46 protein-coding genes and 1 pseudogene (1 of these 47 running past the window's edge) are annotated in these 56654 nt (G+C 56.7%); 25 read left to right on the top strand and 22 right to left on the bottom strand.

Features of this window, described 5'->3' with window-relative positions; genetic code table 11:
- On the top strand, positions 1 to 1474 hold the 3' portion of the coding sequence (locus QEH57_RS18260) for a BatA domain-containing protein (protein ID WP_309008214.1). 272 nt of this gene lie to the left of the window's left edge; 1474 of the gene's 1746 nt are visible here — the last part of the coding sequence; its start codon lies off the left edge, out of view; it ends in the stop codon at positions 1472 to 1474.
- Position 1475: 1 nt separating this feature from the next.
- Entirely contained in the window at positions 1476 to 4010 is a 2535-nt protein-coding gene (locus tag QEH57_RS18255; protein WP_309008213.1) for a VWA domain-containing protein, read from the top strand.
- A 1-nt stretch (position 4011) separates the two neighbouring features.
- Here the strand turns inward: QEH57_RS18255 and dcm are convergent, their stop codons facing one another.
- The 3 genes from dcm to katG form a co-directional block, all read right to left on the bottom strand.
- On the bottom strand, positions 4012 to 5025 hold the full coding sequence (gene dcm / locus QEH57_RS18250; RefSeq protein WP_309008212.1) for a DNA (cytosine-5-)-methyltransferase: 1014 nt from the start codon (positions 5023 to 5025) through the stop codon (positions 4012 to 4014).
- Positions 5026 to 5258: 233 nt separating this feature from the next.
- A complete protein-coding gene (locus tag QEH57_RS18245) occupies positions 5259 to 5651 on the bottom strand; it encodes a cupin domain-containing protein (RefSeq protein ID WP_309008211.1) in 393 nt (130 codons plus the stop codon).
- Positions 5652 to 5863: 212 nt separating this feature from the next.
- Positions 5864 to 8098, bottom strand: a complete 2235-nt coding sequence (katG, locus tag QEH57_RS18240; protein ID WP_309008210.1) for a catalase/peroxidase HPI — start codon at positions 8096 to 8098, stop codon at positions 5864 to 5866.
- Between the two features lie 883 nt (positions 8099 to 8981).
- Here katG and QEH57_RS18235 point away from each other — a divergent pair.
- The 4 genes from QEH57_RS18235 to QEH57_RS18220 all read left to right on the top strand — a co-directional run bounded on the left by QEH57_RS18235 (position 8982) and on the right by QEH57_RS18220 (position 12884).
- Positions 8982 to 9500 carry a hypothetical protein gene (locus QEH57_RS18235; protein WP_309008209.1) on the top strand — a complete coding sequence of 173 codons (519 nt, stop codon included), beginning with the start codon at positions 8982 to 8984 and terminating at the stop codon, positions 9498 to 9500.
- Positions 9501 to 9675: 175 nt separating this feature from the next.
- On the top strand, positions 9676 to 10965 hold the full coding sequence (locus QEH57_RS18230) for an aminotransferase class V-fold PLP-dependent enzyme (protein WP_309008208.1): 1290 nt from the start codon (positions 9676 to 9678) through the stop codon (positions 10963 to 10965).
- 30 nt (positions 10966 to 10995) lie between these two features.
- Positions 10996 to 11412: a hypothetical protein gene (locus QEH57_RS18225; RefSeq protein ID WP_309008207.1), complete on the top strand. Its 417-nt coding sequence runs from the start codon at positions 10996 to 10998 to the stop codon at positions 11410 to 11412.
- A gap of 71 nt (positions 11413 to 11483) precedes the next feature.
- Positions 11484 to 12884, top strand: coding sequence for an MFS transporter (locus tag QEH57_RS18220; protein ID WP_309008206.1), 1401 nt, complete (start codon positions 11484 to 11486; stop codon positions 12882 to 12884).
- Positions 12885 to 12929: 45 nt separating this feature from the next.
- On the opposite strand, the gene QEH57_RS18215 is transcribed toward QEH57_RS18220, so the two are convergent.
- The 3 genes from QEH57_RS18215 to QEH57_RS18205 form a co-directional block, all read right to left on the bottom strand.
- Positions 12930 to 14567 (bottom strand): glycoside hydrolase family 43 protein, encoded by a 1638-nt coding sequence (locus tag QEH57_RS18215; protein WP_309008205.1) that lies wholly within the window; start codon positions 14565 to 14567, stop codon positions 12930 to 12932.
- Positions 14568 to 14670: 103 nt separating this feature from the next.
- Positions 14671 to 15306, bottom strand: coding sequence for a DUF4136 domain-containing protein (locus tag QEH57_RS18210; RefSeq protein ID WP_309008204.1), 636 nt, complete (start codon positions 15304 to 15306; stop codon positions 14671 to 14673).
- A gap of 221 nt (positions 15307 to 15527) precedes the next feature.
- Complete coding sequence (locus tag QEH57_RS18205; RefSeq protein ID WP_309008203.1) at positions 15528 to 16904, bottom strand: hypothetical protein; 1377 nt, start codon at positions 16902 to 16904, stop codon at positions 15528 to 15530.
- Positions 16905 to 17093: 189 nt separating this feature from the next.
- Between QEH57_RS18205 and QEH57_RS18200 the strand changes: the two genes are divergently transcribed.
- Positions 17094 to 19421, top strand: coding sequence for a WD40 repeat domain-containing protein (locus QEH57_RS18200; protein WP_309008202.1), 2328 nt, complete (start codon positions 17094 to 17096; stop codon positions 19419 to 19421).
- 14 nt (positions 19422 to 19435) lie between these two features.
- Here the strand turns inward: QEH57_RS18200 and QEH57_RS18195 are convergent, their stop codons facing one another.
- On the bottom strand, positions 19436 to 20257 hold the full coding sequence (locus tag QEH57_RS18195) for a DUF4412 domain-containing protein (protein ID WP_309008201.1): 822 nt from the start codon (positions 20255 to 20257) through the stop codon (positions 19436 to 19438).
- 179 nt (positions 20258 to 20436) lie between these two features.
- Positions 20437 to 22878 (bottom strand): hypothetical protein, encoded by a 2442-nt coding sequence (locus QEH57_RS18190; RefSeq protein WP_309008200.1) that lies wholly within the window; start codon positions 22876 to 22878, stop codon positions 20437 to 20439.
- A gap of 341 nt (positions 22879 to 23219) precedes the next feature.
- Here QEH57_RS18190 and upp point away from each other — a divergent pair, with 341 nt between their 5' ends.
- The 3 genes from upp (at position 23220) to hpt (ending at position 25849) form a co-directional block, all read left to right on the top strand.
- On the top strand, positions 23220 to 23858 hold the full coding sequence (upp, locus tag QEH57_RS18185; RefSeq protein WP_309008199.1) for a uracil phosphoribosyltransferase: 639 nt from the start codon (positions 23220 to 23222) through the stop codon (positions 23856 to 23858).
- 129 nt (positions 23859 to 23987) lie between these two features.
- Positions 23988 to 25280 carry an NCS2 family permease gene (locus tag QEH57_RS18180; protein ID WP_309008198.1) on the top strand — a complete coding sequence of 431 codons (1293 nt, stop codon included), beginning with the start codon at positions 23988 to 23990 and terminating at the stop codon, positions 25278 to 25280.
- Between the two features lie 26 nt (positions 25281 to 25306).
- Entirely contained in the window at positions 25307 to 25849 is a 543-nt protein-coding gene (gene hpt, locus QEH57_RS18175; RefSeq protein WP_309008197.1) for a hypoxanthine phosphoribosyltransferase, read from the top strand.
- Positions 25850 to 25877: 28 nt separating this feature from the next.
- On the opposite strand, the gene QEH57_RS18170 is transcribed toward hpt, so the two are convergent.
- Entirely contained in the window at positions 25878 to 26393 is a 516-nt protein-coding gene (locus QEH57_RS18170) for an adenine phosphoribosyltransferase (protein ID WP_309008196.1), read from the bottom strand.
- Between the two features lie 514 nt (positions 26394 to 26907).
- Here QEH57_RS18170 and QEH57_RS18165 point away from each other — a divergent pair.
- On the top strand, positions 26908 to 31905 hold the full coding sequence (locus tag QEH57_RS18165) for a glycosyl hydrolase 115 family protein (RefSeq protein WP_309008195.1): 4998 nt from the start codon (positions 26908 to 26910) through the stop codon (positions 31903 to 31905).
- A 195-nt stretch (positions 31906 to 32100) separates the two neighbouring features.
- Positions 32101 to 32712, top strand: a complete 612-nt coding sequence (locus QEH57_RS18160; RefSeq protein ID WP_309008194.1) for a sigma-70 family RNA polymerase sigma factor — start codon at positions 32101 to 32103, stop codon at positions 32710 to 32712.
- A 104-nt stretch (positions 32713 to 32816) separates the two neighbouring features.
- Here the strand turns inward: QEH57_RS18160 and QEH57_RS18155 are convergent, their stop codons facing one another.
- Positions 32817 to 34469: a hypothetical protein gene (locus tag QEH57_RS18155; RefSeq protein ID WP_309008193.1), complete on the bottom strand. Its 1653-nt coding sequence runs from the start codon at positions 34467 to 34469 to the stop codon at positions 32817 to 32819.
- A 298-nt stretch (positions 34470 to 34767) separates the two neighbouring features.
- Here QEH57_RS18155 and QEH57_RS18150 point away from each other — a divergent pair, with 298 nt between their 5' ends.
- Together QEH57_RS18150 and QEH57_RS18145 are read left to right on the top strand one after the other, a co-directional pair.
- Positions 34768 to 35805 (top strand): nitric oxide synthase oxygenase, encoded by a 1038-nt coding sequence (locus QEH57_RS18150; RefSeq protein ID WP_309008192.1) that lies wholly within the window; start codon positions 34768 to 34770, stop codon positions 35803 to 35805.
- A 160-nt stretch (positions 35806 to 35965) separates the two neighbouring features.
- Positions 35966 to 37855 (top strand): heparinase II/III family protein, encoded by a 1890-nt coding sequence (locus QEH57_RS18145; RefSeq protein ID WP_309008191.1) that lies wholly within the window; start codon positions 35966 to 35968, stop codon positions 37853 to 37855.
- Between the two features lie 15 nt (positions 37856 to 37870).
- On the opposite strand, the gene QEH57_RS18140 is transcribed toward QEH57_RS18145, so the two are convergent.
- Positions 37871 to 38305, bottom strand: coding sequence for a hypothetical protein (locus QEH57_RS18140; RefSeq protein WP_309008190.1), 435 nt, complete (start codon positions 38303 to 38305; stop codon positions 37871 to 37873).
- A 30-nt stretch (positions 38306 to 38335) separates the two neighbouring features.
- Positions 38336 to 38773, bottom strand: a complete 438-nt coding sequence (locus QEH57_RS18135) for a hypothetical protein (RefSeq protein WP_309008189.1) — start codon at positions 38771 to 38773, stop codon at positions 38336 to 38338.
- 263 nt (positions 38774 to 39036) lie between these two features.
- On the opposite strand from QEH57_RS18135, the gene QEH57_RS18130 reads away from it, so the two are divergent.
- The 3 genes from QEH57_RS18130 (at position 39037) to QEH57_RS18120 (ending at position 40862) form a co-directional block, all read left to right on the top strand.
- Positions 39037 to 40071: a permease gene (locus QEH57_RS18130; protein WP_309008188.1), complete on the top strand. Its 1035-nt coding sequence runs from the start codon at positions 39037 to 39039 to the stop codon at positions 40069 to 40071.
- 203 nt (positions 40072 to 40274) lie between these two features.
- Positions 40275 to 40460 (top strand): hypothetical protein, encoded by a 186-nt coding sequence (locus tag QEH57_RS18125; protein ID WP_309008187.1) that lies wholly within the window; start codon positions 40275 to 40277, stop codon positions 40458 to 40460.
- 3 nt (positions 40461 to 40463) lie between these two features.
- A complete protein-coding gene (locus QEH57_RS18120; RefSeq protein WP_309008186.1) occupies positions 40464 to 40862 on the top strand; it encodes a metalloregulator ArsR/SmtB family transcription factor in 399 nt (132 codons plus the stop codon).
- Between the two features lie 13 nt (positions 40863 to 40875).
- On the opposite strand, the gene QEH57_RS18115 is transcribed toward QEH57_RS18120, so the two are convergent.
- Entirely contained in the window at positions 40876 to 41790 is a 915-nt protein-coding gene (locus QEH57_RS18115) for a sialate O-acetylesterase (protein ID WP_309008185.1), read from the bottom strand.
- Positions 41791 to 42011: 221 nt separating this feature from the next.
- Between QEH57_RS18115 and QEH57_RS18110 the strand changes: the two genes are divergently transcribed.
- Entirely contained in the window at positions 42012 to 42428 is a 417-nt protein-coding gene (locus tag QEH57_RS18110) for a hypothetical protein (RefSeq protein WP_309008184.1), read from the top strand.
- Between the two features lie 166 nt (positions 42429 to 42594).
- Here the strand turns inward: QEH57_RS18110 and QEH57_RS18105 are convergent, their stop codons facing one another.
- Together QEH57_RS18105 and QEH57_RS18100 are read right to left on the bottom strand one after the other, a co-directional pair.
- Entirely contained in the window at positions 42595 to 43053 is a 459-nt protein-coding gene (locus QEH57_RS18105) for a hypothetical protein (RefSeq protein ID WP_309008183.1), read from the bottom strand.
- Positions 43054 to 43642: 589 nt separating this feature from the next.
- The gene (locus tag QEH57_RS18100) at positions 43643 to 44980 is read right to left on the bottom strand and encodes a hypothetical protein (protein WP_309008182.1); all 1338 of its coding nucleotides are present in this window, start codon (positions 44978 to 44980) and stop codon (positions 43643 to 43645) included.
- A 290-nt stretch (positions 44981 to 45270) separates the two neighbouring features.
- Here QEH57_RS18100 and QEH57_RS18095 point away from each other — a divergent pair, with 290 nt between their 5' ends.
- Together QEH57_RS18095 and QEH57_RS18090 are read left to right on the top strand one after the other, a co-directional pair.
- The gene (locus QEH57_RS18095) at positions 45271 to 45522 is read left to right on the top strand and encodes a hypothetical protein (protein ID WP_309008181.1); all 252 of its coding nucleotides are present in this window, start codon (positions 45271 to 45273) and stop codon (positions 45520 to 45522) included.
- Positions 45523 to 45525: 3 nt separating this feature from the next.
- On the top strand, positions 45526 to 45678 hold the full coding sequence (locus QEH57_RS18090) for a Dabb family protein (protein WP_309008180.1): 153 nt from the start codon (positions 45526 to 45528) through the stop codon (positions 45676 to 45678).
- A 77-nt stretch (positions 45679 to 45755) separates the two neighbouring features.
- Here the strand turns inward: QEH57_RS18090 and QEH57_RS18085 are convergent, their stop codons facing one another.
- From QEH57_RS18085 to QEH57_RS18075, 3 genes are all read right to left on the bottom strand, one after another.
- Complete coding sequence (locus tag QEH57_RS18085) at positions 45756 to 46610, bottom strand: phytanoyl-CoA dioxygenase family protein (RefSeq protein WP_309008179.1); 855 nt, start codon at positions 46608 to 46610, stop codon at positions 45756 to 45758.
- A gap of 319 nt (positions 46611 to 46929) precedes the next feature.
- On the bottom strand, positions 46930 to 47421 hold the full coding sequence (locus QEH57_RS18080) for a helix-turn-helix transcriptional regulator (protein ID WP_309008178.1): 492 nt from the start codon (positions 47419 to 47421) through the stop codon (positions 46930 to 46932).
- Positions 47422 to 47763: 342 nt separating this feature from the next.
- Positions 47764 to 48582 carry a hypothetical protein gene (locus QEH57_RS18075; RefSeq protein ID WP_309008177.1) on the bottom strand — a complete coding sequence of 273 codons (819 nt, stop codon included), beginning with the start codon at positions 48580 to 48582 and terminating at the stop codon, positions 47764 to 47766.
- A 169-nt stretch (positions 48583 to 48751) separates the two neighbouring features.
- Here QEH57_RS18075 and QEH57_RS18070 point away from each other — a divergent pair, with 169 nt between their 5' ends.
- Complete coding sequence (locus QEH57_RS18070) at positions 48752 to 49114, top strand: hypothetical protein (RefSeq protein ID WP_309008176.1); 363 nt, start codon at positions 48752 to 48754, stop codon at positions 49112 to 49114.
- Positions 49089 to 50315, top strand: coding sequence for a hypothetical protein (locus QEH57_RS18065; RefSeq protein ID WP_309008175.1), 1227 nt, complete (start codon positions 49089 to 49091; stop codon positions 50313 to 50315). Before QEH57_RS18070 ends, QEH57_RS18065 begins: the two co-directional genes overlap by 26 nt.
- A gap of 282 nt (positions 50316 to 50597) precedes the next feature.
- On the opposite strand, the gene QEH57_RS18060 is transcribed toward QEH57_RS18065, so the two are convergent.
- Positions 50598 to 50819: a hypothetical protein gene (locus QEH57_RS18060; protein WP_309008174.1), complete on the bottom strand. Its 222-nt coding sequence runs from the start codon at positions 50817 to 50819 to the stop codon at positions 50598 to 50600.
- A 240-nt stretch (positions 50820 to 51059) separates the two neighbouring features.
- On the opposite strand from QEH57_RS18060, the gene QEH57_RS18055 reads away from it, so the two are divergent.
- The gene (locus tag QEH57_RS18055; protein WP_309008173.1) at positions 51060 to 52526 is read left to right on the top strand and encodes a hypothetical protein; all 1467 of its coding nucleotides are present in this window, start codon (positions 51060 to 51062) and stop codon (positions 52524 to 52526) included.
- A 462-nt stretch (positions 52527 to 52988) separates the two neighbouring features.
- Here the strand turns inward: QEH57_RS18055 and QEH57_RS18050 are convergent, their stop codons facing one another.
- Positions 52989 to 53966, bottom strand: a complete 978-nt coding sequence (locus QEH57_RS18050) for a hypothetical protein (protein ID WP_309008172.1) — start codon at positions 53964 to 53966, stop codon at positions 52989 to 52991.
- Positions 53967 to 54594: 628 nt separating this feature from the next.
- On the opposite strand from QEH57_RS18050, the pseudogene QEH57_RS18045 reads away from it, so the two are divergent.
- A pseudogene (locus tag QEH57_RS18045) lies at positions 54595 to 54924 on the top strand (integrase core domain-containing protein); the annotation flags it as partial.
- A 342-nt stretch (positions 54925 to 55266) separates the two neighbouring features.
- On the opposite strand, the gene QEH57_RS18040 reads toward QEH57_RS18045, so the two are convergent.
- Positions 55267 to 55467 (bottom strand): hypothetical protein, encoded by a 201-nt coding sequence (locus tag QEH57_RS18040; RefSeq protein WP_309008171.1) that lies wholly within the window; start codon positions 55465 to 55467, stop codon positions 55267 to 55269.
- A 105-nt stretch (positions 55468 to 55572) separates the two neighbouring features.
- Here QEH57_RS18040 and QEH57_RS18035 point away from each other — a divergent pair, with 105 nt between their 5' ends.
- On the top strand, positions 55573 to 55869 hold the full coding sequence (locus QEH57_RS18035; protein WP_309008170.1) for a DUF1778 domain-containing protein: 297 nt from the start codon (positions 55573 to 55575) through the stop codon (positions 55867 to 55869).
- Here QEH57_RS18035 and QEH57_RS18030 read toward each other — a convergent pair.
- On the bottom strand, positions 55866 to 56399 hold the full coding sequence (locus QEH57_RS18030; protein WP_309008169.1) for a hypothetical protein: 534 nt from the start codon (positions 56397 to 56399) through the stop codon (positions 55866 to 55868). The two genes, QEH57_RS18035 and QEH57_RS18030, sit on opposite strands and share 4 nt — an antisense overlap.
- Between the last annotated feature and the right edge of the window lie 255 nt (positions 56400 to 56654).

The raw sequence follows: 56654 nt of genomic DNA, 5'->3' as shown, positions 1-56654 counted from the left end.
TGCGTTCGTCTTGGATTCGTCGGCGTCGATGGCGGCCTTTCGCGAAGAGGCGGAGCGGGAGTTGGGGCGATTGGGCTCGACGCTAGAGAAGCGGCTGCCGGCAACGGAGTTTTACTTGCTGGAGAGCGCCGGCCTAGGAGGAGCGCTTTATCGGGGGCGGAGCCTGGCGGACTTGCGATCGGCGCTGGAGTCTTGGCAGCCGCGGGCGGCGAGCCATTCCCCTGCGGCTCGATTGGGGGATGCGAGGGAGCTAGTCGGCCGCGACGGTTTCGTAGTTTTTGTGAGCGATCGGCCCGCGACGGACCTGCCGGACGGAGTGGAGTCCTTGCTGGTGGGGAAGCCGCTTGAGAATGTCGGGGTGGCAGGCGTTCGGGTTTTTCAGCGCGACTCGGTGGACTACTGGCGAGCGATCGTGGGGAATTACGGTCGGGAAACGGCGACGCGGGATTGGTGGCTGGAGTTCGAGGGCGGACGGAGCCCGAGCCAGTCGATCGAGATTGCGGCGGGTAAGTCGCTGGTGTTGGAGGGGCGTTTTCCGGCGGGCGAGTCCGCGGTCGGCGTGGCCCTATCCGGAGATGCCTTCGAGCTGGACGACTATGCGCCGATCGTGGTGGAGCAGGCTAAGGGGCTTTCGGTTTGGATTGAGGAAGGGGATGGCAACGCGGCTCTTTTCAAGCGTTTGGCGGGGAGCATGGCCAGTAGCCGAGTGACTGCCGAGCGGGAGCGGGCGGACTTGGAGATGGCCAGCTTGCCGCCTGGGCAGCTTTCGAGTGCATCCAAAGCAGGGATCTATTTCGTGGAGAGCGGTGGCGCAGAGGAGGCGAAGATCGCTAGTGGAGTGAAGGTCCCCAGCAATCACCGTTACAACGCGGGCTTGTCCTGGGAAGGCCTTTACCTGAAGGGCGGGCTGCGGGAGGCGTTTGCGGCAGGGGATCAAGTTCTGCTCTGGATGGATAGCGAGGCTTTGATTTTTCTGAGGGGAGAGGCGTTGGTGTTCAATTTCGAGTTGGGCGCTTCGAATCTCGATCGATTGCCGGCCTTCGTGCTTTTGGTGGGGCGGCATTTCGATAGCTTGAGGAAGCGGAAGCCCGTTTTCGAAGCGGTTAATTGCGATGTGGGGCAGGTCCTCGATTTGCCTTTATCTCCCGAATCGGGAGCGGTGATGAGAGAGTGGCGTGTTGGCGAAACGGATACGGTTACAAGAACTGTGAGCTCGCAGGCGAGAGCTCCCTTGGAGGCTCGCTTCTTCGAAGTCGAGCAGGCGGGAAATGTTTTGTTGAGGGGGGCGGCTCGGTTCGCGGATGTGCGCGAATCGAACTTCAGCGATGCGTATACGGAATTCGACTACGATGCTTTTGATTCGAGGGTGGTGGAGGCGTATTACGACGACGACTTTTATTCGTCGTTTTGGTTGTTGTGCTTGGGAGGTGTGATGCTGGCGGCGTGGGCTGCTTGTCATCGGGAGAATCTTTGATATGGCGTTTCCGAATATAGAATGGGTTTTGCTGGTACCGCTCTATGCGGTGCTCGGCTGGCAGTTCGCATCGCTTGGGCTGGCGAAGCCCTGGCGGATTGCCTGTTGTTTGCTGCTGGTGGCGGCCTTGGTGGACCCTCAGCTGCGTTTGAAGGTGAAGGGAATTGACCTTTGGGTTTTGGTTGATCGGTCCGAGTCGGTGCGGGAGTGGACGGAAGCGAACCTCGGCGAGTGGGAAACGATTTTAGGGAAGAGCCAGGGCGAGCACGACCGGTTGCGAATCGTGGATTTCGCCACGGAGGCAAGGGCGCGTTCCGCGAGCGAATCGAGTTTTGTGCTGGAGGATCGAAACCAGTCCAAGCTCGGCTTGGCGTTGCGGCAGGTGTTGATGCTGAGGGATGAGGATCGCGCCAGCAAGGCACTGTTGTTGAGCGATGGATACTATACGGATTCTTTGGAAGGGGTGGCGGACGCCATGGTGGAAGCGGGAATTCCCTTCGATTTTCGATTGTCTTCTAAGCGGGTGCAAACGGACTTTCAGGTAAGCCGCTTGCAGCTGCCTGATGGGGTGAAGGTAAACGAGGCCTTCGCCATCGATGCGCGAATCGAGGGGAGTCGCGATGCGGCGGTTCGCTACACGGTTTTCCGTAACGACAAGGCGATACATAGCGGAACGACGGAGCTGAGGGAGGGGCGTCGCGATTTGCGGTTTTTCGATCGGGTGGAGCGAGCGAGTTCGGTTGCCTATTCGGTGAAGATCGATGGCGAGGGCGATCAGGTGTCGGGCAACGATCGCATGACGCGCTGGGTGCAGGTAGCGGGACCGAATCGGGTGCTGCTGCTTTCGAACTTCGCGCAGGATGCGGTGGAGCAGGTTTTGCGGCGTGGCGGTTTTTCGGTGGAGCGGGCTACGGATTTGTCGGCCCTGGACGTGCGCAGCCTTTCCGGAGTGAGCGCGGTGGTGATCAACAACGTATCCGCTAACCAGATACCGCAGGACTTTCTGAAGGCCTTGGACTTTTTCGTGCAGGAGCAGGGCGGAGGGCTTTTGATGTTGGGCGGTCCGGCGAGTTTCGGATCCGGAGGTTACTATGGTTCGCCGGTGGAGCCCTTGATCCCGGTTTCCATGGAGTTGAAGCAGGACCACAAGAAGCTGGCGGTAGCGTTGTGCGTGGTGGTTGACCGCTCGGGGAGCATGGGGGCAGGAGTCGAAGGGGCCCCGGGCATGCGTAAGATCGATTTGGCCAATGCCGGGGTGGCTCAGGCGGTCGGCATGTTGGGGAGGCAGGACGCGATCGCGTATTTAGCGGTGGATACGGAAGCTCACGTGGTGGTGCCGCTCACGGATGTGCACTCGAATCGCTCGCAGGTCCTGGATCTAGTGCGTCGCGTCGACAGCATGGGTGGCGGCATCTATGTCTACGAAGGACTGGCGGCAGGATGGAAGGAGCTGGAGCAAAGCCAGGCGGGGCAGCGGCACATGATCTTGTTTTCCGACGCCCGCGATTCGGAGATGCCTGGAGAGTATGAAGCCTTGATCGAGGAGATGGTGGCGAAAAAGACTTCCATCAGTGTGATTGCCCTTGGCGAATCGACGGACCCGGATGCGAAGCTTCTCAAGCATATCGCGGAACTGGGAGGCGGTCGCATCTTTTTCAATACGAACGCGGCGGATCTGCCGGCTCTGTTTACGCAGGAGACGGTGGCGATTGCCCGGTCGGCGTTTATCGAAGAGGAAACTGGAACGCTGTCGACTGCGGGCTGGTTGGAGCTGGGGGGCGAGATGGTCGATTGGCTGCCTTTGGTGCAGGGGTACAATCTTTCCTACTTGCAGGAGGGGGCGACCATGGCTTTGGCGTCGGAGGACGAGTACAAGGCCCCGCTGGTGGCCTACTGGCAAAAGGGAGTGGGGCGAGTGGCGGCGGTCACCTTCGCCATGGGAGGCGAGCACGCCTGGCGGGCCTTGGCCTGGGAGGAGTACGGGGACTTCGCCCAGACGCTTTGCCGTTGGCTCAGCGGTAGCCGTCAGCTGGAGGGCGTGAGCGTGGAGTCGAGGGTAGACGGGGACCGGCTGGTTCTGGACCTATTTTATGACGAAAGTCGGGCGGATGTAGTGAGTCGCCAGATTCCGTTGGTGAAGCTGGCGGAAGGGGATAGGACGCGTTCCGTGGTTTGGGAGCGAGTGGAGCCAGGCCATTTGCAATTGAGCAGCGCTTTGACGGTTAACGTCCCGGTCCGCGGCGCGGTGAGGCTGGGCGATAGCGCGTATCCGGTGGGACCGTTTTTCGTGGGCAGCGACGAGGAGTGGCGCACGGATTTGCAGCGTATTCAAAATCTGGGGGCGCTCTCGAAGGAAAGCGGAGGGAGAGAGGTGCTGGATTTGAGCGACGCTTGGGCGCATCCGCCCCAGCTGCAGCGGGTGTCGCTGCGGCCGTGGATCCTGCTGGCTTTGGTCTTGGCCTTCCTCGTCGACGTAGCCTTAACGCGGCTGGGAACGTTTCGCAGCCTGTGGGGGAGTCGGAAGCAGAGCCAATGAGCTAGGCGGTGGGAACTTTGACTTGCTCGAAAAGGCTTTCGAGCAGGGTGTGCACCACGTCTACGGTGAAGGCGTTGCCCACTTGGTGGAGCAGGTCGGTCTCTTTGACGCCTTGGACGCGCTTCTGGTAGGACTTGTCGAAGCCTTGCAAGCCGAGGCCTTCGAGGCCTGAGATCTTACGTAGGGCGCCGTCGCGGACGTAGAGCAGCCCGTGGCGTCCGGAGCGCAGGGTGGGGGCGACCTTTTCGAAGAGTCGCAGGTCGGACTGGCGGGTGTCGATGATGGTAAAGTTAGGCAAGGCCTTGAGGTCTTCGACGGTAGTGCCGGAGGGCTTGTTGTATTTGTTGTTCAAATACTTTTCGAGGTAGGCGTAACCTTCTTCGGTAACGGCGAATTTCGGATCCTTGGAGGTGAGGATGTGGCGGAGCTGCTTTTGTTTCTTCGTTTTCTCGGGGAACTGGAATTCGAAGTCGTCGCTGACGAGGTCTTCCCGGATGCCGGCGAAGTAGACGCGCTCGCGCATTTGCGGGATGCCGTAGTCTGCGGAGGAGACGAGTTTCCAGCTGACCTTGTAGCCGACGGAGCGGAGCTCGATGAGGATTTGCTTGAGGGTTTCGCCCTTGTTGTGGGAGATGAGGCCTTTGACGTTTTCCAGCAGGAAGAAGTTAGGTTTCTTGGCGGCTAGGATGTCGCTGAGGGCGAAGATGATTTGCCCGCGCGGGTCCTTGAAGCCTTCGCGGCGGCCCACGATGGAGAAGGTTTGGCAGGGGAAGCCGCCCAGCATGACGTCGAAGTCGGGCACTTGGTGCGGGTCCATCTTGGTGAGGTCGCCCAGGTCGATGAGCGGTTCCCAGAGGGTTTCCAGGTCGTGCAGCATGCGGTAGGTGCGCTTGGCCTTGGGCTCGATCTCGGAATAGCCGACGCAGCCTCCGCCTAGTTTTACGGCGGCGGCGTGTCCGGCGCCTATGCCGGCGCAGAAGTCGAGAAAGCGGAAGGTCGGGTTGACGGCGTGCATGAGAGAAATGGTGTACGGGTCGGAGAGGGAGGGCTCTGCGCGACTGAAAGCGATGAGGTGTAAGGAGGATCCGCCAAACGTCAAAAGGCAAAGTGCGCGGATTTTCCTAGGCTGCAGTCACCCCTTGGATGGGGGAATGGCATCTATGTCGCCTCGGTCGCCCGGGATAGAACGCTGGGAAGGAGAGCTGCGGCTTGCCGCGAGCGGCAGCTCTACGATGGGAGAGCAGCTGCTCAGAGGGGAGGGCCGAGGAGTTCGAGGTCGTATTGGGCGAAGAAGGCGGGGAGGTCTTCGATTTGCTCGAGCTCGGTGACGATGCGGTGGAAGAATTCTTCGGACTTGCCGGCGTCGAGGAGCTCGAAGTGGAGGGTGCCGGGGGCGTCGCCGACGTTCTTGAAGGTGTGCACGGATCCGGGTTCGATGCAGATGCTGCCGCCGGCGGTGAGGGTGACTTGTTCGCCGTCCTTCTGGAAGAGGAAGGTCCCGTCGATGATGTGGAAGATCTCGTACTGCTTGGTGTGGGAATGCAGGGGCGGGCCGACTTGGGGTTGCACGAATTCGCGGAAAACGGCGGAGCGACCGCCGGTTTGGGAGGAGGGGATGAGGCAGGTGATGTCGAATTTCATGAGCGAGGAAGGGTGTTGGTCTGTAGGGAAATGGTGGAGGCTGTTAGAGGCAATCGCAAGTTTATGGGCTGAGAATTGAGTTGGCGGTGCGGCCACTGGCTGAAGCGCGGCGGTGGTATTTTGTCCTTGCTCGGTAAGGTGACGAAAAAGAGCGACAATCGGTGATGCCGATTGCCGCTCTGGGTGAGTGTAATTGAATTGTGGGGACGGGATTACCTGAGGTCGAAGCGGTCGGCGTTCATGACTTTGTTCCAGGCGGCGACGAAATCGCGGGCGAACTTCTCTTGGGCGTCGGAGCAGGCGTAGACTTCGGAGAGGGCGCGGAGTTCGGAGTTGGAGCCGAAGGCGAGGTCGACGCGGGTCGCGGTGCGCTTGATCTCGCCGGTCTTGCGGTCGCGTCCGTCGAAGAGGTCTTCGGCTTTGGATTGAGGGAACCAGGCGACGCTCATGTCGAGCAGGTTGACGAAGAAGTCGTTGCTGAGCGTTCCGGGCTTGTCGGTGAACACGCCGTGCTTGGATCCGTCCCAATTGGTGTCGAGCACGCGCATGCCGCCGATGAGGACTGTCAGCTCCGGGGCGGTGAGGCCGAGGAGCTGGGCTTTGTCCACGAGTAGTTCTTCGGTGGATACGGTGTATTTCGCCTTTTGGTAGTTGCGGAATCCGTCGGCCATGGGCTCGAGGACTTGGAAGGCTTCGACGTCGGTTTGTTCGGCGGAGGCGTCCATGCGGCCGGGGGTGAAGGGCACGGTGATGTCGTGCCCGGCGGCTTGGGCGGCCTTTTCCACGGCGGCGCAGCCGGCGAGCACGATGAGGTCGGCTAGGGAGACTGTTTCTTCGAACTCGCTTTGGATGGCTTCCAGGGCGCTGAGGACTTTGCGGAGTTGGGTGGGTTGGTTGACCTCCCAGTCCTTTTGCGGAGCGAGGCGGATGCGGGCTCCGTTGGCGCCGCCGCGCATGTCGGAGCCGCGGTAGGTGGAGGCGGAGGCCCAGGCGGTGGAAACGAGTTCGGAGATGGTGAGTCCGGAATCGAGGATCTTGGCCTTGAGGGCGGTGATATCGGCGTCGTCGATCAGCTCGTGGTCGACGGCGGGGATGGGGTCTTGCCAGATGAGTTCTTCGTCGGGGACTTCGGGGCCGAGGTAGCGGGCGCGGGGGCCCATGTCTCGGTGGGTGAGTTTGAACCAGGCGCGGGCGAAGGCGTCGGCGAACTGGTCTGGGTTTTCGTAGAAGCGGCGGGAGATCTTCTCGTACTCGGGGTCGAAGCGCAGGGCGAGGTCGGTGGTGAGCATGGAGGGCGCGATCTTCTGCGAGGCGTCGTGGGCGTGGGGGACGGTGCCTGCTCCGGCGTCGCCCTTGGGTTTCCACTGGTGGGCTCCGGCGGGGCTTTTGGTGAGCTCCCATTCGTATTCGAAGAGGTTTTTGAAGAAGCCGTTGCTCCATTTGGTGGGGGTGGAGGTCCAGGTGACTTCGAGGCCGCTGGTGATGGCGTCGCCTGCTTTTCCGGAGCCGTGGCTGCTGGTCCAGCCGAGGCCTTGCTCGTGCAGAGGCGCGGCTTCGGGCTCGGGTCCGACGGCGTCGGCGTCGCCGGCTCCGTGGGTTTTGCCGAAGGTGTGTCCGCCGGCGATGAGGGCCACGGTTTCCTCGTCGTTCATGGCCATGCGGGCGAAGGTTTCGCGGATGTCGTAGGCGGCGGCGAGCGGGTCGGGATTGCCGTCGGGGCCTTCGGGGTTGACGTAGATGAGGCCCATTTGCACGGCGGCGAGCGGGTTCTCGAGGTCGCGGCTATGGATGTCGCCGTCGGCATCGTCGTCGGAGACGAGGGCGCCGTGTTTCTTGTCGGTGCCTTCGGAGCCGTGGGAGTAGCGTTCTTCTCCGCCGAGCCAGGTGGTTTCGCGTCCCCAGTAGATGTCTTTTTCCGGTTCCCAGATGTCGGCCCGTCCGCCGGCGAAGCCGAAGGTTTTGAAGCCCATGGATTCGAGGGCGACGTTGCCGGTGAGAATCATGAGGTCGGCCCAGGAGATCTTGCGCCCGTACTTTTGCTTGATGGGCCAGAGGAGGCGGCGGGCTTTGTCGAGGTTGACGTTGTCGGGCCAGCTGTTGAGGGGGGCGAAGCGTTGGGATCCGGTGCCGCCTCCGCCGCGTCCGTCGCCGGTGCGGTAGGTTCCGGCACTGTGCCAGGCCATGCGGATGAAGAGGGGACCGTAGTGGCCGAAGTCGGCGGGCCACCAGTCTTGGGAGTCGGTCATGAGGGCATGCAGCTCTTTTTTGACCGCTTCGAGGTCGAGGCTTTCGAACTCCTTGGCGTAGTCGAAGTCGTCTCCCATGGGGTCGGAGAGGGGGGAGTGCTGGCGGAGGATTTCAAGCTTCAGTTGCTTGGGCCACCAGTCGTGGTTGGCGGTTCCTTGGCCTGCGGAGTGGTGGAAGGGGCATTTGCTTTCTGAGGACATAATGTGTGGTTGGGGTTTAGTGGAATGTGTATTTTGAACTTTGCGAACAGTTCATCCAGTTTTTGGGCAAGTATGCGAACGATGCATGGGTTTGTAAAGGGGACGTGATGGGCCTGCGTTCAATTTCACCGAATGCGAAGATAGTCTGAGATAGCCATGGGGTACTTGGATCGTTGAGGCGAATGTGAGCTTGCGGCTGGGATTTTGAGTATGGGGATTGTATTGTAAAAGTGGTTACGGATCCGAAATCATTTGTTGCTTGCTCCGCGCTTTTCGTTCCTAAGCGCTTTCTCGATCGGGTGCGGGAAAGAGGGGAGGTCGCGCTCCTAAGTGTTTTGGGCTGAGGCGCTTTCGCCTCGGTTTCGGAGGGAATGCGATAGCCCCTGGAAAGGTGTCCGGAGTGCGGAGGTATCCCGACTCTCCGTTTTTCAGCCTTCTTGTGAAGGTACGATGGATTGAAATATGTCGTGGAGGGCCTGCCTAGCGGTCGGCGTGGAAGGCTGGCTGGTACGACCCTTGCTGCAACGCAATGCGTCATCGTTTGGTATCACGAAGGTCATTTAGCGGTAACCTGGATTTGGTGTAGTGGGTAATCACCTTTCCTAAGGAATATTAAACCACCAGCGATATGATGCGACCTCTTCCAGTTATGTTTATTTCCACGTCAACTAAGAAGCGGTGGCCTGTTGTCTGGCTGGGCTGCTTGCTCCTGCTTCCTCTTAGTTGGGTTGTCGCCAGGCCATCGGCGGAGCGGTACGAACCGGTTTCAGTCAAACGGCAAGTCGAACCCAACTATCCGCTTTGGGCCTATTCGAACGGGGTGAGTCGAGGCTTTGCGAGAGTCGCGTTTTATGTCGACGAAAAGGGGAAGGCTACAGAGTTCATGCCGCTCGAATACACGCATGCCGCTTTTTCAGAAGAGTTGCTGCGGGTGGTTCCTAAGTGGACTTTCGTTCCTGCCCACTTCGAGGGGCGTCCCATCAAAAGCGTGTGTCGGGCTCATTGGGAATTTTTGCCGGATCGCCCCGTTTTGAAGATCGTTGGAGTTGGGGCAGCTTTCCGCGATCGTCGTATCGATGGGCATGATGCGCAAGCTGTCATGCTGAGTGAAGAAAGCGATTTGGACCGTCGCATGCAGATGCTGGACTTTCCTCCGGTCGAGCTCTGGCAAGGTGATTCCGGATTAGAGAGAGAGTTGGATTCGGTGACAGTTCGCTGTAACTTCTTCGTGGATACGGAAGGGGCGGTTGGTCTCCCTGTGGTCGAGGCGTCTTCAAATCCGGAGCTCAACGACTGGGTGGTGGAGGCTTTGAAGGGTTCGGCCTTCGAGAGACCGCAGCGTAAGGGGAAGCCGACGGTGGCTTGGGTGCGAAAGACTTACAAGATTCCCGTTTTAAAATAGTTTTGAGCGCTGCCGTTTCGTCTTCGGCGTCTGTAGTGAAGCGAGACCAGCTGGAATCCCTTTTCCCTCGAAACGCCTGCCGGTGCGCTAGAGGGGTTGCCGGAGTGGCTTGGGGTTCTCCTGCTCGATTCTCAACATCGTGGGCTGATGGTGCGAGTCTTGCTTATTGTGTGGCATGGAACGTAGAGACTTTTTGCGAAGAAGCGCCCTTGGCGGCGCGGCGCTAGGAACGGGACTGTTGTCCAAGTCAGCCTGGGGGGAGGTGCTTCCGAAGCGCTTCGAGCGAGGCGTGGAAGGCGTTTCGGCCTTGGCGAGGGACGAGGCGTTTTGGCGGGCGCGGCGGCGGGAGTTCGCTCCGGCTCCGGACTTCATCAATCTCGAGTACGGCTACTTTTGTCCGGCTCCCTTGCCGGTGCTGGAGGCGGAGCAGAAAGGCTCCAGCGAGATCAATGCCCGGGCGTCCTATTTCATGCGGCGCGAGATGTGGGACGAGATGGAGACGACGCGAGCGGAGCTAGCGGCTTTGGCTGGCGTGGATGCTGGCGAGGTTTGCATCACGCGCAATACCACGGAGTCGATGAACATCATCGTGCAGGGGCTCGACCTGGAGGCCGGGGATGAGATCGTGTATTCGGACCAGGACTACGGAAGTATGGTTGAGGCGCTGCGGCAAAAGCAGGAACGCTTCGGCATCGTGCTGAAGCAGACCGCGGTGCCGCTGCATCCGGAGAGCGACGAGGAGGTGGTTGCGGCGTTCGAGCAGGCGATCACGCCGCGCACGCGGGCCTTGCACGTGACCCACATGATCAACTTGACGGGGCATGTATTGCCGGTGCGCAAGATATGCGATATGGCCCATGCTCGCGGGGTGGAGGTTATCGTAGATTCGGCCCATGCCTTTGCCCATGTGGATTACAAGGTATCGGATTTGGATTGCGACTACTTGGGGACCAGTTTGCACAAGTGGCTCTGCTCGCCGGTGGGCTTGGGGATGCTCTATGTAAAGAAGGAGAAGATTCCGAAGCTGTGGGGATTGATGGGGGATACGGTCCGCGCTGACGACGATATTCGAAAGTTGGAGCGGTTGGGGACGCGACCTTACAACCACCACCGCGGCTTGCGGGAGGCGATCCGGTATCACGAGGCGATCGGGGCGGCGGAAAAGTACGAGCGTCTCCGCTATTTGAATACTTATTGGACGCAGCATTTTAGAGATCACGAGCGGGTGGTTCTCAAGACGCCTGCGGCGTCCGAGCGTCACGGGGCCATCGCGAACGTAGGGATCGAGGGGGTGGATCCGAAGGTCTTGGGCGAGTTTTTGTACGATCGCTATTCGATCCTGACGGCGCCGATTCCGAATCATCCAGTTGCGAGCGGGGTGCGGATCACTCCCGGTTTGCCAACCCCTTTGCGGCACCTGGATCGGCTGGTGGAGGCCATCGATTCCGCGGCGAAGGTTTTGTAGCGATGGGAGCTTGAACCAGAGGATTCCGCTATGGGGCTGGTTCGTTCGATCGTTTCCTGGTGCGGGGTTCTGGCGGTGGGGCTGGAGGCTTGGGCTTTGCCGGAGGAGATCGTTCCGGTGGTCCAGGCCTTGGACCGGTTTATGATGGCGGGCAAGGAGGGGGACGCGTCGCGTGGCGCCCAGCTGCTCGATCGGTACGAGACCAGTCCACGTCGGACCGAGCGCGAAATCGGGGAGTTCTTCGAGAAGAACCGCGTCGTCTTCGAAAGCTACCAATCGATCGCGAAGGATATCTACGGCTACGAATTCAAGGAGAAGGGGTATCGCGGGCGGAACGTGGAGCTGGAGGGAGGCTTGGAGACGGAGCCCGGCTTGGGAGTGGAATTCTCGGCTCGACTGGTGTTTCGGGACGGGCGTTGGTGGATCCTGAGCTTGGAGATCGATTGAAGGGGGTGGGTTTCTTTAGTTAGAGCAGACTCGAACTTGTTGCTTGCAGGGCGATGGGGCAGCTTGCGGGAATGCCCCAAGATCCTGCCTCTGATCGCCGCGCTCGCGCGGGAAAGCTGACCTTTGCCGAGAACCTCGGATTCGGTTTGGGAGACATGGCTTCGAACCTGTTCTTCCAGACCTTCAATATCTTTCTGCTGTATTATTACACGGATGTGTTCGGGCTGGCTCCGGCGGTGGCGGGCACCATGTTTTTCCTGATCCGATTCTTCGACGCGGCGAACGACCCGATCATGGGCGTGATCGCGGACCGGACGCAGACGAGGTGGGGCAAATATCGGCCTTACTTGCTGTGGATGGCGATTCCGTATGGATTGTGTGGATACCTCGTTTTCGCTAATCCCGATTTAGGGGAAACGGGCAAGGTGGTGTACGCGACGGTGACCTATGCCTTGATGCTGATGGCGTACACGGCGATCAACGTGCCTTACTCTTCCTTGATGGGCGTGATCAGTCCTTCGTCCCAGGCTCGCACCTTGGCTTCGACCTATCGCTTCGTTTGCGCCTTTGGGGGCGGTTTGTTGATTTCGCTCCTGGTCCGTCCTTTGGTCAAGGCTCTCGGAGGCGAAGACGAGGTGGCGGGCTTCCAGTACACGATGGCGATCTTCGCCGGTTTGTCGGTGCTGCTTTTCTGGACGACCTTCGCCACGACGCGGGAACGGGTGCAGCCGCCGAAGGGGCAGGTCAACGACATCCGCGGCGAGTTGGGGGAGCTGATGCGCAATCGGCCGTGGGTGATCCTTTTCGTGGCGGCGATGTTTTCGACGACTTTCATCATCATGCGGAATTCGGTTACGATCCACTACTTCAAGTATGTGGCGGGCACGGGCGACGATTTGTTCGTTTGGATTTTCGACAAGTCGACCTTCTTTCTGAGCTCCAGCATGTTCATGATGATGCTGGGCGTGCTTTGTATGGGATTTGTGATACGCCGTTTCGACAAGCGCCTTCTATCGATCGTCCTCACCTTTACGACGGCGGCTTGCTTGGTGGCGTTCTATTTTATTCCGGCGAGCAACTATGGCCTCATGCTGGTGGTGAATGCCTTGGCTGCGTTCACGATGGGGCCGACTTCGGCCTTGGTTTGGGCGATGTACGGGGACGTGACCGACTACGGGGAGTACACTTTTGGCCGGCGTTCGACGGGCTTGATCCACTCCGCTACGCTTTTCGCTTTGAAAACCGGATCCATGATCGCTGGCACCTTGGCCGGTTGGGTGCTGGGTTGGTTTGGCTTCGTGGCGAACGAGCAGCAGAGCGAAAGTTCTTTGTTGGGGATCAGCCTGATGTTTTCCGTGATCCCGGCTTTGTTTGCGGTGGGCAAGGGGATCGCTTTGGTCTGCTATCCGTTGAATCGGGAGAAGGTTGCGGAGATCGAGGAAGCCTTGGCGGCCCGCAAGGCGAGCGCCTGAGCGGAGCGGTCGAGAGCGGGCTAAAGGTTGGGGAAGTGGCGGGGACTAGAGCTCTCGGTAGTCGAACCAATCGAAGTCGGCGGGGTGCCCTTGGCCAGTGAGGTCTTGGGCGGCGAGGCCGACGAAGGCTCCGGTGAATCCGAGGCTGTGGTAGTCGTCGGAGAGGATGGTGCTGTCGAAGACGGGGCCGATGGTTTGCCAGACTTGCGGGTCGAGCGAGTAGGAAAACTGGAGGGCGGCTTCGCGAAGGGTGACGCGCAGGTAGACGGTGCCTTGCTCTGGGAGCGAGATTTCGAGTTCGGGGAATTCGCTGTAGATGCCGGCGTCGTAGCGAATGATTCCGAGGTGGCGGCCGAGTGATTCGTCGCGCGAGACGCGGAGGTAGTAGTGGTTGCAGGTGTCGTAGTAGGCGACGAGTCCGGCGGCGTGCTTGAATTGCTGGGGGGAGAAGTCGAGGGCGGCGCTTGTTTGCGTGTGGAAAGATTGGATACGCCGGGCGATGAGACTTTGGCGAAAGGTGCTGGTGGTCGGCTCCTGTCCGTAGAGGCGAAGCCAGCCGGGGCGGGACTTGAGGTCGAGCCAGCTTCTGTTGATGGGCCGCCTGAGGCTTTGGAAGTGGATGTCGAGCGTTTGGCTTTCGAAGTCGTCGTAGCGGGAGAGATCGCGGTCGGCGTTGGATGCGGGGTGCTCGAGGGTTTCGTCGGGCACCTGGCCTCCGTGGGCGAGGCGGGGCCAGCCGTTTGTTGGCCAGTCCAGCTTTTGGATAGCGGTTTCGCGGCCGAGGATGCAGCGTCGGCCTTGCTCTGGCTGGAGGGTGCGTTGGCGGGTGTTGTCGTTCGCGTTGGTGGGCTGAGGGGCGTTGGTAGCGAGCGGGGCGATAGGGCGTCCGCAGAGGTGTACGGCGAACCATTCGCCAGCGGGCGTTTGCACGAGGGAGGCGTGCCCGGCTTTTTGCAGCTTGGCCTCGGGCGCGTAGCGGGAGGTGATGGCGGGGGTGTCGGGATCGAGCTCGTAGGGGCCGAAGATGTCTCGGGAGCGAGCTAGGGTGACGGCGTGTTCGTAGCTGGTTCCTCCTTCGGCGGTGAGGAGGTAGTAGTATCCATCCTTTTGGTACAGGTGAGGCCCTTCGGTGAGTTTTAGGTCGCTGCCGCGGAAGATGTTCTTCTGGGGGCCGATCAGGCATTGGCGGACGGGATCGTATTCCTGGAGGAGGGTGCCGGCGAATTGGTTTTTTCCGAGGCGATGGTCCCAGATCATGCTGAGGTACCATTTGCGTCCGTTCGCGTCGTGGAAGAGGGAGGCGTCGAAGCCGCTGGAGTCTAGGTAGGTGGGATCGGACCAGGGGCCTGTGATGTCGGTGGCGGTGACGAGGTAGTTATGGGTTATTTTGTGGCGGGTGCCGGTCCATTGCTTGACGTCGGTGTAGACGAGGTAGAACAGGCCGTCGGAGTAGCTGAGGCAGGGAGCCCAGACGCCGCCGGAGTCTGGATTTCCGATCATGTCCAACTGGCTGAGGCGATCGAGGGGGCGGGTGAGGAGCGTCCAGTTCGCCAGGTCGCGGGAGTGGTGGATTTGCACGCCGGGAAACCATTCGAAGGTGGAGGTGGCGATGTAGTAGTCGTCACCGACGCGGGTGATGGAAGGGTCGGGATTGAAGCCAGGCAGGATGGGGTTGGCGATCATCGGTCCAGTTTGCGGGCGGCGTGGCGGGGGCGAAGCAAAAAGCGAGGCCTGCGGCCTCGCTTTTGCGCTGTCCTATGGACCGAGCTGTTCCTGGGCGCTGGCGTTAGATCAGTTCGTCGGATTCGACCGGCTTTTTGCGGACGGGTAGCTTCTCGACGATTTTTTCGATTTCCTGGGTGAGGCGTTTGGCGTCGAGGCGATCGGAGCCGCGTCGCGTGTAGCCTCTCCAGAGGATTTCTTGGCTGCGCGGATCGACCACGTCGACCACGAAGTAGCGTTGGCTGTGCTCTCCGCCGCCGGCGGTGACGCTGTATCCACGTTCCACTACATGGGTGTCGCGTCCGGTGGGGACGGTCCCGAGCGGGGTGCTGATGCCGCGAGTGTGGGAGTGTACGTAGACGTCGCGTTGCGGAAAGGTGGCGGCGAAAGAGTCGGGCTCGGTTTCGATGTAGGTATCGAAGCGCACGAGGTAGTCGGACTTGGCGGCGTTGGCGGCCGGCGCGAGTCCTTTAGATTCGAGGGCGAGCTGGAGGGTGCGCTTGGCTTCGCTCTGTTCGCTCGGGCTGAAGGCTACGGAGCGCTTGCCGGGGTCGGAGATTTCGAGGGCGTAGGTCTCGTTTTGGTAGAGCACGGTATCGCTGAGGTTCGACTCGGAGCGAACGGCTCGGCTGGAGGCGCAGCCTGAAAGGGAGAGGACGAGGGCTGCGGTGGTGGCTAGGAGTGTGATTTGTTTTTTCATCGTTCGTTTGGGTTTGGTCTTTCGACCGCTTGCGTTGTTTGAACGATGAGGGACTTGCAAGTTTGGCGCCGCAGGCGGTGCGTTGTTTCGCAAGTGATTGGTTACGAGGGGCATCCGGCTGTTTGGCTGGCCGGATTGCCGCCTGGGGCGGGGCGGCGATCGTGCACTATTTCGCGGTCTCGCCTACGAGGCGCGGGATATCGCCCGCTGAGGGGCGGGGGCTAGGATTTGGGTACGAAGCGTTCCAATTCGGCCTTTTGAGCCTTGGCGGCGGCGGGCAGGTACTTGTCGGCAGGGATGCCGGACGCAGCTTCGATGGCGTCGAGGACGAGCTGGCGCGGATCCGCTTTTTCTTCGAGGGCCAGGATGCGGGTTCGCAGGGCGTCGAGGAACTTTTCGCCGTAGCGTCGGTAGGCGTCGATCATGATGAAGCGGGTGCTGCCGACGGAGCCGAAGTGGGTGGCGGGGGCTTTGATTCTTTGCTCGGGGTTGTAGTCGACGGAGCGTTTCTCCCTTTTGTGCCAGTTGAGGAGGTCGAGGTCTTCGCCGAGCTGGTTTCGGTTCTTGGGGATGGAGGAGAGGATGCGGTGCTCGTAGATTTCGTTGGCGCCCCAGATCTGTATGGAGACGACGTCGTCGAGGAACTGGGCGAAGAGCGGGTCGAACCAATTGCGGTCGTCGAGGGGGATTTGTTGTTGGCGGATGTGGGCTTGCAGCTGCTTGCGGAATCCGCCTCGGAAGCGGGTGTTGCCGCGGGCTACCCAGCTGAAGGGGTCGTAGAGGTAGATGAGGTTTTCGACGAGGTCGCGTTTCAGCTCGTTGATTTCGTCTTCGATGCTGACCGCGTAGTCGATGACGATGGGGTACTCGAGGCCGACTTCCTTGAAGGCGCGGGGCTGGACGTCTCCGGGTAGGCCGACGTCGATGAGGTGGAAGCCGCGATTGGTGTCGAGGTTGAGGCCTTGTTCCTTGTAGGTGTAGAAGTTGCTGGACTTGCCGGTTCTGTGGTTGTTGCGGATGTAGGAGACTTCCCATTTGGTGAGGATGCGCCGTTCCCATTTGCCGGTCTCTTCGTTGAAGCGGATGTTTTTCGCGTACTTGTTTTTCGGGGGGATGTTGTCGTGTTCGGCGAGTCTGCGGGCGTCCCAGACAACGATTTCCTCGATCTTGAAGAAGGGGTCCTTGAGCATGCGTTCGAAGATGGCGACTTCTCGGGTGAGGTGGGGGCCGCCTACTTGAAAGCCTTCCCAGCCGAAGCTGGCTGCGAGGGCGGCGAGCTTTTCGATATGGGGGCGGATCGATTCCTTGCGGGCCCTGATGTTCCTGAATTCGCCGATCACGAGGCGCTTGTGGAACTTGAGCAGGATGTCGTCGAACTCGCGTCGGAATCCGAGCACGACGGGGTGGTCGCCCTCGTAGTCCTTGCCGGTCATGCCGTCGATCAGCTTGATACCTTTCGAGAAAACCTCGAACCCGCTCAGTTCGATGACGAGCATGTCTTCGTCTTCTTCGGAGGAGCCGTTGCCGTGAGCGGCGAAGGGGCTGGCCAGCAGGTACAGCGATAGGATTGCGAGGAGAGCGCGAAGCTTGTCAGGCATGGAGGATGGGGGGATCTTGTTTATTTGGGGGGAAGAAAGTCGCGGCTAGGGTTTCAGTTTTGAGAGAGAAATAAAGCCTGAAAATCCATCGTTTTGCGGAGGGGTGGGGCTGTAGTCAGGGAAAAGGGGGCAGCGGCTGAAAATTGGTTCTTGGAAGGGGGCAGCGGCGCGGTAGGAAAGTTGGGAGTCGTGAATACTCTTGAATCGAATCGTGTGTCGAAGCTGAGCGTAGCCCTAAGGTGGATGATGTTTGGCTTGCTTTTAATAGTGGGGGCGGGACGCCAGGTGTCTGCGGATGAGCTGCGGTGGTCGTACGGAAGGGAAGCTGAAACGCTCTTCTTTCCGTATGCGGAAGAGGGGGTCAGCTTTTTGGGCTCGAATATCGTGGCGTTGGACGAGCTCGGCTTCACTCCGGCAATAAAGGCGTACTACGATTTGGATACAGGGCAGCGGTTGGCAGGAGGATTCCTGGAGGCTGCTATGGGTGGTTTGGTCGACTATAGTCCGGAGTCGGGGTGGGCGTTGGTTTACGAGGCTTTTGGACGTGTCGTGTTGGTGGATACGAATGAGGAGAATCCGGTGCCTGTATTCTTGTCCAACTTGTCGGCGTCCAAGGAGGCGGGATTTTTTGGCGATGGGAGCTATGTATACAGTATCAGCGAACGGAGGCACCAAAACAGGTGGGAAGTAAGCGTTGCCCATAAAGGGGAGAGTTGGGATCCGGTTTATGGGAAGGCGCTGCCATTGTCGGCGCGGGTGGAGTTTTCGGAGGATCGCAGTTCCTTTGTCGTGTTCTACGTCGACGATGCGAAGCGAGTCTTCACGAAGCTGGAGCGTTACTCCGCGACCACGGGCAGCCTGCTTTCGTCGATCGATTTATCGTTTCTGGAGCTGGAGGCAGACTTCGAGGCGAGGGTGAAAAGCTCCTTGTCCGGTCGCTACACGGTTATCGTTCCTAGCGGAGTGGAGGCGTATATCATTATCGACAACGTTGAGGAATTGGGGGCAGTCCGATTCGATGTAGGCGAGTATCCGAGAGTCATTGGCTTTAGCTCGGATGGGAATCGCTATGCGATGGCCGATGGGGACCGTATTGCGGTTTTCGATACGGTTACGGGGAATTTGTTGGCGGAGAAGCCTGTTCCTATCGCGGGGCGGCTGTATTCGGGATTCGATTTTTCAGGGTCGGGCGAGCGGATGCTGATTGCGAGCAGGGGTGGCGAGGTTTCGCTCATTGATTTGGAGGAGGAAACGGAGATGAGCTTGCATGTCGGATTTGAGGATATTTCGGTCGTGCGTTTCAGTCCTCAGGAGAACCAAGCGGTAGTGGGCAGCGCTGCGGGCGAGTTTGTGGTGGTGGATCTGGAAGGGACGGAAGGCACACGTCGCCTCTCGGGCGAGCGCGGTTTTTGGTCAACGGTTTCGCAGGATGGGAATCGGATATTTGCCTTCACGGAGAAGGGGCGTTTGCGGGAGTATGCCGGGGAGACGCTAGAGGAACTTTCGAATGTAGCTTCGACGCACTCCAGCATAGGGAAGATTATCGCGTATTCGGATTCCAGCCGGCGGGTTCTTAGCGAGCGCGATGGCGGTTTGCAGGTGCGCCTGATCGATGGATACGAGCCTTTGTGGGCGTCGACGGAATCGTATTCCCAAGCTATTGATATGGATCGCAGCGGGAGCTTGGTGGCCTATTCCAGGGTTGTGGACTTTGGCGAGCTTGCTAAGATACGTATCTATGAAATTGATACGAATACGCTTTTGCAGGAAATCGTTCTCGATCGCCAAATTGTGATAGGGATACGCTTTTCTCCTGACGGGACGAAGCTCTACGTGGTAGAAACGATGGAGGGAGTGGGGTTTCGGATCGCTATATATGCGGTCGATGACGGATCCCTTCTGGGACGGTCCGCCGAATTCGAATCGTTTTTCGACATCGCTGTATCGGAGGAAAGCGGGATCTTCGTGGCCTTGCTGGATCGAGTTGTACGGCTGGACGCGCATACAGGAGCGCTGTTGGGTGAGTTAGGGTTAGGCTCGGCTTTCGATTTTCCGGAGCAGATTCGCTTAACTCCGGACGGGAGCAAAGTGGGGATCTCGATGCGCTCTCGTCGCCTGTTCGTTTACGATTGGGCAGAGGAGCAATTGTTGTACAGCGGTTCGCTAGTGGAGTATCCGATCGATACGACTAAGGATTCGAGCATGGACTTCGATTTTATAAACGACGATGGCGACGTGGTGCTGACGTGGTGGTCCGGTTTGGTGGAGGTCTTGCGGGCACGGGAAGGGCGCTTGATTCCGTTGCAGTGCAGAGCGGAGTCCGGCGGGCCTGGCTTTTCGTTTTCGCTAAGAGAGGGCGCGAGCTACCGTCTCGAACGTTCGAGCTCGCTGGAGGTTTGGACGGAGGAGGATCCGATCGGGGGTGACGCGCCCAGCGAAGGAGCGTTCGAGGGTATCTTCGAGTTCGAGCAGCAGGGGAAGCCGGAGTTCCTGCGCGTTTGGGAGTATCGTCGGTAGCGAAGCAGTCCTCGCTACAGCTTCATCTTCTGCTTCTTGTAGCCTTTGGGCACTTCGAAGGCGCTTGCTTCGATCTTGCGTTCCTCGACCTTGGTCAAGGTCGTTTGGGATTCGGGCTTGCCGTTCGAGTCCAGCTCCACGCTTACGACTGGCATCCCACCGATGTCTTCGATTTGGCCGAACCAGTTCGAGGTCGTGTTGCCGCTGATCATGCCGGCCATGGGGCCTTTGGAGAAGGCCTTCATCATGTCGTTGAACATACCGGCCATGGCCTGCAGGGAATTCATCAGCTCCTTGCTTCCTTCGATATCGTCCCAGTCGGCTACCCAGAGCTCGCTGGTTTCGACTTCGTCTTTGAGCAGGAGCACCTTTTCGACCTTGTATCCCGATTTCGTATCCGATTCGCCGGTACGCTTGAAGCTGAGTTCTGGCAGGGCGTCGCTCATTCCTTTCATCTTACCCTTCATCATGTTCTCCATCATCTTGCGCTGGGCGGGCGGCAGGGCGGCCAGTTGCTTTTCCATTTCGGCCATGGCGTCTTCGATTTGGCTGGCGAGTTCGGCTATGGTTTCCTTGTCGAGCTCGATAAAGCGTTTCCGGTCGTGCTCGAGCAGGATCATGGTGGAGCGGGACGCGTCGAAGATCATGTCCGAACTGCGGTCGTCTTCCGAGGTGACGCGAATCTTGTCGCCTTCGACGAGGAGGCTGACGTTTCCGGTTCCGCCTTCTGAGCTTTCGAATTCGTAGACATAGCCGCCGAAAACGCTGCTGGTGAAGAGAAGTAAAGCGGCTACGAGAAGACGCTTGAAGATGAGGCTACAAGTGTGGTTGGTCATGCGTGCGTACATAGCGCAAACGATCGGAACGGTGAAGGTTTTATGCCAAGATTTTGGCGTATCGATTGTATCCCTCTTTTGACTACGGGTTGTCTCGTAAGGACATTGGGTTTGTCCCTAGAGGCCCTGCAATCAGGGGAGTGCCGGTGTGGTTCGGCGGATGATCCGCCGAGCCGTTTTTAGCTGGGCGAGGCCTGGTTGGGGGCGAAGGTGATGATCTTTTCTTCGTCGCTGCCGGAGGAGGATTCGATGACTTGGAAGCTTGCTTTGACGAGCGTTTGGCGGATAGGTGGCGGGAAGTTTAGGCTTTTGAGAACGATATAGGCTCCGAGGGCTCGGAAGAGGGCTCGATTGCGGCGCAGGTACTTGAAGAGGTCGAAGTGCTTCTCGATTTCGCGTTCGAAGTCGCGGCGGTCTTCGTATTCCTCGGTGTCGACCTGCAGTTGTCGAGCGAAGGCTTGCAGTTCTTTGAGGTTGGAAAAGAGACCTTTCTTGGTGATGCATAGGGGAATGAGAAGGCTGTCGCGCAGGGCGGTGAGCGAGAGCTTTTGGTTTCCGATCCTGAACCTGCGGGAGGCTTGCCGGCCTGATTTGCTGACGAGGGCTTGCCGTTCGTAGTCGGCGATGTTCCCGCAGCCGAGGCGTTCTAGGTCTTCGCAAAGGGCGGACTTGATGTCGCGTAGGGCGGAGCTGTCCAAGTCCTCCGCTTCGAGGGCGATGCGGGCTCCGTCGGAGTAGGTTTCTCGGCGTGTATCCAAATCCTTGAGTGCGTCGTTCCAGCGGAAAGCGTGCATGGAGAGGGCGAGGGCGTGGCTCCAAATTTCGGAGTCGTTGGGGCTGGCGTTTCCGAGGAGCTTTTCGAGTCCGTCGTTGGTAATGTGGAGTTGGCAGTTGAAGCAGAGCTGCTTTCCTGCGTTGTGCTTGGCTTGGAGCTTCGCGACCGCTGTATCGAGGGAGTGGATATCGGGTGGGAAGGCTCCCCAGATTCGTGCCGTATCCAAATATTCGATGATCTCTTCGGGTTCGAGCTTCCGGTCGGTATTGCTTTGGTTGAGGGTAAGGTCGTAGTTGAGGTTGGATACCTTCAGTTCGGACTCCGCTTGGTAGCTGATGCCCATGGCGGTGGCTCCGGCGTAGAGGGTTTCCCGTTCCTTGCCGCTTCTTATGGCCCTGTCGGTGTTGAGGAGGAAGCTAGGCATGAGTTCTCCTTGGCGGTTCTCCATCCAGGAAAACTTTTCGCTGGTGCTGGTGGCGTTGCCAAAGGAAAAGTCGCCGATAGAGAGGCCGAATGAAAATTTGGATACGCATTCGGTGCTGAGTTTGTTGAGGAAGTAGCTGTAGTTTCCGTCTTGCTGGGTTTTGGCGAGGGCTTGCAGGCGTTGGAGCTTTCCTTTGCGCAGTTCCTTGTGGAGGCTGGCGAATGCGTCGGAGGCGAGGAACTCGTCGGAGAGGATGGCGCGGATGAGGGTTTCGTGGGTTCTGACTTTGCGGTAGCTCCACAGGAGGTTGAGCTCGAATTGCTGTTTGGCGGTGGTTTCCACGTTTTTCTCGAGGGCGTCGAGCCAAGTCGCGAGGGATTGCTTCAAGTCCTGCTTTTGCTCCGCGAGCAATTCCTCGAAGGGCTGGCCCAGGAGGCGTTCGCTGGTTTTTTGCATGGCCTCTTGCAACTCTTCCGGCAGGTCCTGCAGGCTGTGGGCCCAGCTTTCGAGCTGCTCGAAGACGGAAGCGCTCAGGCCGAGGACTTGGGCGCCGATTTCGTTTTTCAGGGCTTTGAGCTTTTGGTTCCCCTTGGTGGACAGGGAAGTGCTTGCCCGGGCGTTGAGGCCTGCGGTGATGCCGTGCTCGCTTTGATGGTCCTTGCGCACCTCGACGAGCATTTGCTCGGTGTCTTCGGTTCTGGTGAAAACGAGCAGGTAGGTGTCCTCGAGCGAGAATTCGAACTCGGAGGTGGCGTTTGCGTTTACCGATACGTCGATGAGGCCGTTCGTGAAATTGAGTGCCGATAATTTGGATACAACGCTGGAGACGAGCGAGGCCCAGTCGACCTTGGCCTTGAGGCCGATGCTGCCTCGCCATTTCATGGCGAGCGCGTTTCCGGACTCCAGGTCGCGAATGCTTTCGGGGCGAAGAGGGGTGCGGAGGTTGGGGAGATCGGAGGCGATGGCGAGTCCGAGTTGCTTGGAGCTGTTGTGCTGGCGGTAGGCGTAGAAGCCGAGTTCCAGTTCCGCATCGGCGGCTAAGGTGGCGGGGAGCTTGGCGCCTGCGGTGATCTTGCCGTGCAGGGAACCGCCCGCTTCGATGCCGTACTTGAGGTAGGGGAGGGTGGCGCTCGGCGAGATGAGCGGTACGGACAGTTCCTCCGAGGCTTTGCTTCCCCAGACCTTTTGCGGATCCTTGTCCTTGGCTCGGTCGTTGAGAATGGCGATGGAGGCTTTGGCGTTCGCTTCGAAGGTGAAGCCTTCTAGGGCGTTCTCCCACTTTTGGCCGATCGGCTTTTCCAGCAGGTCTGGATGGGAAGGGGCGGAGATGGGGTGGGCGAGCTCGGATGGGAAGGCGTCGATGAGGGCTTGCAGGTCGGTCCAGTTCGGGCTGGTTTGGGTGACAGCGGTATCGTCGGGCATGGTGGCGCTTGGGTTTAGGTTTTGAGGAGGAGCGGACTTGGAGGGGAGGTCCGAAGTCGCGGTGTAACAGAAAAGAGTGGCTGGGACTCTCGAACAGCGGGGCTTCGATTAACGCCGGGCGCGGCCCTTTGGGCAAGCCAATAGGGAGGGCGAGCCGCATTTGTTTCGTTCTTAAGGGGCATTCCGAACGGTCTCCTAGGGCCTGAGGAAATGGGTCTAGGGAGTTCACGGCGGAGGGGGCTTTGCATCCGGTTTGACTTGCTCGCCGAACTGGCAAGGCTGCAGCAGAGCTTCGCTCTTCGATTAAGGGCTGGAGCGGCTATAAATTCGATCCCGCGCGTATGAAGCAATTTCCCACATTGACGGTTACGAATCACCCTCTGATCCAGCACAAGCTGAGGTATATTCGGGATAAGGCTACGCCGAAGAAGGTCTTTAAGGAGTTGGTGGACGAGGTTGGGACCTTGCTGGCTTACGAGCTCACCAAGACCTTGCCGTTGCGTGCTGTAGAAGTGGATACGCCGCTGGCGCGGACGACCTGCCAGGTGGTCGATTGCGAAAAGGTGGTGCTGGTGCCGCTCTTGAGAGCGGGCTTGGGAATGGTAGACGGAGTGTTAAAGCTAATTCCGAACTGCGCGATTTGCCACATCGGCTTGTATCGAGATCATGATACGCACGAGCCGGTGACTTACTATTTTAAGCCGATGTCCGAGACGGAAGAGCGACTGTTTATCATGGTCGATCCCATGTTGGCGACGGGCGGATCGGCGATCGCGGCCGCCGATATGCTTAAGGAGAGCGGGGCGAAGACGATTCGCTTCATGTGCTTGGTGGCGGCTCCGGAAGGGGTGGAAGCCTTGAGGCAGGCCCATCCGGATATCGAAGTGTTCGCCGCGGCGCTGGACGAGGGATTGAACGGGGACGCCTATATCCTGCCGGGCTTGGGCGATGCGGGCGATCGCTTGTTTGGAACGGATTAGTCGGGGAGGAAGCCAAGGCGCTCCTTTTTAGGCGGGGGCGGGGACTTTGGGTTGATTCGCAGGGGCTGCTGTGGTTGTTAGACGGCTTTATGGGCCGGGAAGCGTCGTGGCCTAACCGACTGATCCAGGATGAAAGATCCCTTCAAGCTGAGAGAGAACAACACGAACGTCAGAACTGAGGTCATCGGCGGGTGCACGACGTTTTTGACGATGGCGTACATCATCATCGTGAATCCAATGATCTTGAGCGAGGCCGGCATGGAAAAGCCCGCCTTGATCACTGCGACTTGCGTGGCGGCGTCCTTGGGGACTTTGCTGGCGGGACTCTGGGCTCGGGTTCCTTTCGCCATGGCTCCGGGCATGGGCTTGAACGCGTTTTTTACTTATACCTTGGTGATGGGGCAGGGTTTGAGCTGGCAGACGGCCCTAGGCGTGGTCTTCGTTTCGGGAGTGGCGTTTTTGGCTCTGACCTTGGCTGGAATTCGCGAGAAAGTAGTAACTGCGATTCCTCTCTCGCTGCGCATCGCTACGGCTGCTGGTATTGGTTTGTTCATTACGTTTATCGGTTTGAAGAACTTAGGCTTGGTGGTGGACAATGCGGCGACCTTGGTTTCGATCGGTGCGCTGACGCGTCCGGTTTTGATCGGATTGGGGGCGCTTTTTCTGATTACGATTCTTGAGATCTTGAAGGTGAAGGGATCGATCTTGATAGGCATCTTTGCAGCGACGGCTGCTGGCGCGATTTTCGGTGATGTGAAATTGGATACGGTTTGGTCGGCTCCACCGAGCTTGGCGCCGATCGCGTTTCAGCTCGATATTATCGGGGCCTTGCAGTGGGGCTTGGCGGGAGCGATTTTCTCCTTCATGTTCGTGGACCTGTTCGATTCGATTGGCACGATCGTCGCGTGCTCCTATGAGGCGGGCCATGTGGAGAAGGATGGTTCGATCCGGAACGTGGACAAGGTTCTGGAGGCGGATGCGGTCGCGACGATTGCGGGTTCGTTGCTCGGCACCAGCACGACGACGACTTATATCGAATCGGCCTCCGGCATCGCGGACGGGGCCCGTACGGGCTTGGCATCGGTGGTAACGGGTGCTCTGTTTTTGCTGGCGTTGTTTTTTGCGCCGCTGATCGGAGCGGTGCCCGCGTTTGCGACGGCACCAGCCTTGATCATCGTGGGCGTATTCATGTTTCGGAACATCAAGGAGATCGATTTCTCGGAACTGAAGACGGCGGTGCCGGCCTTCCTCACGATGATACTGATGCCGCTCACCTTCAGCGTCGCTACCGGACTGACGGTGGGATTTCTTTCGTATATCATTATCGCCGTCTTTTGCGGCGACTGGAAAAAGGTTTCCCCGGTGATGTGGGGAGTGGGAGGGCTGTCGGCCATGAACCTGGTGGTTGCGGCGGCGCATTGAATTAGAATACTAGAAAAGAACGGAACATGTCAGAACAAGGCTTAGCTAAGACCTTAGTGTCGAAAGAGGAGATCGCAGCCATCGTGTCGCGGCTCGGGCGAGAAATCACGGAATGCTACAAGGATTCCGACAAGGAGCTGATCGTGATCGGCTTGTTGCGCGGGTCCTTCATTTTTATGGCGGATCTGGTGCGCGAGATTAAGCATCCGATGGTGACCGACTTTATGACGATCTCCAGCTACGGGGACGGCACGGTGAGCTCGGGCGACGTGAAGGTGGTGATGGACTTGGACGAGTCGATTACGGGGCGCGACGTGTTGCTGGTGGAGGACATCATCGATACGGGCAATACCTTCAGCAAGGTGGTGCGCATGTTGGAAGGGCGAGGTCCTGCGTCGCTGCGCATTTGCACTTTTCTGAACAAGCCGTCGCGTCGAGAAGTGGAGGTGGATATCGACTTTTGCGGAATGGACATTCCGGACGAGTTCGTCTGCGGCTACGGATTGGATTATGCGCAGAAGTTCCGCAACGTTCCGTACGTCGGGATCTACGAAGGTCCGGTCGACTGAGGCGTGGCAAGGGGTGCGGCCGTGTCGGCTAGTAGTGGAAGACGGAGTGGATGGGGACGGCGGGGAGCTTTTGGCGTCCGTTGAGGGCGTCGAGTTCCATGAGGAAAACGAGCGCTTCGATGCTTACGGAGAAGTGGCTTTGGATCAGCTTGAGGGCGGCTCCGACGGTGCCGCCGGTCGCGAGGACGTCGTCGACGATCAAGATCCGCTGGCCGTCCTGGAAGGCGTCGCGGCTGATCTCCAGGATGCTTGATCCGTACTCCAGCTCGTATTCCTGGGCGTGGGGTTCGTGGGGGAGCTTGCCGGCCTTGCGTACGAGTACGGTTCCGGCGCCGAGGGCGTAGGCGAGGGCGGAGGCGAGTACGAAACCGCGGGCTTCGATGCCGACCACCACGTCGATCTGGGAGTCGGCGTAGCGGGCCTTGAGCTGATCGATCAAGGCTGCGAAGGCAGGACCGTGGGCGAGCAAGGGGGTGAAGTCGCGAAAGAGGATTCCAGGCTTGGGGAAGTCGGGGGTGGTGCGGATGTAAGATTCGATGTCCATAGCGGTTACTGGGAAGATGAAGGAATCTAGGGCCTACGCGGCAAAGGTCAAAGGGCGAAATTCGTTGATTGCGAGGGAAGGCAGCGATTCTTTTTTTGAGCCCTGCGGCAGCGGTGCGTCGCGGCACTTCGAGTGGGCTTGAACGAAACGGAGCTTTATTCTGTGTTCGTCGTGTGGATACCGATAGCGGGCGCTTGATGAGGAAGCGCGTGGGGGCTTGGTTCAATTTCCCCCCTTTGGGGGATGGCCAGGGGAGGCACGAGTTGATATAACCGATGCTAGGATTTCGAATTTATCCCTTTCAGTACCCTAGCCTGCGTTTCTCCGTACCTATAGTCTTCAACTGTGCCCTGAAATTGAATACGAAACACACTGCGATTTCAGGTGTCTACAGCTGACGGTTAGGATCTCGGAGGCTCGCGTAATACCCTTCTTGGAGATCGGCTTTCGATAATCCAAGTACTCAACCCTATACTATCCGCGGAGGCTTGATGCCATCGCCGCGACCCTACCCATGAAACGATTGTCGACCCTTATTCTACCGGCATTACTTGTGCCATTCGCGCATGCAGCCCCGCTACCTATTGTTAATGGAGGATTTGAGATAGGGTCCGATGGTACTTCAAGTAAAGCGCCGATCTCCGGTTGGACCGATGGAGGTGCCAGCTCTGGGTTTTGGCTTCAAGACGGTTCGGGAGGTGGATCCTTTCCGCAGGATCCGAACGAGCCTCAAGCTGGAGAACTTTATCTATCGGGCAATCGTCTGGCCGGTGGAGCTGGCTCCCAGCCAAGCAGCTCTAGCCTTTCTCAAGTGGTTGCCATCGACTCGGCGGATTTGCCGCTGGTTGCCGAGGGAAAAGCCGCTCTTAGCCTGAGCTTTTACTACCACGATACTGACGACAATGATTCAGCAGTGGTAGATGTCGAATTCCTCGACGCGACCTCCGAATCCCTAGGAACGGCTTCGAGTGGTGGGCTTGGGAATGTGGCTTCTAACGGCACTTCCTACAACTCTACCACAGCTCCTTGGACTGAGGTGTTGATCGAGGAGAATCTGCCAGTTGGTACGCATTCGATTCGAATTGTCATATCTACGAATCGAGTTGGGGGATCTGCGACCAACGTGCATTTTGATTCGTTCAGCGGCGAAGTGGTCACGGCCTCTGGCTATTTGCCGATCGTCAACGGCGATTTCGAAACGGGTGACGATGGTACTTCCAGCAAGTCACCGATCGCAGGTTGGTCCGACGACGGTGGCAGCGCTGGATTCTGGCTACAAGATGGGCTTGATGGCGGATCCTTTCCGCAGGATCCGAGCGAACCGCAGGGAGGATCGCTGTACCTGACGGCGAATCGTCTCGCGGGTGGCGCTGGTTCTCAGCCAAGTGATTCGACCCTTTCTCAGACTGTAGCGGTGAATCCGCGGATCCTTGGCCTGATTCAAGCGGGTGAGGCTGCAATCAACCTTTCGTTTTACTATCAGGATACGGATCAGAATGATGCCAGCAGCATAAGTATTGAGTTTTTGGATGCGGCTCTGGAGTTGATCGGATCAGATTCAACGGGTGAGCTTGTAAATGTCGCCAATAACGGAACCGCTTATGACCCAAGCTCTGCACCCTGGACATTTGTTGAACTAAAAGCTCTTCTGCCAGCCGCTACGGAATCTGTCCGCATCAGTATTTCGACGAGTCGCTCAGGTGGCTCGGCGACGAATGTACACTTCGACTCTTTTGTTGGTTGGATCGTCAGGGCGGACGACTTGGGGCCGCTTGAAGACGCGGAATCGGCTTACCGTTCAGCGAATCCCTGGGTAGCGTACGATGGAGCGACCCCTCCTGCTATTCCCGGGGGAGAATATTTCACGATTCCTTTTATGGGCGTTTCGGAAACTGTAAGCGCCGGATCCCTTATGATAGCCGGCAACGGGCAGGCCGCTACGATCCACTACAGCGACACAGATGCTGCGGTGGTGGGCATCGCGGCTGAAGCGCTCGCGGATGATATCGAGCGTGTTACAGGGATCGCCGCAGCCGTGTCCACTGCAGCTCCCTCTGCATCTGAGGTTATTTTGCTGGGAACTGTCGGATCGAGTCCGCTGATCGACTCTCTGGTGAGCGATGGAAAGATCGACGTATCTGCAATCCAAGGAAAATGGGAGGCGTATACTGCTGCCGTCGTAGAAAATCCACTACAGGGAGTGAGTCGAGCTCTCGTTATCGCAGGCAGCGATCGCCGCGGTACCGCTTTTGGCGTGTTCGCGCTTTCCGAGTCGATGGGAGTGTCGCCGTGGTATTTCTGGGGCGACGTTCCCACTGCTCAAAAGTCAGCCCTTTATATCGCGGGTAGCCACACGCAGCCGTCTCCAGGAGTCAAATACAGAGGTATCTTCCTTAACGACGAGGATTGGGGGCTTCAGCCTTGGGCGGCCAACACTTTTGAGCCGGAAGTCGGAAACATAGGTCCGAAAACCTATTCCACCATTTACGAGCTACTGTTGCGTTTGCATTCCAATGTCATTTGGCCGGCGATGCACGAGTACCCGGTCATGACGACTCCATTCTATGAGGTCCCCGGTAACATGGAAGCTGCGGACGACTACGCGATTGTGATCAGTACCTCGCACCACGAGCCGATGTTGCGAAACAGTCACGAGTACAATGAAAGCGAGCGAGGTAGCTACAACTACTGGAGCAACCGATCGAATATCTATGACTTCTGGGAAGAGCGGGTCATTGAGACTGCGGATACTGAAGCAATCTATACCATAGGGATGCGTGGGCGCACGGACGCAGGCATGCTCGCTCCAGCTGGCACGACCGATGCGCAAAAGGCTCAGAAGATCCAAGACGAGATCATTCCGGACCAGCGTCAGATGATAAGCGATTACGTAAACAAGAACGCTGCGGAAATGCCGCAGATATTCATACCGTACAAGGAAACGCTGGTGCAATACCAATCCGGCTTGGAGCTCCCAGACGATGTAACGATTCTCTGGCCCGACGACAACCATGGGTACATTCGTCAGCTTTCGACTACCCAAGAGCAGGCCCGATCCGGTGGTTCCGGGGTCTACTATCACCTTTCTTATTGGGGAGTACCGACGAGTTATCTTTGGCTCTGCACGACTCCGCCAGGCATGACACGATCCGAGATGATCAAGGCATGGGACTTCGAGGCGAAGAACATGTGGTTGGTCAACGTGGGAGACCTTAAGCCTCACGAAATAGGGACGGACTTCTTCTTGCGTATGGCGCGCAACCCGGAGGCCTTCCGTGAATTCGACCAGCGCGCTTACCTAAGCCAATGGGCGGCGCGTGTCTTTGGCTCTACTCATGCGGATGCGATTGCAGACGTGCTGGAAGATTACTATCATCTCAACATCGTCAAGCGTCCCGAACATCTCAACCGCAATGATAGTGGCTTTAGCCATACGGAGAATGGCGACGAGGCGGGGCGGCGCTTGGAGGACTTCTCCGCTCTTGCCGAGGCAGCTGAGGAAATCTATAGCCAGTTGCCAGCTGAGGATAAGGCGGCTTTCTACGCTATGGTTCTGTATCCGGTGAAAGGGTCTAACTTTGTGAACCGTCGCGTGCTTCTCGCGGAGCGAAGTCGACTCTGGGCGAGCCAAGGGCGAGCTGGCACCGCTGAGCTCGCTGCCGCTGCTGAGGCCGCGCACGCTGCCTTGCTTGCTGAAACGGAATTCTATAACAAAACCAATGCTGATGGAAAGTGGGATTACATGTTGAACCCCATGGATATTTCTCAGCTTCCAGGTTGGGCGCAGGAGACGCAAAACGCGTTTATCATGCCCAGCACCGGCAGCTATACGCCAGCCGCGGAAGCCGGGCTTGGCGTGGCTATCGAGGGGGAGGAATCGCCACTTGAAGAGGGGATTGCGGGTGAGCTTCCTAAGATCGCGCGTCATGCCGATGTAGAGCGTTTCGTCGACGTCTATAATAAAGGGGCAGGATCGTTCGCTTGGACAGCAACAGCCAGCGCTCCATGGATTAAGCTCAGCCAAACATCCGGAGACGCGGATGCAAGAATCATGGTAGGCGTCGATTGGACCCAGGCACCGCGCGGTTACGCGATACCGGGCCAAATTACGATAGCAGGGGCTGGAGAAACGCGTACGGTGAATGTTCGTGCCTTCTATCCGCAGGGCCTTGACCTCGGGACCTTGCCGGCGGCAGTCGAAGCGGATGCGAAGGTTGTCATCGAGGCAGAAGATTATACAGCTCGCCGGGACGACTCAGACGGTATTGCGTGGACGCGGGTAGACGGTGCGACCGCTTCGCGCGACGGCATGACTATTCTACCTGTGACAGCAGCGAGCCTTGATCCAGAGAACCTTCCGGCAGATGCTGCTTCGCTTACTTACGAATTCTTTGCGTTCAGTACAGGGCAGGTAGAAATCCGAACGGAGTGCTTGCCGACGCATCGTATCACAGCGGATCACGCGGGGTTGCGTTATGCCATTTCGCTGAACGGCGGACCAGTGCAGGTCACCGATGTGAATGCGGCTGAATATTCTGCGGCTTGGAATGCCAATACGTTACGGGCTGCGTCTTATGGAATCTCCAAGCATGAGATTGCTCAGGCGGGTCTGCAGACGATCCAGATTTGGATGGTTGACGCCGGCGTAGTTCTGGACCGTCTAGTCGTAGATTTCGACTCTAGTTTATTCGAGGCAGAAAGCCTAAGTGTCCAGGATACGAATACGTCGGTAATTCAGTTCACCGATGGTCCGGCGAGTGGTGGCGGTGGTTTGCATATGCAGTCTACAGCTGTGGGGCAATACGCGAGTTTTGCTGTTCCATCCCTTGCAGCGGGAGATTATCAGCTTTCCATGCGTACCAAGAAGTGGGGAAGCCGTGGGATCGTCCAACTCGCGATCGCAGAGAATCCAGAGGGGCCGTTTACAGATGTGGGCGATGAGATTGACCTCTACAGTTCTTCAGGTGTCTACGAAAACATTGATCCCTTGGCTGTTCATTTTGACAGCTCGGGGACCAAGTACGTCCGAATAACTGTGGTTGGTAAGAATGTCGCGGCCAGCAACTATTGGGTATTGCTAGACCTTATAGAGTTCGAGCCGGTGTTAATGGTGAGCGATCAGCCTATCCGCAATTGGCGTATGGCGTATTTCGGAACCTTCGAAGCCATAGGCGAGGCAAGCGATAGCGCCGACCCCGATGCGGACGGGATCGTGAACCTGATGGAGTACGCCACCGGATCCTATCCAACCCTGTCTAGCCAGCCACCATTTACCGAAAACTACGCGGACGGGCGACTTCATATGAGCTTCAATCGAGTTAAGGCAGCCACAGATATCGTATACCGTGTGCTGGCGGGTAGCGACTTGCCCTTGCTCTCTCCGATATGGAGTAGCGAGGATAATGCGTATCCGCAAACCGAATCACCGATGGTGGAAGAATCGGTTACGGACTCGGAAACGGTGCTTGATGCGGAGCGCCGCTTCATGAGGCTCGAAGTTGAGTTGTTGTAATGAATTGTTTGTAGCTCTGACCAGTCACCCGTGCGGAAGGTTCGTGACGTTTCGCAGGGTGGCTGGAATCAGCTATAGTGAATATACCGTTTAAATTCGGTAAAGTGGTATGTCTTAGAGGGTTCTGAGGTACTTTGGGCTCAGGGTAGGGATACTGTCTTAGAATTGTTTTGGTTTTTTCGATTGTTTTGTATTATGGTTCGTGTCTTTGAGGAATACGACTCTGGGCTTGAGGATGAATTGGAGCCCACGCTGGAGGATTTGCTCGTTCGGATGGGCGATAGTGACGAATCTGCTTTCGAGATGTTTTATCACCGCATTCGCCCCTATGGAATGAAGGTGATCCTAGATGTCGTGCAGGATTTCGGAAAGGCAGAAGAAGTATATAACGACGCGATGCTGAAGTTGTACCGTTACAGTTCGGCTTTCGACGAAAGTAACGGTGCCGCTTTGCCGTTGTTTAAAGTGATCGCTAAAAGAACAGCCATCGATCGGATTAGAGGGCGTCGAATCGTATGTTTCGCCGCGGATCCGCACGAACTGCGGAACGGGCAGCCTATGTGGGAGTCGTGTCGCTCGCCGGATGCAGAGGCTCTGCTCGCGTCGGATATTCAGAATTTGGAGGATTCGATCGGAAGGCTTAGTCCTGCCTTAAAGCGACCCATAAAGATGTCTTTCGAGACCGGTATGAGCTATTCCGAGATCGCTCGAGAGCTTAAGTTGCCTTTGGGAAGCGTGAAAACGTCCATGCGCAGAGGGATTATAGCGTTGCGGGACCTGGGAATGAGGCGTGTCTCTGCCACTTAAGTGGGCTCGTCGATTTGGAAGCGGGTAAGATCTGCGTCCTTGAGCGAGTCGTGAACCCTTCGGTGTATCCGAAAACAGAGTACACAACGAGACGATGAGGTTCCTTAGCGTTTGCGGGTGACGACTTTCACTTTTTTGAAGGGCACGGGGTTGTCGCTGATGCGGAGGCTTTTGCCGCTAGCGGTGGTGACGTCTCTCAGCAGCACTTTTCGGGGCCGAACGTAGGGGTAGGCTTCTTGGAAGCTTTCGTCGGTCATATCGGGAGTGAAATCGCTGAAGATGGCGGGACCGTGGTAGGGATCGGGGTGGTTGGAGTCGTCGATGAAAAGGTTTTCGATGAGGATCTTTTCGGGCAGGTAGCAGGTGTAGCCGAAGTCGTGCAGGGTGGAGTTGCGTCCGCCGATCAGGTTGGCGCTGATGGGCCTGCCGTTGGCGGGGACGAAGCGACAGTCGCGGATGATGAGGGTGCCTTGCCAGGTGCTTCCGTAGTCCGGTCGCAGGTTGATGAGGGAGTAGCCGTGCACGGTTGAGTCTTCTAGGGTGAAGGTTCCGCTGCCGATGGCGTTGATGCCCATGTGCCCGAGGGTGGAGTTGCGGATGGTGGCGTTGGCGACTCCCATGTGGGCGTCGAAGCGGGAGAGGGTGCAGCCGTCGTAGAGGAGGTTCTTGGAGAAGTTCGATCCCATGATGCCCCAGTAGGTGCGATCGTGGATGTCGTTGGTCTGGCTGCAATTTACGAAAGAGACGTTGAGGGAGCGGTTCACGAGGATGTCGTAGCTGCCCATCCTTACCGGTTTGCCGGCGGAGCCGATGGTGGTGTAGGTCTTCCGTCCGGTTAGGAGGGCGTTCTTAACCGTGACGTAGGCAGCGTCGCGGATGGCGATGAAGCCGCCGTAGGGGGCGCCATGCTCGCCCTCGCCGGTGACGTGGTGCTGTAGTCCGTCTACCACTACATTGGAGCGGGTGATGGTGAGGTTGCGGCTGTAGTAGGTGTACTTGGATTCGGCTTGGTTGGCGATGGTGGTGAAAATCCCGCCGGCGATGGTGAGCGTCGTTTCGTCGATAGGGATGGCGGTGGCTTCGGTGATCTGGTCGAAGTCCCAGATGATAGGGGCCTTGGGATCGAGCTTGCCGTTCTTGTCGACGACGAAGATGTCGGTTTGGGCGGCCCCGTTGTTTTGGTTTAGACCGAAGCGGATGTAGCGCTTGGTGTGGGCGTCGGTGACGGTGATGAGGCTGGGCCCGGGCGCCTTGATGCGCTTTTGGTTGCGGCGCAGGGAGCTTAGGCCTTCGAGCGGGAAGGGCTTCAGGCGGGAGGTGACTTCGAAGACGGGCGCGGTGCGATCCTCGACGGCGGTGTCGTCGATGATGAAGGAGGCGTTGCCGAAGTCGGTGTCGGTTTGGATGATGGCGGTGCGGTTCTTGCCTCCGATGTAGTAGGTTGCGTCGTCGTCGGCTTTGACGGGGAGCTGATGTTGGTTGGCGTAGGCGTGGGTGGCGGCGATGGCGTTGGCATCGTCGGTGGCGCCGTCGCCGAGGGCCCCGAAGTCGCGGTAGCTGACGTGTCCGGTTTTCGCGAAGGCGTCGGCGTCGGATTGGGAGACCGTGAGCAGCAGGCTGCCGTCGGGCTGTTCCGTCAGCTCGGTTTCATCGCTGGAAAGGGCGATCGTAACCGACGCGCTTGCGGGTTCGTCTGCGTTCGCGAGGAAGGCGAAGAGAAGGCAGGTCAGGGTGGCGGTCCACTTGATTGGGTTCATTTTCTTCTTTCGGGTAAGGACGTTTGCTTTCGAGGGTTGTTGATGATGCGTCTAGCGCAAGGGCTGAGGCATTTCACGTTCGGGCTCGGTGTTTATTCAGTCAGGAATCGGATTGAGCTCCTTGGTCTGGCTTCTTCGGGGGCTGCAATCAAAAGCGGCTGCGATTTCTGGTAAAACGGACGGGTGGTGGTCGAGGGAGCGGATGCTGTGAAATGCAATTTTCGGGAAAGGGAGATGCGGTTTTCTTTTGCCAAGGTGAGCCCGGGGGCTTGTTTCGTTCGTCTTTCCGATGCGAGACATGAGTAGCCAAGCAGCCCTGGAGGCGGTAGAGATTAGACAAAAGGCCCGCGAGGCGTGGCGCAATAGCGCACGGTGCATCGGTAGGGCGATGTGGGAGGGGCTGGAGCTACTGGACGCTCGAGGAGCATGCGGGCACGACGAGATTTTCGAAGCCTGCTTGCGGCATTTGCACTACTCCACCAACGAGGGGCGAATTCGCTCCACCATTACCGTCTTTGATCCTGTACCGCGGGGGCAGCGAGGGATTCGCATCTGGAACAGCCAATTGGTGCGGTACGCGGGCTACCCGCTCGGTGACGGGGAGGTTCTGGGCGATCCGGCTCAGCTCGAGCTGACGCGTCGACTGAGGGACTTGGGGTGGACGCCTCCGTCCCAGCCCAGCGCCTTCGATATTTTGCCGCTGGCGATCGAGGTTCCCTCGCTTGGGGTTAAGTTGTTCGAGATCCCCCGGAAAAGTGTATTTGAGGTGCGAATACGTCATCCGAAGTACGAATGGTTCGAGAAGTTGGGGTTGCGTTGGCATGCCTTGCCGGCGATCGCGGACATGGCGTTGGTATTCGACGACTGGAAGTTTTCTGCGGCGCCCTTCAGTGGCCACTACATGGTAACGGAGATTGCCGTGAGGAATTTCGGGGACAGGGAGCGCTACAACATGCTTCCTGCGATTGCGGAAGGGCTGGGGCTTTCGACTCGGGATAGGACGTCGTTTTGGCGGGATCGGGCTTTGGTGGAGCTCTGCGCGGCAGTGATGTACTCGTTCAAGGAGGCAGGTGTGGCTATGGTGGACCACCATACGGCGGCCCAGCAGTTTTCGAGTTTTGTGCAGAAGGAGGAATCCCTCGGCAGGTCGGTGCCGGGCGATTGGTCTTGGTTGGTTCCGCCGATGGCCGGTTCTACGATGGACTTGTATCACCGGGGCTACGACCCAAGCCGTCCGGAGCCGGCGTTCAAGTACCAGAAAGCGGCCTGGGAGCAGGCTGTGGCCGGAGCCTCCATTGCGGCGGGGAAGTGCCCTTTTCATTCGGGGAGGGGATAGTCGCTCCGCGAGTTTAGCGAGCAGAAGCGGCGGGGCTTTGGGGAAATCCAGGTGGGCTGCCGCGTTTTCTATTTAGGCATGGCCCGGCGCGTGCGCAAGATGCGGGGGCGGGGCTAGGTTTTCGGCTTCGTTTTGACCCGTCTTCTAACCCCTTTGCTGTATGTTTGCGTATCGCTCCCTCTCTCGTCGTTTGTTGTGTATGGCCGCCATCGTGGTTCCTGTCGCGTGCTCTGTGGCCCAGAGCGGGTCGCCGGAACCGCAAGGGCGGGTAGATGTGGCTTGGTTGGAGCAACGCCTGCAGGCCCAACGTCCGCGGCTGCTTTGGCAGGAGGGCTTGGAGGATCGAGTGCGAGAGCGGATCGCGGTGGACCCTGTGGTCCGGCGTTACAGCGAGGCGATATTCGAGCAGGCTGACGCCGTCTTGCAGCTTCCGGTTTTGGAGCGAAAGGTGACGGGGCGCCGCTTGCTGGACGTGTCGCGGGCCGCCTTGAAGCGGACGACCTTCTTGGCCTTTGCGTGGCGGATGTCGGGGGATCGCGCCTACTTGGAGCGGCTGGAGGAGTGCTTGGTGGCGGTATCCCGGTTCAGCGACTGGAATCCGTCGCACTTCCTCGACGTGGCGGAAATGGCTCTTGGGGTGTCCCTGGCCTTGGACTGGGCGGGCGAGGCAATGGACTCGGACGTTCGCGCCTTGGCGGAAGCGGCGCTGTACGAGAAGGCGTTGGCGGTTTCGATGGAGGCGGATTTGCAGTACGTTTTCCGTCGGCCCAATAACTGGAACCAAGTCTGCAACGCGGGGATCGTCGCGGCTGCGATCCAGCTCGCGGAGACGTATCCGGAAGAGGCTGCCGCGGCGATCGAACGCATGCGGGAGAATCTCCATCTGGCTCTCGAAACCTATGCTCCGGACGGGGCGTATGTGGAGGGGCCGATGTATTGGAATTATGGAACAAGCTTCAATGCGGTCTTGCTCGACGTTTTGGATACGGCATTGGGTACGACCTTCGACTTGGAGCAGGCTCCGGGATTTATGGAGAGCGCGGACTTCGTGCTGCAGATGAAGGCTCCGAGCGGGTTCTACTACAACTACTACGACTGTTTCTTGCGCTCGAACTACATGGGCGGCCTGCTGTGGTTCGCGAAGGAGACGGGCAATCGTCTCTATGCCCAGCCAGAGCACATGATGGCGGAGGTGAACTGGAGCTATGGCTTGGACGACGTGCTGGATCGTTTGCTGGTGGTGGAGCTGTTGTGGCTGCTGGATATCGAGCCCGGTCCGGCAAAGCCCTTGGCTAACAACTGGGTGGCGAACGGCGAAAATCCGGTAGGCGTGCTCCGGTCGTCCTTCGAGGACAAGGATGCCCTGTACCTCGCCTTCAAGGGAGGCCGTGCCGATAACGCCCATGGCAACATGGATGGCGGAGCCTTCGTCTTCGAGCTCGACGGAGTGCGTTGGGCTATCGACTTGGGCAACCAAGCCTACCATGAGCTGGAAGAATATTATAAAAGGGTGGGAGGTAGCCTGTGGGCGAGGGCGCAGGATAGCGCTCGTTGGGGATTGCTATCCAAGAACAATTTCGGGCACAGCACCGTAACGGTCAACGAGGCCCTGCATCAGGTGTCGGGAATGGTGGATGTGGCGTCGTTCGACGCGGAACGAGGAACCGCCACGCTCGACATGGGCGCCCTTTATGGAGACAAGGTGAAGAGCGCGCGTCGCTCGTTTCGTACGCTGGGAAAGCGGAGCCTAGAGATTCGGGATCGGGTCGAGGTGAACGAGGCGACGGAGCGTATCCGCTGGCAAATGACAACTCAGGCGAGTTTGTTGGAGACGAAGGAGGGACTCCTCCTGAAACGGGATGGGGAGGAGCTGAGCCTGGCGATCCTTTCCCCGGAAGGCTTGCGGGCGTCGGTGACCTCGCTAGAACTGCCGCTGCACCCCATGGACAAGACTCTGCCGGGCTTGAAGCGAATCGATTTGGTCGTGCCCGCCCACCTCGCGCAGGACGGCGTAGTGGAAATCGTGGTACGCTTGAGCGGGAACGAGTAGCGGCCTTGCGGGGCCTTAGCTGGGGGCGGAAGCCTCTTGCAGCTCCCGCAGGGATTCGCGGGTTCTGTTGAGTTCGGCAGATCCGTAAGCGATCCGGCTAACGCCCCAAATGATCGGTATGGCGAGCCAAAGGATGATGTATCCAGAAAAGAGGAGGACGGCGAGCTGGATCAGGCAGCCGCCTATGAGGAATGCCCATCCTTCCTTTCTCGCTCCGCGGGCCTTTTTCTCGCGGGAGCGGAGTTTGACCTCGGCTAGCTTGCGCTCGAAGACGGGGTCTTCTTGAGGTGCGGTAGGTTCGCGAAAGGGAGCGGCGGAGATTTCGATTTCCTTGTGTAGTGGAAATTTAACTTCAGCCTTGCGGAGGGCTTCCGCTTCGGAGTCGGCCTGGATTTCCTTGTATTGGATGCTGTCGAGTTTGGTGAGGATTTTTAAGTGGTAGGTATTCATGGGGGCAGGGGAAGGGGGGATCTTTAACGTCTAGCGAGTGACGAACTGGTAGACGCTGTATCCAACGATCATGACACCGATCAGGCAAGCCGCAAGAATGGGACGGTCGGGTGGGATTTCGAGGCCGTCCTTCTTCGCCTTTGCCAGTTCCTCGGGGTGGTAGATGCAGGAGCGGCAGAGGATCAGGCAAAGGAAGAACATGCCGGCGATCGCGAGGAAGATGTGCAGGGCGTAGGTGAAGGCGATCAGGGCGTTGTCGCCGAGTTGCGTGGCGCTGGCTCCGAAGACCGAGGCGCTGGCCATCATGGCCAAGGCGAAAACGTTGATAGGGGTTCGGGCCCTGGTGACGGCCTGCCAGAGGCTGGCGTAGGGTGGGCTGTCCGTTTTCAGCGGGTGGCCGCAGTGGGGGCAGCTCGGCGCTTTATCGGAAAGGGGGCGTTCGCAGGCGGGGCAAGGTTGGTTGGACATGCAACAGGATTAGGTGAGGGGAGCGTTTTTGCACAGCGTATTCAGCTTTTTCTGCAGGTGGTTTTGGGGGCGAATGCCTCGAGCTTTGGCTAGCGCGTAGAGGCGGGCTGGATTGTCTGAGGGCTCGTTCAAGCCGGCGAGCCCTGCATCCCCTTGCCGCTGCTTGGGCCCGGGACGCCGCTGCTTTCTGAAATAAAACACTTGCAAACTAATGCAAGTGAGCAAATGAAAGGCGCTTTTCCATCGCTTTAAGATTTCGCGTTATGAATACAGAAAAACTTAGCATTGCCTTGAACGAGTTCGTCCACGTGGGCGGAGCGCTGGTGGTCGTGATCGCGGTCGTCTCCCTCCTCACGGGATTCATGCGGGAGTACATTCCGCAGGACAAGCTGCAGAAGAAGCTGACGAAGCATGAAAAGTTCGGCCCGCTCCTGGGGGCCTTTCTCGGGATGCTCACGCCGTTTTGCAGCGCTTCGGTGGTTCCGGTGACCATGGGGATGGCGAGCATGGGCATTTCGCTGGGGACGGTGCTGAGCTTCCTCGTCTCGGCGCCGCTCTGCAATTTCATCGTGATCGCGATGGTCTATGCCGTTTTCGGCTTCAAGGTTACGGCGGCCTATTTCGCGATCGCCTTCACGGCGGCGGTGGCCGGTGGCTGGCTGATAACGAAAACTCCTTGGAGGAACGAGATCAAGCGCGGCGAGGAGCTCGGAGACCGGAAAGCCGCGGGAGGCTGTAGTGCCGCGGCACCTACGAGCTGCGGTCAAGGACCAGCTCCGGCTCCGAGCTGCAGTCGGAGCGAATCCGTCTGCGGCGAACCGCTACCCTTAACTCCCTGCGAGGCCCTGGCATCTGGGGGAACCGTTGCGGCGGTGGCTGCGGCGGAACCGGGGAAGCCGCAATTGGCACTTCGTTTCGCGTGGGCCTTGTTTAAGAAGATTATTCCCTATGTGCTTCTGGGGGCCCTGATCAGTGGCGTTTCGGCCGCCTACCTTTCGGCGGATATCGTCGAGAAGTACGTCGGTGGCGACAGCCTGCTTTCCATCTTCATCGCTGCGGTAATTGGAGTGCCGGTGTACCTTCGCATTGAGATGGCGGTGCCGCTATTGAAGGTGCTGATCGCGAAAGGCATGGGGCTGGGCCCAGCGATGGCCCTTATCATCGGCGGCACAGGCGCCAGCCTTCCGGAGATCGCGCTTGTATCGTCGGTGCTCAAGCCCAAGGCGGTGGTGGCGTTTGTCGCTATCGTTCTGAGCGCCGCAGTGGTAGGTGGCATCCTAATCCAGTGGGTGCTTTAGGAGAACGGGGAGCCTCGCGGACGGCGCCGGTAACGGCTGGCCCTGCGGGGCCGATTCAGTTGCGACAAGAAAAGTAAGCGAATATGAAGCAGTCCGAAAAGCTGAGCCCTACGCCAAGGCGATCAGGCCTTTGGCGCCTTCTCGAGTGTTGCCCGTACCGGCATTTGTTCCGGGCGCTTTCGACCTTGGTTCGAGGCGGGAAGATGACGGAGCAGGTAAAGGCGGGGCGTAACATCGCCCTGCTGGGCTTCTTTTGCCCTTTTTTCTGGATCGCCTTGTTATCTGGCGCCGAGGCTTCCACGTTGGGCCTCCATGCTGCCCATTCCGGAATCGTTTTTTTGGCTGGATTGGGCATCCTGACGGTCGGTTTAATGAAGCAAAAAGAATAGCGAATGAATGAACACTATATCGATGCCCTGAAGGCACTGGCCGAACCCCATCGCTTGCGCCTCTTTTGGCTGCTGATCCATGTCGACCAATGTATCACTGTGGCGGAGGCCATGGACGTGACGGGAGATACCCAGTACAACGCTTCCCGCAATTTGAAGATTCTCTACAAGGCGGGTCTGCTGGCGCAGCGCAAGTCCGGCAAGTGGGTTTATTATACGCTAGCCGAACAGGCCTTGCCGCACTGGCGGGCCCTGGTCGATTCCGTTCGGGCCTTGCCTGAAGGCGAATTTGCCGATGTGGCCAACCGCTGCAAGCAACGCCTGGCCATGCGGGTCGACGGAGAGTGCGTGGTGGGGCCGAGCAGCGAGCAATGGCTCGAGGTGATCGAGGGAAAAGGCTGAGGCGGCGCCGAGATCAGTCCTTGGGCGTCGCTTTGTTGAGGGAGTGGATCCTTCGGGCGAAGTCGCGGCCCATGAGGACATAACCTTCCGAGAGGTAGTGCCACGCGTCGTGCTCTCCGTATTCGAGTTGCTCGGTGACGGTTGAGAGCGATGCGAAGGGGTCCTGCGCGGCGAAGGCTTCTTGGGCCTGCCGCACGGTGTCGGAAAATTTCATGACCGGCTCCGGCTGGCCGCTTCGCGAGTCGGTGATGCGGCCGATTACGATGGGCAGGGTGTTGTCGCGAAAGGCGGCCCGCATGAGGCGCATCAAGTTGGTCAGGTTCTCCTGGTAGGCCTGCGAAGCGGCTTGGCTTTCGAAGGCGTCGGCCTCTCCCTGCATCCAGATGATGCCCGCTGGCACGAGCTGGTCGGGTTCGCCGTCGGAGTCGATGTCGCGCGCGGCGAGGGCGTTGCGGACCGTTTTTAGGAAGTAGTCGTATTGGTTGAGCTTGCGGACGCTGGGGTCCCAGGATCCGTAGCCGGAGACGCCGTCGAGCAGGGCGGTGCCGCCCCATGCGTATTTGATGATCGCGATGTTTTCCTCCGGGGCGAGCTTCAGCAACTCGTCGGCGAAGGTGATTTCGGGACCGAAGCGATCGCTCAGGACGTATTCGCCGGCGACGAAGTCGGAACCGAGCCCGAAGCCGACCGTGAGGGTGGTCCACTTGCCGTCGCCGCCGGTCGGGTTCTCGTCCATTTTCGAGGCGCCGCTGAAGATGGGGACTTTGTAGATGCCCTCGTCCAGGTCGTCGGGGAGCCCGTTCTGGTAGCCGAAGCCGACCATGTTGGACTGGCCGCCGAGGAAGTAAACGTTGTAGGTATTGGCGTTGGCGCTCGCAAGCAGGCAACCAGCCAAAAGGAATAGTAGGGCGGTGAGCGGGGTAGGCATGGCGGTAGGTTGTTATGGGAGTCGTGTCGTGGATAGACTGAAGCGAAAGGCTTCGCGAAAGTCCAAGGTCGAGACTCCTACAAAACTTAGATAAGCACGGACAAAACTGTAGGCAGGGCCTGAGGCAGAGGCTCTGTGTTCCTCTCTGAAGGAGAGGGCCGGATTGAATATTCCCACGAGGGCTTCGTCCAAAGAGGCGTTTGTTTTTAACCTGAGCTCTTATGAAAATATTGATTGTCGTTATCTATAGCGTCCTTGCCTTGGGCTTGAGGGCGGAACCGTTGCGCCCTGGCGACAAGGTCGCTGCGTTTGACCAAGTGGAAATTCCGGAGGGGAAGATCGCTTTTGGCGGAGAGTGGAATGCTCTCCGTCCATATTTGAGCGGATTTGAAGTCGAGTACTGTCGCTTCTTAAGCAACAAGCTGGGAGAACGCTTTGCCTTGGTGACGTTTACGAGTCGCAAGGCAGGGTTGAAGAGCGTGCGCGAGGAGCACATCGTGGGCGTGTTTGCGAATGGAGAGCGGCGGCGGGCGATTCGGCTGGAGGGAGAGGCGCAGGTGGGCGCTCGCGGAAGTTTGCTGGTCCACTTCGGCACGCATGCATTTCCCCTGGTGGGGCTGGAAACGCGTACGGAGTGAATCGGCTGCCGCTCGGCGCTGCGTTTTTGGGTGCTCTATGTAGTGAAAACTGGATACGCGTCGCGCTCTCCGTGTTCGAGTTGCACGATTCCGTGACGGAACGCAAAAAAAGCGACTCGCGGGAGGAGTCGCTTTTCGAACCAGTTTATCGGGAAGGTCGAACGAATCAGGTCGGTCCGGCGACGGGGCCGAGGGTGGTCTTGGCTCCGCCTGAGATCGGTTGCACGATCACGTAGACAGGGCCGTTGTTCTTGTCGATTTCGAGGTCGAAGGTTTGGGTTATGGCTCCCGTGGCGCTCGTTAGCACGATGCTGCCTCCGGCGGTATTGGAGGTCCAGCCCGCGGGTTTCGTAACCGTTACGCTGTTCACGTTCAGTGGAAGGATGAATTCCACATAGTTGATATTTGAGGCGCCAGTAGTGGATACAACGTAGGTCCATTTGGTAGGGCCGACCGCGGTGACGGATACGGTATAGGAGCCCGACGTAGCAGTCGTTGCGGGTGCGGCGGGCGGAGGGGGAGGGCATCCTGCTAGGAAAGTAAGTATTAGACCTAGAGTTGCAAGGTGAGCGAGGGTGTGGAGGGAACGAAGCCCGTTTGCTCTTTTCGAATCTCTATTTTTCATAATCGGATAGGATCGATTGGATTTAGCCGGGGTAGGCGGGCTGTTTTATTATATAGGCGGCCTACAGCAATGGCTTGTAGTAACAATTCCTATACGTGCTTTGCGAGCTAATTCGTACCTTGGGACTTTATCCCGTTCGCTTGTAGAGTGTGGGATTCGTATTGTCGATCGTTCCGATCGAATGCCGATTTCCGACTTCGTGAGCGTAGGATGTAATGCTTCCGCTGCCGGCGCGAGAGCTGCAAGTACGTGGATCGACGGAGATGAGGTTCCGTCGCTATCCGGAGAGGTCGCGCATGGTCGAGTCGGGTATGATCAAGCCGCAATCGCTCCTGTCGGAGCAAGTGCCCTTGGTGGAACCGTCTCTCCTTCTCGAGGCGATGAGTGACTGCGATACGATTGGCTATTCAGTTGATCGTAGCCGACTAGACGCAAAGAAGGGGAGGCGGTGGGGGCGCTACTTCTGTGTTCGTTTTATGGGGATGCGTTAGAACAGGGGTGGGGAAAACAGCTGGACAGGATTGTAGCAGCATTGCGTTCAGGGCTATCGTGATCAAGCGCTGGATCGTATGAGCAAATTCTAGCGAAGCTAGGAATTGCTGACCTTGCTCGTGAGCTTTTCCAAGACGGTAACGCCTGCGAAGCCGCAAATAGCTCCGCTTAGGAATGCCCCTGCTTCAGTTGCGACGATGGCGCTGGGAAGCATCAAATAGCCCACGCCCAAAACGCCTGCCACAAAAGCAATGACGCTTATTGCCAGGCCTTCGATGATCCAACGTGTGGTGTTCTTTTTGCTGGCTCCTTTGATGAATCGTCTAGAGAAACCGCCCAATGCTCCCCCTGCCAGAACGGCGAGAAGAGGGCCGATAGGGAGAGTCTGTTGTATCGTTCCAGTGGATACTGAGTCTCCTGATCGGGCTGTCACCTGCAGCGGCCCTATGCCTGTTGACCGGACTCGGAACTGTGTCTGAGCATCTTGAGGTTCTAGAACGAGTTGATCCGGGTAGACCACTGCTCTGCCGGTTACTGATACGGAAATAGGTAGAGGTGAATCTCGCTCGGCGATGTCACCATGCGGAAGTACTTGCGAGAGGTCGAAGGTTACTTGTTCCAGTCCGAAGCCGAGCATTTCGCTTTGCCGTGATTTTAGCTGGAGGCGTGGCATGGCCCGCAGTTCGAGGTCGACGTCTGAAATCGTTGATCTCACTTTCAGTACCGGGTTCTCTGTGGTGGGAAGGAACGCTAGCCTGAAAGACTTTTCTTGGTTCAGTCCAACGCCTCCGATCCTGATCTCGGGAGCCGGATCCGCCACCAGTCCTTCGAACCCGACCTTAACGTCGACGGGCTTTTTCAGTTCGGAAGTATTTTGATCGTCGCTTGGCGGTTTGAGCCCGAAGGTAACGTCCGTTTCGTATCGCTCGCTAAGCGGGTTCCAGATTGCTGGTAGCGGACTCGCAAGGAAGGTGAGCCGGAACCAGCCGGCTTTAGTAGAGCCAACGGTACCAGGGCGTGTGGAAATGATACCTCCAGGCAGTTCCAGAAGCGTTGGGCGGTCGAGCACTTTGGTCTCAACTGCTTTGGGCTTTATAGCGAACTGAGCTAGTGTTGACGGGCTAATCGTAAGGTTTCCCTCAACTATTTTCGGTTTGAGCTCCGCCTCTGCGTTTCGTCCATCGAGATCGGTAATTTCCCAGTCCGTAAGGGGGCTGTCCGACAGCGATTCGATTTTAAGTCTATCGAACGATACGCGTTTAAGGTCAGCCGTTTCGCGGATCCTAGCGCTCAGCACCGACGATCGCTCGATGGTGCGCTCTTCTTTCTCCTGTCCGACCGCAAGCGATCCCAAATTCAATAGTAAGGCTGCGATCAGGACCCGAGTCGTTGCAGATTCCATGCTCGAGATCGTGCCACGGATTGGCGTTTGCACAACGTCTTTGTTTCGGGGCCGTGGCTGCATGCGCTGAGGAAGTTGCGGCATGCGGGAGTTGTAGTGGTGAATAGGGGGCGTTGCGGCTGCGACTATGCCAATCATTCGCGGAGCCGACTAGATGAGAAAGTTGAATGCCGTGGAAAGGGAGCTGCTTTAGGATGCTGATACAGCGTGAATAAAACGGGCTGTCGCGCTATGTCGGTTGCATCTCTGTGCATGGACCGTTTCGGCCTCGCTCCAGGTCTATCGAGTTGATCTCTCTTGGCGGCTGCATGATAACCAGCTCTATGAATCAACCGAACCGAAGAAAATTCCTCATGGGGACTGCCGCCCTCTGCACCGCCTCTGCGCTTCCTGCTCTATCCGGCAAGGAGTTGGACGCCAGCCACAAGCTCGTTCACCACGTCTTTTTCTGGTTAAAGCGCCCGGACTCCGAGGGGGACTTGAAAATGCTGCTGGAGGGGATTCGTGGCCTCGCTCGAATTCCCTCGGTCAAGGGCCTTCATGTGGGGGTGCCGGCGAGTACGGAGAAGCGCTAGGTAGTGGATAATAGCTTCAGCGCCTCGGAGATCCTCTTTTTCGATAGCGTGGAAGGGCAAGACGCCTATCAATTCCATCCCTTGCACAAGGAGTTCGTGGAGAAGTATTCACATCTCTGGGACAAGGTCGTGGTGTACGACGCGATTTCGGTTTAGGGAGGAGAGGTTTGGAGTGTTTGCGGGGGGCTTTGAGTCTTTCGGACTGTGGAGTTGCTGCTAAAGCTCAGCTAGGCTCAAGTCCAAGGGCTGGGGTGCTTCCTGTGCATATAGTAAGCCGACTCGGCGTGCTTCAGGGATTTTTTGGGTGGCGGTGGGGTGAAGTTGCTCCAGTAGTGAGTCACTAGGCTTTTGCGGGTGAGGTCGTGGTTCGCTATTTTTCCGCCTCCGTGATAAAGTTGAGCGTGCCAAAAGAGGACATCTCCCTTCTTGCCTATGAACGGGACTTTTTCGATGTTGCGCTTTTTTAGTTCGGCACGCGTGTATTCTTCTGCGGCGGTGCTCTCTGAACTGTCCGTCATTCGAACGCCGCCGTCTGAGAATATATAGGGAGGGATCTTGTGACTGCCTGGATAAAAGTGCACAGCTCCTGCATCCGGATGAATATCTTCAAGGCAAATTGACGTCACGACCAAATTTCCTCCTTCCGGAGGCGGCATGCTGTAAGTATCGAAATGGTCGGGCTGCTGGCTTCCTTTCTCAAAAATCAAGGAATTGATGATCATGGGATCTCTACTCATTAATTTTTTCAAAGCCTTTACGATGACTGGGGATAGGCACATGTCCCGACACCATTCAAAGTCTATATACAGGTTGTTTAACTTGTGCACCAATTTCCTGGATCCTTCGGGAGCGTCTTTGAAAAGAATGCGCTGCCCGTTTAGATCGCCTTCCCAGAAGTCAATTACGATGGGGGGCTCTAGGCTTCTTCTTTCGCTCCATAGTCGATCAACATGATCGTTGAATGAATTGATTTCTCGCTCGGAAAAAGCTCCCTCAAGGATGAAGTATCCATCTTCGTCCCACTTCTTTAGATAAGATGGGTCCAGGTCTAGTCGCTTTGTTCCAAAAAAATGATTTAAAAACCCCATGGGTACTCTCGGTATTGCTTGCAGCGAATTCGGCTAATTTTGAATTGATCTCGAGGGCGAGGCTAGGGGGTTGTTTCTTGGTATCAAGTTAGATGTTTCGGTCTTTTTGAATGGGGGCGTTCACGTGCAAGCCTCCTCGATGAACGTCTATCGAGCGTTTTAAGAAGCGCCATTATTTGCGTCTGCTGGCGTGAGCGTCGCCTTCGAGGGGGGGGGAGGGGGCTCCCTTTGGGAAAGTAGTGAGCTGTTACCCGTTCAGCCCTTCTGCGGCGCTTGGTCGGGCTCTGTGCGTGGTTGGGTGGTGATGGTAGAGCTTAGCTTAGTGGCGGAAAAGCAGTTCGTTGTAGTTGTGGACGCCCATTTTTTTGTAGAGGTTCTGGGCGTGCTTTTCGGCGGTGCGGGGACTGATGCCGAGTTCGCGGGCGACTTGTGGGAGGGTGAGGCCGTCGAGGAGTAGATTGTGGATTTCGGATTCGCGTTTGGTAAGGGGCGATTGCGGTTGGGGCAGCGGGCTGGGTTCTTGAGATCGCCAGATGACGAGTTGGCTGCTTTCGTGCAGGTAGTGCTTTTCGGTGGGACTGTTGAGGTGCTCGAGGAGTTGCTTGCGCGGAATGTTTTCTGCGTCGAAGCGGTCGCGAGCTTGCCCGTACAGGTGATAGCGATTGCGGTTCTTAGAATCTTGGGAGGCGATCGACCAGCCGAGCTGCCCGAGCAGGGCGAAGAGGGAGGTGAGGCGATGGATGTCGATAGAGAGCCTGTCCGCAGCTAGGAACTCCGCGGCGATTTGTTCGGCTATCTCGTTTTCGGACATCTTGATTTGGATTTGTTAACCGCGATCCAGCCGTTGCTAGGAGTTGCGGCGGACAGGGAGGACGCTGAGGTTTTTGTAACCGCTAATGGACGCTAATAAACGCGAATGGAGTTAGGGTCTTGATGTGACTTAACCGCAAAGGGCGGAAAGCGGGCCGAGGATGGATAGTGTCATCGTTTCACGCGGATAAACACGGATCAATTTGTGGAAGCCTTTTACTCAGGCTTCCTGACAGAATGTTTATTTCTCTTAGGTTGGAACTCCGGTCCGGCGGTCTTGGTTTGTTTGAAGGGCGTGGACTTTTTGTGCCGTTCGCTTCATATGCGTTTTTGTGGCCGAGGCTCATCGTATCTGCTCGATTGTCTCCAGTGGGCTATCGGAACGGAGGGTGGCGAGGAGTTCCTTGTTGGTGGTGAGCTTAAGTTTCTCGCGGGCAGCGGAAAGCTGGCGGCTGAGGGTGTCGCGGCGGATGTTCCGGTCTGCGGCGATACGGCTAAGGCATTGGCCGGAGGCGAGCTCTTTGAGCAGGAGTAGCTCGCCAGGGCTGAGGATATTGAGGTGGAGCAGGCCGTAGGTCCGTTCCATGATGGCGGCTACGATCTCTGCCTGGCGTTGAGCGAGCTCCTTGGCGTGGATGCGGTGAACGAAGGGGGCGATGATGTCTCCGGCGGTCCGGAGGAGCTGTCGCTCGTGCTCGGAGAAGTCGCGGTGGCGGCGATTGACGATGAGCAGGAACTCCGTGGTGGACGTGGAGCAAAAGGGATAGGCCAGCTGGTAGCGGGCGTCGAGGTGCCGGTAGACTTCCAGGTAGAGCGGATTGTCGCGAAAGAAGGCGTCGCACTGGTAGTCGGAGAGACGGTAGGGGCGCGGAAGCAGACCGTTCCACCCGAAGAGGGCGATGACCGGATGATGGCTCAAGTTCGCCACTAAGGCGGGGAGGAGACTGTTGATCCGTGAGCGATGGCTTTCGGTAACATGGCTATCCCTGAGAAAAGTGAACGCTGGGGTCCACTCGTTCCAGCAAACGCATTCGCTGGGTATGAGTCGATTCAGGTAGAGGAGGCTGCACTCGGAAAGCTCTTCCCAGTGCGACAATTGGGAAAGGTGGCGACCGAAGTCCCGCAGTACCCTGAAATCGGATTCCCGGATTTCGTAGGACATTGGATTAAACTAGAGGAGGATTGCGTATACCATGCCCGATCAGCCGCTCTCATTCAATCAATTAATTCAGGAAATACGTAGTTCGTGGGGTGGGAATTTGTTCTGGCGGCGATATTATCTACTCGAGTTTTAGGGTGATTGCACTTCGTACTCTACAACTATTCTGCTTATGAGTGAATGGAATAAAAATAACTCAGCGCATCGCATTACATGGATAACATTGTATATACTCAGGCAACACCGTTCACTATTTCCTGGGGCTGGAAGTCTGTTGATGCCTGATCTGGTGTTTTTTAACAAGACTTCTGATGCCGACCTAAGGAGGTCATTGGCTGAAATGATAGCGTTGCAGGTACACAGTGTGTTCATTTCTCAGTTTGGTGTTGGTTTGGAGGACGGAAAAACCGAAGATCAGGCAGTTTCTGAAATGGTAACTATATTGGTGGATGAATTGAAAAGTATTCATGATCTCTCAGAGGTGAATGATGTGAGTTATAAATTCTTTAATGAAGAAGATGAGCCAATTTTGTAAATGTACTTTAGCTTGGGTTGCAATAGCTCTGATTTTACAGAGCCTTGTAAAGGGCGAAATCAATGGGAATAAGTCAGAAATGGAAAGGCAGTTAGGCTTATTAGTGCCTTTACTTCGTGCGATTGATGATGACTCGGTAGCTTCTGAGAGTGAGGCTGTGAATCTTTTGCTGCGGGGTTTAGTGGAAGAGTCTCCAGATGCGGCAAATAAAATGTTAAATGTCTTCCGTAACCGAAGTTCTAGGTTTATGGAACTTCTTAAGGGATTAAAAATTGATTTCAAAACCTTACATGGTTCTGATGTTTTAGGAATCGGTTATGAGTATAATCGCGATATTTCGAAACGTTATTTTTTGAATGATGTAAATAAATTCGGTGGGGTCGGGTTGGTGATTGATACGTCGGGTGATGTAGCAATGGATTCGAATGATAATCCTAATGATTTTATTGAAGGAAAACTTGCTTTTAGTGTGTTTTATTCGCTTGGAGGAGTGTCTGTTTTGTCAACCGATGAGCAGGCGGAGTTTAACAACGAACTCGCCTTGAAGTTGGCAGATATAGAAGAGATGCATATAGAAGAGTTTGAAAGACTTTCCGAGTTTAGGGACCTTGTCGGTGGTATTAGGAATAATCTGTCTGATCAGTTTTATGTCGATTTAAAGGTTGATGGAGGGATTGAAAGTGATCAATCGTTCGAGGTCGTTAGGCATTCATTTGGTATGCATGCTTCAGTTCTCGCGAAAGGTTGGGGTAGTGGGTCGGCCCTAGGGCGCTATAACGTTTTAGACTATCCTGGTGCGTTAGTCCGTTATCTCTTTGGTTATGGGGATTGGCAGCCAAGGGGTACGGCATTTCCTGAGTTTTTAGTTGGGGTAGATAGAATTGATCCCACCGATGAAGATGATCCTCGAGTCCTTGCGGGAGATGATAGCGACTACTCGAGGTTTCGCTTCACAGCATCCTTCAGATCGGAGGTGGGGAAGTTGTTTGGAGATCGGATATTTGTTGAAGGTACTTACAGGTACTTTAGTGAATTCGATCCTGAGGAGGTTATCGAAGATGTAGGCTTGTCCTCATCAACGTACTATACGTTGTCATTGTTGTTGCCTGGGAACTATTTTGTTAGTTATGCTCATGGTAGGCTGCCTTTTGATGAAATTGATGAGTCAGTTTATCAATTGGGATTAAAATATAATTTTTAGCATAATGATTGGAGGTGGAGACTGCAGGAGGTGGCTAATTATTCAGTGTTTGAACCGCACGGTTGGTTTTGAGAAAGCCGACTTAGACTTTGTTTAAAGAGTGGCATCTCTCTTTCTTGGACGTCTCCTTGGGTGAAGCGCTGCAAAGAGATTGTAACGGGTCTACCTTTTTTGCGATCAGGGTTTCGTAAATCGCTGATGCTTTGCTTCCTTTCGGCGAGAGTTACGCGACAGGTTTGCTGACGGCGGAGTAAGGCGTAGCTTTCAGGGCTTTGGTTTCGCTCATTCCAGATTTGACGGGATTGAGTTTAAAAAAAAGTGGTAAAGCTTGCTCATCTGGTCGATGTCCTCAACTGGAAGGGGTTTGAAGCGTCCCTGGAAGTAGTAGCCTTGTTCGTTGAGAAGTCGATTGAAGTGATTGGTGAATACGCGGGAGAGACGTTGCAACCCAACATTCAGGTGCTCTTCAGGTGTCTCATTGGCGAGATGGAAGCGTTTTTCCATGACGCAGAATGCGTTTGGCTGCCATTCGGTCTCCTTGCAGGGATCCTGCATGTATTTGATGAATGAGGCCTTTGATCGTTTGTTTTCGAAAGCATGTGACCGGTGGTTGCCACGGATGCTGGCGCTTCGATTTAGTTTTAATTTAGTCTCTTGGATCAGTGAGGTTTATGCAGTAAAATCACTCCCATATTTTGGATCTTTTCAGATATAGCCTGCCTAAATATATAATATCTTAAGTATATGAATTATTCAATCGTCGTTCTCCGGTTGCTGCTTAGCTGTGCGGTGGTGCCTGCTGCTGTTTGGTCTCAGCTTAGCGGAAAATCTCCTCTGGATGCAAAGATCTTAATTGATACGAATGGATCAGGGAACGATTACAGTTCGTTTTCAACTTCGGATTACGATCCCAGCTATTCGGGGGTCGTCACTGGTCTTGGCAGCATTAATCCGGATGTGGTTTACGTATATGGAAAATCGAATGGTGGATGGGGGCATATCCCCGTGACGCCGAATGTGGGTGTGGGTAATCGACCTTATGCAAGTAGAGTATGGGGTTACGGTCCCAATTCTGGAACAATGTTAGATTATAGTCGAGGGAAGCCGCCGTATACGATACCCGGTTGGGAAACGGGAAGTAGTGTAATAGCCAATTCGGCCTGGGGCGTAGGTCAAATGTGGCAACCGGAGAGGTTCGAAAGCGGTTTGACCTACAAGTATACTCTTCCGGTTTGGTCTCATGGTGGTTTATCCTGGTCTTACAAGGACCCTGAGCCTTCTCCGGCTGCGGGATTGGGAGGAAATGGTTTAAACCTTAACTATGGGGAATACGGAATAACAGCGCGGGAAGTTGTGCCGATCGATTTAGATGAAGAATTTAGGAGGACGTTTAACTCTCGGATTCAAGGAGCTCACGAAGATATGTGGAAATGGTCGATTCGTGATCCTGAACCCTTTGGTGTGGATCCTTTCGGGAATGATTTTGAGAACTTGCTTAGGCAGATCAGGAGTTCCTTTTTTCTGCCTTTTGCTTTCGCTCCTGAAGTGGGTGATCCGGGTTCGGGTTCCGGGAACTCTGATCGAGATGCCGAGAAGACCTTGGAAGAGGGTAATAGTGGAGATGTTGATGAAATTACGAAGCAGCCAACGCAACGGTTTCTCGCTCAGTTGAATCCGGTTAGTTCCGAAGTGAGGAAGAGGTACGAGGCGTATCAGCTCCAGTTGCTCGAGTATGGGGCAAAAAAATTGGAACGTGCGATAGCTGCGTTTGAGGAACTGGATGGTTTGGAGGAGGAGGTATCTGTCCAGGGGGAGTCGACGCAATTGGAAAGGCTTTCTACAAAATACCAAGAAAAGCTGATCGAGCACGAAAATAGTAAGTTAGACTATAATATAGCACTGTATAATAAGAAGAAGGGTAATATAGATGTTGAATTGACTGATCAAAACAGCGCTTTTTACGGGCAATCAGCATTTGGTTGGGTAAGCCTGGTTGTCGTGCATCTTTTGTTTGTTATCGGGATTGGTGTCGCGGTAGCGGAAACAGTGAAGGGGTGGGGGGCTCCTCCAGCGGATGCTAGTCATGAGGTGATGCTGGGTTTTGAGAAGGTTGCACTCAAATCAAAATCTCTCTCTGTGATACTGCTTGGATTGACTTTTGCTTTTTATGTTTTGTATCTGAAATTTGTATATCCGATTACTGTATTATAGTTTCTCTTGTGGAGGCCGTTCGACGTTGTGGAACTTCAATAGCGGGTCGCGGATCTTATTCCCCCCCCCCGCCCACCCAGTCGAATGCTTGGCGCGTTCCTTGAATCTCAACGCTTCAGTCGATGTCGCAGTGGCGTTGGGGATGTGCTTCGGACGGCAGCTTCGATCCGCGAGGCCCTCGCGTCCGTTGCTGCCGTAGCCTCTTGAGGTGTTTGTGGCCAGTCTTTCGGCTGATGCCGAAATCTCGGTGCAGCTCGCCGGCTGTGAATCGCCCGGTCTGGGCTAATGCTGCAAGACGTTCTCTTTCGATAGTTGGGTCGGTCTCTTTCCATAGCATAAATGCCATATCGGAGTGTAACCCATCTCCTTAGAATATATGTAACCTGTGTCCTCGTATTGTACTAGAAGTACGCCGGGGTGGGGGCGATCGAGCTGCCTCGCAATCTTCTCGTTGAGTTTGGTTTAGCGAACTAATATATACTCAATGTCTTCTCCTAGCAACTCCCCTGTGATGGCGTCTATAGCTCTGCTTGCGACTCGGTAAACCCCTTTTTTCGTGTTTTCATCAATTTCAACTAGGACGAAAGGGCCAAAATTGACCTCCGCTTCGATGAATAGGTCGTTGTCAGAACCGAGGTCAAAGATCTCTATCGCGTCTCCGGCTGGAGTTTTGAGGGAGGCTTTCCATTCGATGGCACGGTTGCCGGTCCCTTTTGAAGATAAGCGTTCCACTTCGGCTATATCACCAGCAGTGAAGATCGCTTCGTTTAGTTCCAACTCCACTGTTATTGGGAAATTGTCTGGATACCTGCTTTGTGGTATTACGATTAAGTTTACATTCATTTCAGCTTGAACGAGATAGTCGCCTTTTGTCCAGGTGCTGGCGCTGGCCGCGAACACGTAATCGCCCGGAGGTAGGGTGCCCGATTCGAAGATAAAGGATTCTTCCTCGCTATTACCGATTAGCTCGAAGACTTGATCCTTTCCGGACAAGGAAGAGATTGCACCGTAGCCGCCATGAACGCCGAAGTAATAGTAGCGAGCGCTCCCCTCGACGTGGAAATTGCTCAGTATTTTCGCTTCCGCCGCCATAGCCGGGTCGACATCGCTGGTATTGGAAGTATTATAAGATAGCTGCAAGCTGGGTCGGAAGAATACGGCTATGCCTCCGTCTGTTGTGCTTCGGATCGAAGAGACCTGGCTTGCTGTTACAGTGTTTTGGCCGCTTACCAAAGCGGTGCTATTCGCGTTACCCATGTGCCAAAACTCAGATTGGTCATTTTGGGAATTTGCTCCGGTTGCCGATACGCTGCGGTACTGGCCGAGTGGCGTTAGGTAGGGTTCGGGGATGGTCGTTCCAGCAAAGGACTTCGCTATCGAGAAAACGAGGGAAAAGACTAGTGTTAGAAGAGAACTGTGGCTGATGGGAATTTTGGACATTAGAATCGATCGTTTAGAGGAGGTTTGGAGACCTGAGTTAGGCGCTAGCGACCACCTTGAGCGGTCGAGTACGTTGGATTATTCTAAGAGTGAATTAATTGGGAAGCTTGTTTTTCAAAGCTTGTCGAAAGAAACGCGATGCTGATTTATTGCCAAGTCGCCATTGCGTTTGGGGAATCGATACTAGCCCTGAAGCTTCATAGGGCGGATAGTGTTTTTTTCAAGGGCAAGAAGAGTCTTTGGTTTGAAGGAGGCGCCTTGCGACTGACCCTTTGAGTCAAAAGTGGCAGGCAGCGCTGATCTATCAAACGTAAGCTCTGGGTGTGTTGGTTTTAGGTGAAGGGGACCCCAAAAAGTGGACGCGGGGCTTGGTTGGATTGATAGCCAGCGAAGCCGCAGATGAGATGAAAGAGAAGAACGTTCACAGCGGAAGCCAAAGCCAAGATCGCCCTGGAGACAATGAAGGGCGAGAAGACGGTTAATGAGATCGCCCAGCTCTACGAAGTTCGCCCCAATCAGGTGAGCCAGTGGAAGGACGAGATGATCGCCAACGCCTCCGCCGCTTTCGAGAAGGTCAAGCTCGTGCACGATGGACGGCGCCAGGTGCAAGTCGGTGCTGCAAGAGGCCCTGCTGTCGGGTCGTGCCGAAATCTTCAATACAGACCAAGGCAGCCAGTTCACCTCGTCGGTCTACGTGAAGGAACTGGCCGACAGCGAGATCAAGGTGAGCATGGACGGCCGGGGGCGCGACCTTGACAACGTCTTCGTCGAACGGCTCTGGCGCAGTGTGAAGTACGAGGACGTCTACCTCAAGGACTACGAAGAGATGGCCCAACTAAAGTGGGGCCTGAAGGCCTGCTTAGAGTTCTACGACAGCCGCCGTCGGCACTCCTCGCTTGACGGCAAAACGCCCGCCGAAGTTTATAAATCCGAGAAAGAGGAGAAAATGGCCGCATGAGCGGCGCCGCCCCCTGAGGGGGGCGCATGGGGATGAGGTGAAACCTTCAACTGAACCAAAGCAAAGAAACCAACTAAAACTCAGCTAATCCCTGTCTCACTATACGGGTCCACCTCATTTTCTTCGTTCCGAAATGAGCTCCGGTCGTGCGCCCTAGGATCCAGCGGCTCTATTCTGTATTGGGGCTCGGGCATTCTGTTGTATAGGATTACTGGATACGAGGAAGATTGACGAGGCGGTGGGGCGAACATCAAGGTTTAAGCCCTGACCCTGTTCTGCTGCTTTCATGCCGAATTGCTAGGTAGGGGAATGGCGGTAACAAAGGTATTGGATTGACCCTTTTTATCCACGCACGAGGCTGGCTATCTCCGCTGGTGGGGCTTCAAGGGGCCAAGGGATGGTTTCCTTCTCAAGGAGTTTGGTTTGGAAGCCAGCCCGCTTTTCGAGGAGGGATTGAGACTTGGGTTGGAACTTAGCTGCGAAGGAAACGCTGAGGGTCGCGAGGGCGAGGAGGAGAAGTGTCGCTTGGAAGGCGCGTTTCATGTGGGAGTTGGGTTGTTGGAGTGATTCGGGGGTAAAGGTTGGCTCTTTTTAGCTACCTCGTAAGTTTGTGGTCGTCAAAGATCGAGCTTGAGTTTGTGTGTCGTAATGACGTACAAAATGGTGATGAAGGCGGAAACGGAAAGATTGGCGACGCGGATTCGTCCGGAGGACAAGCAGTTGATTGAGCAGGCTGCGGCGCTTTCTGGGGTGTCGGTTTCGGCCTTCGTGAAGATGCGTCTCCGCGAAGCGGCTTTGCAAGTGATTGATCAAGAACGGCAAATCAAGCTGAACGCTGAGGAGTCTCTGAAGTTTGCAGAGGCGTTGCTGGCTCCGCCAAGGGAGCTGCCTGCGGCGTTTAAAAAGGCTATGGAACTCTATGATTCCATGGTGGAAGAGCGTTAACTTTGGTAGTGTCTCGTGAGGAAGCCCAGAGCTTCGTCCATTGGCAGGAGCATCTGGCGGCTCGATAGTTTTTTGAATCCGTAGGAGCTGTAGTACTCGACCAATCGATCGTTTTTAGGGTCTAGAATGATGCCTATCGATCCGATTTCGTCGGCTGTTCTAATAGCCCGTTTAAAGAGGCTAGCCATCAATAGCTTACCAACAGGAGTTCCTTTGGCACTGGTATCCCTAGCGATTCTCCCCAGCAGGGAGGCAGGGATGCTTGAGTAGCTCGGTAGTTTGAGCTGCTTTTTGAGCTCTTCGGGGATCGAGGCTGCATCAATGGATGCGTTTGAGAGAGTGCAATACCCGAGTATCTTCTCGGGAGCTGATTTTGAGGTGAGAACGAAGCAGGTCGAAGCTCGCGCTTTTGCGTCTTTTCGAGCCTGAGTTTGGATGTACGATTCAAGTGCCTTTTCTTCGTTTCGGAATGAGCTGCGGTCGTGCACCTTGGGATCCAGTGGCTCTATTGTGTATTGGGGCTCAGGCATTCTGTTGTGCTGGATTACTGGATACGAGGAAGGGTGACGGGGGAGAGGGGGGGGGGATATCAAGATTTAAGACCTGCCCTGTTTTGGCTCTTTCAAAGATTACGGTTTGACCCCTTTGTTCGCCTATCAAAGATTACGGTTTGACCCCTGCTATGGGTTACCTGCCCTGTTTTGGCTCTTTCAAAGATTACGGTTTGACCCCTGCTATGGGTTAAATTGTCAAGTCGCGTTGGATCTGATTATTTCATATATTCA

The organism is Pelagicoccus sp. SDUM812005, from assembly GCF_031127875.1.
Taxonomy (GTDB): Bacteria; Verrucomicrobiota; Verrucomicrobiia; order Opitutales; family Opitutaceae; genus Pelagicoccus.
The sequence above is the reverse complement of the archived record's forward strand: the minus strand, read 5'-3'. Positions and strand labels throughout refer to the sequence as shown.

Bases quoted from the DNA above. Each gene is read 5' to 3' on its own strand.
- dcm (WP_309008212.1), bottom strand. From the start codon at position 5,025: ATGCACGCCGTCAACCCGACCTTCCGCTTTCTCGACTTCTGCGCCGGC.
- QEH57_RS18060 (WP_309008174.1), bottom strand. From the start codon at position 50,819: ATGGAAAAACGCTTCCATCTCGCCAATGAGACACCTGAAGAGCACCTG.
- QEH57_RS18155 (WP_309008193.1), bottom strand. From the start codon at position 34,469: ATGAACCCAATCAAGTGGACCGCCACCCTGACCTGCCTTCTCTTCGCC.
- QEH57_RS18215 (WP_309008205.1), bottom strand. From the start codon at position 14,567: ATGATCGCCAACCCCATCCTGCCTGGCTTCAATCCCGACCCTTCCATC.
- QEH57_RS18245 (WP_309008211.1), bottom strand. From the start codon at position 5,651: ATGAAATTCGACATCACCTGCCTCATCCCCTCCTCCCAAACCGGCGGT.
- QEH57_RS18030 (WP_309008169.1), bottom strand. From the start codon at position 56,399: ATGCCTGAGCCCCAATACACAATAGAGCCACTGGATCCCAAGGTGCAC.
- QEH57_RS18225 (WP_309008207.1), top strand. From the start codon at position 10,996: ATGGGGCTGGTTCGTTCGATCGTTTCCTGGTGCGGGGTTCTGGCGGTG.
- QEH57_RS18125 (WP_309008187.1), top strand. From the start codon at position 40,275: ATGACGGAGCAGGTAAAGGCGGGGCGTAACATCGCCCTGCTGGGCTTC.
- QEH57_RS18205 (WP_309008203.1), bottom strand. From the start codon at position 16,904: ATGCCTGACAAGCTTCGCGCTCTCCTCGCAATCCTATCGCTGTACCTG.
- QEH57_RS18110 (WP_309008184.1), top strand. From the start codon at position 42,012: ATGAAAATATTGATTGTCGTTATCTATAGCGTCCTTGCCTTGGGCTTG.
- QEH57_RS18170 (WP_309008196.1), bottom strand. From the start codon at position 26,393: ATGGACATCGAATCTTACATCCGCACCACCCCCGACTTCCCCAAGCCT.
- QEH57_RS18190 (WP_309008200.1), bottom strand. From the start codon at position 22,878: ATGCCCGACGATACCGCTGTCACCCAAACCAGCCCGAACTGGACCGAC.
- QEH57_RS18150 (WP_309008192.1), top strand. From the start codon at position 34,768: ATGAGTAGCCAAGCAGCCCTGGAGGCGGTAGAGATTAGACAAAAGGCC.
- QEH57_RS18145 (WP_309008191.1), top strand. From the start codon at position 35,966: ATGTTTGCGTATCGCTCCCTCTCTCGTCGTTTGTTGTGTATGGCCGCC.
- QEH57_RS18035 (WP_309008170.1), top strand. From the start codon at position 55,573: ATGACGTACAAAATGGTGATGAAGGCGGAAACGGAAAGATTGGCGACG.
- QEH57_RS18050 (WP_309008172.1), bottom strand. From the start codon at position 53,966: ATGTCCAAAATTCCCATCAGCCACAGTTCTCTTCTAACACTAGTCTTT.
- QEH57_RS18115 (WP_309008185.1), bottom strand. From the start codon at position 41,790: ATGCCTACCCCGCTCACCGCCCTACTATTCCTTTTGGCTGGTTGCCTG.
- QEH57_RS18220 (WP_309008206.1), top strand. From the start codon at position 11,484: ATGCCCCAAGATCCTGCCTCTGATCGCCGCGCTCGCGCGGGAAAGCTG.
- hpt (WP_309008197.1), top strand. From the start codon at position 25,307: ATGTCAGAACAAGGCTTAGCTAAGACCTTAGTGTCGAAAGAGGAGATC.
- QEH57_RS18085 (WP_309008179.1), bottom strand. From the start codon at position 46,610: ATGGGGTTTTTAAATCATTTTTTTGGAACAAAGCGACTAGACCTGGAC.
- QEH57_RS18135 (WP_309008189.1), bottom strand. From the start codon at position 38,773: ATGTCCAACCAACCTTGCCCCGCCTGCGAACGCCCCCTTTCCGATAAA.
- QEH57_RS18160 (WP_309008194.1), top strand. From the start codon at position 32,101: ATGGTTCGTGTCTTTGAGGAATACGACTCTGGGCTTGAGGATGAATTG.
- QEH57_RS18165 (WP_309008195.1), top strand. From the start codon at position 26,908: ATGAAACGATTGTCGACCCTTATTCTACCGGCATTACTTGTGCCATTC.
- QEH57_RS18040 (WP_309008171.1), bottom strand. From the start codon at position 55,467: ATGAAACGCGCCTTCCAAGCGACACTTCTCCTCCTCGCCCTCGCGACC.
- QEH57_RS18070 (WP_309008176.1), top strand. From the start codon at position 48,752: ATGAGTGAATGGAATAAAAATAACTCAGCGCATCGCATTACATGGATA.
- QEH57_RS18140 (WP_309008190.1), bottom strand. From the start codon at position 38,305: ATGAATACCTACCACTTAAAAATCCTCACCAAACTCGACAGCATCCAA.
- QEH57_RS18255 (WP_309008213.1), top strand. From the start codon at position 1,476: ATGGCGTTTCCGAATATAGAATGGGTTTTGCTGGTACCGCTCTATGCG.
- QEH57_RS18210 (WP_309008204.1), bottom strand. From the start codon at position 15,306: ATGAAAAAACAAATCACACTCCTAGCCACCACCGCAGCCCTCGTCCTC.
- QEH57_RS18195 (WP_309008201.1), bottom strand. From the start codon at position 20,257: ATGACCAACCACACTTGTAGCCTCATCTTCAAGCGTCTTCTCGTAGCC.
- upp (WP_309008199.1), top strand. From the start codon at position 23,220: ATGAAGCAATTTCCCACATTGACGGTTACGAATCACCCTCTGATCCAG.
- QEH57_RS18105 (WP_309008183.1), bottom strand. From the start codon at position 43,053: ATGAAAAATAGAGATTCGAAAAGAGCAAACGGGCTTCGTTCCCTCCAC.
- QEH57_RS18095 (WP_309008181.1), top strand. From the start codon at position 45,271: ATGAATCAACCGAACCGAAGAAAATTCCTCATGGGGACTGCCGCCCTC.
- QEH57_RS18055 (WP_309008173.1), top strand. From the start codon at position 51,060: ATGAATTATTCAATCGTCGTTCTCCGGTTGCTGCTTAGCTGTGCGGTG.
- QEH57_RS18235 (WP_309008209.1), top strand. From the start codon at position 8,982: ATGCCGCTCGAATACACGCATGCCGCTTTTTCAGAAGAGTTGCTGCGG.
- katG (WP_309008210.1), bottom strand. From the start codon at position 8,098: ATGTCCTCAGAAAGCAAATGCCCCTTCCACCACTCCGCAGGCCAAGGA.
- QEH57_RS18080 (WP_309008178.1), bottom strand. From the start codon at position 47,421: ATGTCCGAAAACGAGATAGCCGAACAAATCGCCGCGGAGTTCCTAGCT.
- QEH57_RS18065 (WP_309008175.1), top strand. From the start codon at position 49,089: ATGAAGAAGATGAGCCAATTTTGTAAATGTACTTTAGCTTGGGTTGCA.
- QEH57_RS18130 (WP_309008188.1), top strand. From the start codon at position 39,037: ATGAATACAGAAAAACTTAGCATTGCCTTGAACGAGTTCGTCCACGTG.
- QEH57_RS18120 (WP_309008186.1), top strand. From the start codon at position 40,464: ATGAATGAACACTATATCGATGCCCTGAAGGCACTGGCCGAACCCCAT.
- QEH57_RS18075 (WP_309008177.1), bottom strand. From the start codon at position 48,582: ATGTCCTACGAAATCCGGGAATCCGATTTCAGGGTACTGCGGGACTTC.
- QEH57_RS18230 (WP_309008208.1), top strand. From the start codon at position 9,676: ATGGAACGTAGAGACTTTTTGCGAAGAAGCGCCCTTGGCGGCGCGGCG.
- QEH57_RS18180 (WP_309008198.1), top strand. From the start codon at position 23,988: ATGAAAGATCCCTTCAAGCTGAGAGAGAACAACACGAACGTCAGAACT.